At 69.0% G+C, this 43,826-nt stretch carries 25 protein-coding genes and 1 pseudogene; 24 read left to right on the top strand and 2 right to left on the bottom strand.

Going from position 1 to position 43,826, the window contains the following annotated elements; translation table 11 throughout:
- The coding region (locus BLU09_RS38380) for a transposase (RefSeq protein ID WP_143043207.1) at positions 1–290 on the bottom strand (290 nt) is incomplete at its 3' end.
- 189 nt (positions 291–479) lie between these two features.
- On the opposite strand from BLU09_RS38380, the pseudogene BLU09_RS27525 reads away from it, so the two are divergent.
- From BLU09_RS27525 to BLU09_RS27410, 24 genes and pseudogenes are all read left to right on the top strand, one after another.
- Positions 480–833: pseudogene (locus tag BLU09_RS27525) on the top strand (integrase core domain-containing protein); the annotation flags it as partial.
- Between the two features lie 370 nt (positions 834–1,203).
- Complete coding sequence (gene apbC / locus BLU09_RS27520) at positions 1,204–2,289, top strand: iron-sulfur cluster carrier protein ApbC (protein ID WP_011553815.1); 1,086 nt, start codon at positions 1,204–1,206, stop codon at positions 2,287–2,289.
- Between the two features lie 16 nt (positions 2,290–2,305).
- Positions 2,306–2,815, top strand: coding sequence for a hypothetical protein (locus BLU09_RS27515; protein WP_090492671.1), 510 nt, complete (start codon positions 2,306–2,308; stop codon positions 2,813–2,815).
- 2 nt (positions 2,816–2,817) lie between these two features.
- Positions 2,818–3,261 (top strand): hypothetical protein, encoded by a 444-nt coding sequence (locus BLU09_RS27510; RefSeq protein WP_090492670.1) that lies wholly within the window; start codon positions 2,818–2,820, stop codon positions 3,259–3,261.
- A 76-nt stretch (positions 3,262–3,337) separates the two neighbouring features.
- On the top strand, positions 3,338–4,186 hold the full coding sequence (locus BLU09_RS27505) for a 3-hydroxyacyl-CoA dehydrogenase family protein (RefSeq protein ID WP_090492669.1): 849 nt from the start codon (positions 3,338–3,340) through the stop codon (positions 4,184–4,186).
- A 39-nt stretch (positions 4,187–4,225) separates the two neighbouring features.
- Positions 4,226–5,002, top strand: coding sequence for an enoyl-CoA hydratase-related protein (locus BLU09_RS27500; protein WP_090492668.1), 777 nt, complete (start codon positions 4,226–4,228; stop codon positions 5,000–5,002).
- A gap of 4 nt (positions 5,003–5,006) precedes the next feature.
- Positions 5,007–5,714 carry a hypothetical protein gene (locus tag BLU09_RS27495; RefSeq protein WP_090492667.1) on the top strand — a complete coding sequence of 236 codons (708 nt, stop codon included), beginning with the start codon at positions 5,007–5,009 and terminating at the stop codon, positions 5,712–5,714.
- Entirely contained in the window at positions 5,711–6,853 is a 1,143-nt protein-coding gene (locus tag BLU09_RS27490) for an acyl-CoA dehydrogenase (protein WP_011553809.1), read from the top strand. The genes BLU09_RS27495 and BLU09_RS27490 overlap by 4 nt, the downstream gene beginning before the upstream one ends.
- A 5-nt stretch (positions 6,854–6,858) precedes the next feature.
- Positions 6,859–7,311, top strand: coding sequence for an AgmX/PglI C-terminal domain-containing protein (locus BLU09_RS27485; RefSeq protein WP_090492666.1), 453 nt, complete (start codon positions 6,859–6,861; stop codon positions 7,309–7,311).
- 10 nt (positions 7,312–7,321) lie between these two features.
- The gene (locus tag BLU09_RS27480; RefSeq protein WP_090492665.1) at positions 7,322–8,467 is read left to right on the top strand and encodes an acyl-CoA dehydrogenase family protein; all 1,146 of its coding nucleotides are present in this window, start codon (positions 7,322–7,324) and stop codon (positions 8,465–8,467) included.
- A 370-nt stretch (positions 8,468–8,837) separates the two neighbouring features.
- Entirely contained in the window at positions 8,838–10,550 is a 1,713-nt protein-coding gene (locus tag BLU09_RS27475) for a 30S ribosomal protein S1 (RefSeq protein WP_002639616.1), read from the top strand.
- A gap of 237 nt (positions 10,551–10,787) precedes the next feature.
- Positions 10,788–13,208, top strand: coding sequence for a WD40 repeat domain-containing protein (locus tag BLU09_RS27470; RefSeq protein ID WP_090492658.1), 2,421 nt, complete (start codon positions 10,788–10,790; stop codon positions 13,206–13,208).
- A gap of 203 nt (positions 13,209–13,411) precedes the next feature.
- Complete coding sequence (locus BLU09_RS27465; RefSeq protein ID WP_090492655.1) at positions 13,412–14,593, top strand: thiolase family protein; 1,182 nt, start codon at positions 13,412–13,414, stop codon at positions 14,591–14,593.
- A gap of 81 nt (positions 14,594–14,674) precedes the next feature.
- The gene (locus tag BLU09_RS27460; RefSeq protein WP_090492653.1) at positions 14,675–15,373 is read left to right on the top strand and encodes a CoA transferase subunit A; all 699 of its coding nucleotides are present in this window, start codon (positions 14,675–14,677) and stop codon (positions 15,371–15,373) included.
- An 11-nt stretch (positions 15,374–15,384) separates the two neighbouring features.
- Positions 15,385–16,041, top strand: a complete 657-nt coding sequence (locus BLU09_RS27455; RefSeq protein ID WP_011553802.1) for a CoA transferase subunit B — start codon at positions 15,385–15,387, stop codon at positions 16,039–16,041.
- 62 nt (positions 16,042–16,103) lie between these two features.
- Positions 16,104–16,472, top strand: a complete 369-nt coding sequence (locus tag BLU09_RS27450) for a TIGR02266 family protein (RefSeq protein WP_090492651.1) — start codon at positions 16,104–16,106, stop codon at positions 16,470–16,472.
- 7 nt (positions 16,473–16,479) lie between these two features.
- On the top strand, positions 16,480–17,775 hold the full coding sequence (locus tag BLU09_RS27445) for a class I SAM-dependent RNA methyltransferase (RefSeq protein WP_090492647.1): 1,296 nt from the start codon (positions 16,480–16,482) through the stop codon (positions 17,773–17,775).
- A gap of 254 nt (positions 17,776–18,029) precedes the next feature.
- Entirely contained in the window at positions 18,030–19,427 is a 1,398-nt protein-coding gene (locus BLU09_RS27440; protein ID WP_090492645.1) for a VWA domain-containing protein, read from the top strand.
- Between the two features lie 32 nt (positions 19,428–19,459).
- On the top strand, positions 19,460–19,969 hold the full coding sequence (locus BLU09_RS27435) for a hypothetical protein (RefSeq protein WP_090492643.1): 510 nt from the start codon (positions 19,460–19,462) through the stop codon (positions 19,967–19,969).
- Positions 19,970–20,042: 73 nt separating this feature from the next.
- Positions 20,043–21,431: a tRNA (N6-isopentenyl adenosine(37)-C2)-methylthiotransferase MiaB gene (gene miaB, locus BLU09_RS27430; RefSeq protein ID WP_090492642.1), complete on the top strand. Its 1,389-nt coding sequence runs from the start codon at positions 20,043–20,045 to the stop codon at positions 21,429–21,431.
- 4 nt (positions 21,432–21,435) lie between these two features.
- Positions 21,436–21,951: a gamma carbonic anhydrase family protein gene (locus tag BLU09_RS27425; protein ID WP_090492640.1), complete on the top strand. Its 516-nt coding sequence runs from the start codon at positions 21,436–21,438 to the stop codon at positions 21,949–21,951.
- A 41-nt stretch (positions 21,952–21,992) separates the two neighbouring features.
- Positions 21,993–22,463 carry a cyclic nucleotide-binding domain-containing protein gene (locus tag BLU09_RS27420; RefSeq protein ID WP_090492638.1) on the top strand — a complete coding sequence of 157 codons (471 nt, stop codon included), beginning with the start codon at positions 21,993–21,995 and terminating at the stop codon, positions 22,461–22,463.
- A gap of 407 nt (positions 22,464–22,870) precedes the next feature.
- Positions 22,871–23,650 (top strand): DedA family protein, encoded by a 780-nt coding sequence (locus BLU09_RS27415; RefSeq protein WP_090492636.1) that lies wholly within the window; start codon positions 22,871–22,873, stop codon positions 23,648–23,650.
- A 123-nt stretch (positions 23,651–23,773) separates the two neighbouring features.
- A complete protein-coding gene (locus BLU09_RS27410) occupies positions 23,774–26,335 on the top strand; it encodes a patatin-like phospholipase family protein (protein ID WP_167371170.1) in 2,562 nt (853 codons plus the stop codon).
- On the opposite strand, the gene BLU09_RS27405 is transcribed toward BLU09_RS27410, so the two are convergent.
- On the bottom strand, positions 26,322–43,826 hold a 17,505-nt coding region (locus BLU09_RS27405), incomplete at its 5' end, for a non-ribosomal peptide synthetase (protein ID WP_208610777.1). The genes BLU09_RS27410 and BLU09_RS27405 overlap by 14 nt on opposite strands.

Here is a 43,826-nt window from a genome sequence, read left to right as displayed (position 1 = left end):
CCCAGCAGCCGCTCCAGCTCCCTCACCTGGGCCTGCAGCCGCTTCACTTCGGACTCTGGGACTACCGCCTCGTCTGCGCCTAGGCTGGACATCGAGCCCTCCTCCGCCAGTCGCCTCCAGTGGAACAACATGCTCGCCGACAGTCCATAGCGACGGGCCACCGAGGAGATGCTCTGCCCGGCCATCTCCGCTTCTGCCAGGAACCGTTGCTTCTCCTCGGCGTTGAAGCGTCGTCGGCGACCAGGGCGAGCCGGTGGGATGACTTCTACTTCGAGTGCCTTCGTGTCCATCTCTAGGCTGGTCCTATGCGTTAGGGACCTGTCCGTTCGAAATGGGGGCTACACCACGGTTGAGCACATTGCAGCCGTGGGTTTACCGGCGTCGACGTCAGCTGGGCGAAAATTGTCGAGGCGGTGCGTCTGCTGCCGGTGGTGGCGACGGCGAGTCCCGCGGCGAAGGAGCCGCTGGGCATGCGCAAGAAGTACCTGAGGAGCGACAACGGCCTAGAGTTCATCGCCAAGGCCCTGCGCAGGTGGCTGGAGGCCAGCGGCATCCAAACGGCCTGCAGCAACCCGGGTAAGTCCTGGCAGCACGGCACCAACGAGAGCTTCAACGGTCGCTTCCGCAACGGGTGCTTGTCAGCGGAGTGGTTCGCCACCAGGAGGGAGGCTGTCGTCCTCATCGAGGAGTGGCGGCGCGACTACAACGAGAATCGTCCGCACAGCCGTCTGGGATACAAGACGCCCGCGGAGGCCGGAGCTTGCCGTACCCATACCGCCCCTGCTGCATCATTCCCCAAGCACGGTATCAGCAGCGCCGCAGGGCTCTCGTAACTCGTGGCCCGAAGAACGGGGCAGATCACCCCATGGCAGATAGGGAACAACTGCGTCACGGACGATTCGTAGCCTCGATATTTGGGGGGGCGAACCTTGAGTGGACGCAAAGAGCGGGCGCGATGAGCATGAGGTCTTTGTTAAATTGAGTAACGCACCGGGCCCACGTCCCTCCGGCCGTTGGGCCCACACCAGCGCTCCTGATAGGCCCGTTCAGCGGGCCGACAGTAGGCGGCCGAGCCTGGGACCTACAGGGTGCGCTGGGCGTACAGCCCCGTTAAACGACGTTGACAGCCCCCCCTGGGCTGGCAGATTCCGCGCCCGTTGGCGGCTGACAACCGCCCGTTTTCCAAAGGTTTCAGGTGTCCTGATGAGCGTTACCCAGGCCGACATCCTCGCTGCGATGTCGAAGGTGATGGATCCCGAGCTTCACATCGATCTCGTGAAGGCGGGAATGGTGAAGGACATCCACGTCAGTGGGGACACCGCGAAACTCAAGATTGAGCTCACCACGCCTGCCTGCCCCATGAAGGGGAAGATCCAGGCCGACTCCGAGGCCGCCCTCAAGGCCGTCCCCGGCCTCAAGTCCTTCGACATCGAGTGGGGCGCCCGGGTCCGGCCGGCCGGCGGGGGCATGCCCGCTGGCGCGCTGCTCCCCCAGGTGAAGAACATCATCCTCGTCGGCGCGGGGAAGGGCGGGGTGGGCAAGTCCACCGTCGCCCTCAACCTCGCCACGGCCCTGGCCCAGCACGGCGCCAAGGTGGGCCTGCTCGACGCGGACTTCTACGGCCCGTCCGTCCCCCTGATGACCGGCCTGGGCGACAAGCGCCCCGTCAGCCCGGACGGCAAGTCGCTCAACCCGCTCGAGGCCCACGGCCTCAAGGTCATGTCCATCGGCTTCCTCGTGGAGGCCGACCAGGCGCTCATCTGGCGCGGCCCCATGCTCCACGGCGCGCTGATGCAGCTCGTCCGGGACGTGAACTGGGGCGAGCTCGACTACCTCGTCCTCGACCTGCCGCCCGGCACCGGTGACGTGGCCCTCACGCTGTCCCAGTCCGTCCGGGCCGCAGGCGCCGTGCTCGTCACCACGCCGCAGGACGTGGCGCTCGCGGACGTGGTTCGCGCCAAGCAGATGTTCGACAAGGTCCACATCCCCGTGCTGGGCATCGTGGAGAACATGAGCCAGTTCGTCTGCCCGAACTGCTCGCACACCACGGCCATCTTCAACCACGGCGGCGGCCGTAAGGCCGCGCAGATGTTCGGGATTCCATTCCTCGGTGAAATCCCGCTGGACCTGAAGGTGCGGGAGTCTGGAGACTCCGGCGTTCCGGTGGTCGTGGGGGCCAAGGACAGCCCGGAGGCGAAGGCCTTCCAGGAAGTCGCGCGGAACGTCGCAGGGCGCGTGTCTGCCCAGAGCATCAAGAGCGTTCCGCTGCCGGTGATGCAGGCCCGCTAACTATCGAGGAGACATCATGGCCCCGGCCGGCAACGACGACTTCCCGCCCGATCCGCTGCTCGACGAAGACGAACGGCAGGACCGCTCCAGTGGCTCCAACGGGCCCGCGGGCTTCGTTCCGGAGTTCGTCCGCCGCATGGCCGTGGCCGGCCTGGGTGCCCTCTTCATGACGGAAGAGGGCATCCGCAACCTCGCAGGCCAGCTCAAGCTCCCCAAGGAAGCCCTGGGCTTCATCCTCGGCCAGGCCGAGAAGACCAAGGACGAGGTGACGCGCGCCGTCACCGAGGAGCTCCGCCGCTTCCTCCAGTCCGAGAAGCTCCGCGACGAGTTCCTCAAGCTCATGTCCGGCATGACGGTGGAGATCAAGGCGCAGATCCGCCTGGTGCCTCCCGAGAAGGAGGAGAAGCCCTCCGAGTCGGAAGCCCCCCCAGAGCCCACCAAGTCCCGCCGGTCCGCCACGCCCAGCGTGGTCATCTCCGAGCTCAACGCGAAGCGCCCCAGCGCGAAGCGCACCAAGAAGGAGTAACGGTGGCGGACACGCCCCCTCCCGATGAGTCCCCCTCGAGCGCCGCGCCGCCTCCGCGCCCGAACGAACGGAAGAGCGCGCTGGCCAAGCGGCTGCCGCTGCTCCTGCTCGTCGCCCTGGGCCTCTACCTGTGGCAGGTGACGGGTACCCCCGAGCGCGACGTCGCCTTCCAGCTCGCGGGCCCGGGCTGGGCCTCCGTGCGCGCCGTGGACCTGCAGATCTCCGACCCGGAAGGCCAGCTCCTCAAGCGAGAGGAGCGGTTCTTCCCCTCGGGACCACCGCCTGAGCTCACGTACAAGGTGGACCTGCCCGAGGGCACCTGGGACGCGGCGCTCTTCGTGAAACGTGAGGGCAGCGACGCCCGTGTGCGCCTGGAGACGGAGCTCGTCGTCGGCGAAGGGCAGTACATCGTCCGGCAGCTTCAGTTGCCCGCCGCAGTTCGTTGACCGACCTGGGGGCGTGGGCTAAGGCCGCCGGCACAACGTTCTTCACACTTTCCGACCCAAGAGGTGCGTACACGCCATGGCAACGGAACACATTGTCGTCGTCGGGGCAGGGCAGATGGGCGCGGGCATCGCGCAGGTGGCACTCGTCGCGGGCCTTCGCGTCACGCTGGCGGACGTCTCCGAAGCGGGGCTCGCCAAGGGCGCTGACCGCATCCGCGCCGGCCTGAAGAAGCTGGTGGAGAAGGGCAAGCTCGACGCCGCCAGGCAGCAGGCCGCCGAGGCCAACCTCGTCACCGTGACGAAGGTCACCGACGCCAAGGACGTGGACTTCGCCGTCGAGGCCGTGACGGAGAGCGAGGGCCTCAAGCGCGGCATCTTCCTGGACCTGGACGAAATCGTGCGCCCGGGCGGCGTGCTCGCCACCAACACGTCGTCCATCCCCATCACCCGGATCGCCGCGTATACCAAGCGCCCCGAGTCCGTCATCGGCATGCACTTCATGAACCCGGTGCCGGTGATGCAGCTCGTGGAGATCATCCGCGGCGCCGCCACGTCCGATGAGACGTATGCCACCACGCGGGCCCTCGCGGAGAAGATGGGCAAGACGACGGTGGTCTCCAAGGACTACCCGGGCTTCATCGTCAACCGCATCCTCATCCCCATGCTCAACGAGGCCTGCTTCGCCGTCATGGAGGGCCTGGGCTCCGTCGAGGACATCGACACCGCGATGAAGCTGGGCACCAACCAGCCCATGGGCCCGTTGCAGTTGGCGGACTTCATCGGCCTGGACACCGTGCTCTACATCGCCGAGGTGCTCCACAAGGGCCTGGGCGACCCCAAGTACCGCCCCAGCCCCCTGCTGCGGCAGTACGTGGAAGCCGGCTGGTACGGCAAGAAGAACGGCCGCGGCTTCTACAAGTACTGAGCCCCGCGGTTACCCACGTCCACCCCAGGAGCCTCGAACATGGCCTACGAGAACATCCGGCTGGAGCAGGAGGGCGCCATCGCGACCCTCTTCATCGACCGCCCCAAGGCGCTCAACGCCCTCAATACCAAGACGCTGCAGGAGCTCGAGTCCGCGCTGAAGTCCCTTCCCGCGGACGTGCGCGTCCTCATCGTCACCGGCGGCGGCGAGAAGGCCTTCGTCGCGGGCGCGGACATCGCGGAGATGGCCGCGCTCACCGACGCGCAGGCCCAGGAGTTCGGCGCCCTGGGGCACCGGGTCATGGCCGCGCTGGAGGCGCTGCCCATTCCGACCATCGCGGCCGTGAATGGCTTCGCGCTCGGCGGCGGCTCCGAGCTGGCCCTGGCCTGTGACTTCATCTACGCCTCCGAGAAGGCCAAGCTCGGCCTGCCGGAAGTCGGCCTGGGCGTCATCCCCGGCTTCGGCGGCACCCAGCGCCTCACCCGCGTGGTGGGCCGCGCCCGCGCCAAGGAGCTCATCTTCACCGGCGACCGCATCGACGCGGCGAAGGCGAAGGAGATTGGCATGGTGCTGGAGGTCCTCCCCGCGGACGGCCTGCTCGCGCACTGCCGCGCCGTGGCGGAGAAGATTCTCAAGAACAGCCCGCTGGCCATCTCCAAGGCCAAGCAGGTCATCGAGGCCGGCGCCGACCAGGACCTGCGCGCGGCGAACGACATCGAGCGCAAGGCCTTCGGCGACCTGTTCGGCTCCGAGGACCAGCGCGAAGGCATGAAGGCCTTCCTGGAGAAGCGCACCGCGACCTTCACCGGGAAGTAGCGCGGTGAAGGGGCTCGCGGCCGGGGGACTGCTGGCGTGTCTCCTGGCCGCCGTGCCGGCCCAGGCTTCGGACGCAGGTGAGGACGACGACGGGCGGGCCCCCGTGCTGGTGTCCTGGAAGCGCTCGCTGTGCCTCTACACGGGCTGCTTCCTGGAGCCGCTCGTGCCCGACGTCCGTTACGAGTGGGGGCCGGATGCCCAGGAGGGTTGGGTGCTGTCCTGGCCCGTCCACCCGTGGGCCCTGCCGGCGCTGGACGTGCCAGGGCCCACGCTGGTGGTGTCGCCGTTCCTGGAGCCTCAGCTCCGGCTGGGACGGACGGCCTTCCGGATGCTCGCGGGGGCACGGGTGTATGCGTTTCCTGACGCAGCGCGCTTTGGAGTGTTGGCCGAAGGCGCGGGGCTGTGGGGGCGGGACGGTTCGGGCGGCGTGGCCGGGCTGGGGTTGTCCTATGACTTCATCGAACGGCACCCGGACACGGTGCCGTGGACCCTGTCCGTGGTCGTGCGGCGGGCATGGACGGGGGAGGGGAACCGGCTGGACGTCAGCCTCGACGTCACGGTGCCCCTCAATATGTTCTGGGGTACTCCCGGGGAATCCCGGGTCTCAGGCGACCGGACGGTGTCTCACCGGCACGCCACGGCGCGCTTCCGCGCGCGCGCCGCGTCTTCGCTGTTCCAGAGGGAAGCCCCTCATATTATGGAGGTTCCATGAACTTCGAGTTGACCGACATCCAGCGTGAAATCCAGCGGATGACCCGCGAGTTCGCGGCCAAGGAGCTCATCCCCAACGCCCGCAAGTGGGACGAGCACCACGCCTGGCCGACGGACGCGGTGAAGAAGCTGGCCGAGCTGTCCCTGCTGGGCGTGGCCGTTCCCGAGCAGAACGGCGGCGCCGGGCTCGACAACGTCTGTTACGCCATCGCCATGGAGGAGATCAGCCGCGGCTGTGCCTCCACCGGCGTCATCATGAGCGTGAACAACTCGCTCTACTGCGATCCGATCATGAAGTACGGCACGGACGCGCAGAAGGAGCAGTTCCTGGCGCCCTTCGCCCGGGGCGAGAAGCTGGGCTGCTTCGGCCTCACCGAGCCCGAGGCTGGCAGCGACGCCGCCGCGCAGAAGACGGTCGCCGTGCGCAAGGGTGACGAGTACGTCATCAACGGCTCGAAGAACTGGATCACCAACGGCCCCAAGGCCGACGCCATCGTCCTGATGACGATGACCAACAAGGAAGCGGGCCACAAGGGCATCACCGCGTTCATGGTCCCCACGGACACCCCGGGGTTCATCCGCGCCGAGCCGGACAAGAAGATGGGCATCAGCGCCGCCTGGTCCTGCTCCATGTTCTTCGAGGACATGCGCGTGCCGGCCAAGTACATGCTCGGCAAGGAAGGCGAGGGCTTCAAGATCGCCATGAGCACGCTGGACGGCGGCCGCATCGGCATCGCGTCGCAGGCGCTGGGCATCGCGCGCGCGGCGTACGAGGAAGCGGTGCGCTACTCCGGTGAGCGCAAGTCCTTCGGCAAGCCCATCCGCGAGCACCAGGCCATCCAGTTCATGATCGCCGACATGGCCACGGAGATCGACGCGGCCCGGCTGCTCGTGTGGCGGGCGGCCCTGCAGAAGGACAAGGGCGTGCGCCACAGCGCGGAGAGCGCCATGGCCAAGCTGTACGCCAGCGAGATGGCCAGCCGCGTGGCGAACAAGGCCCTGCAGGTGCACGGCGGCATGGGCTACAGCAAGGAGATGGACGTGGAGCGCCACGTGCGCGACGCGCGCATCACGGAGATCTACGAGGGGACGAGCGAAATCCAGCGCATCGTCATCGCCGCCAACCTGCTGAGGGAGTAACCGTCATGAACCGAGCGCTTCTCTCCGCAGTCGTCCTGGCCTCGGCGGTTGCGCTCGCGCAGGGCGCCGCCCCCGCGAAGGCGCCCGCCGGTGGCAAGTCCGCCGCCGCGACGCCGGCCCCCGCCAAGCGAGAAGGGCCGGACGTCGACCGGATGCCCTTCACGCCCGACTCCATCCGTCAGGTCGTCCAGTACCACCAGCGCCGCATCCAGGAGTGCTACGAGGACCACATGGCGGAGAAGGACCGGACGGTGGAGGGGCGGCTGATGACGACCTTCACCATCGACGCCAACGGTCTGGTGAAGGACGCCCGGGTGGTGAAGAAGACCAGCACGCTCAAGGACCCGAGCCTGCACGACTGCGTACAGGCCGTCCTGTCGTCCATGACCTTCCCGAAGCCTCCGGATGGCACGGACCGCCCCATCGAGTACCCGTTCAACCTCAAGGCCATCGAGTAGGACAACCGCCGTGAACCTCGAGCTCACCGAGACGCAGACCCTCATCCGCGACACCGCGCGCAAGTTCGCTCGCGAGCGCGTGGCCCCCCTTGCCCGGACACTGGACCGCGAAGAGCGCTTTCCCACGGACCTCTTCCGGCAACTGGGCGAGATGGGGCTGCTGGGGGTGAACCTCCCGGCGCGCTATGGCGGTTCGGAGGCCGGCGTGGTGGCCTATGCGCTGGCGATGATGGAGATGGCCGCGGCCGACGCGTCCACGTCGGTGGCCATGGCCGTCACCAACATGTGCGGCGAGCTCATCAACGCGTTCGGCACCGACGCGCAGCGCGAGAAGTACGTGACGCGGCTGGCGTCCGGTGAGGCCATCGCGGGCTCGTTCGCGCTGTCCGAGCCCCATGCGGGCTCCGACCCCGGCGCGCTGCGCACCACCGCGGTGCGGCGCGGAGACGTGTGGGTCCTCAACGGCAGCAAGCAGTGGATCACCTCCGGCGCGCACGCGGGGGTGATGGTGGTGTGGGCGCGCACGTCCCCCGCCGGCAACAAGGGCTTGTCGTGCTTCATCGTCGAAGGCGGGACGAAGGGGCTCATCATCGGCAAGCACGAGGACAAGATGGGCCTGCGCTCCTCGAACACGGTGTCGCTCACGTTCGAGGACTGCGAGGTTCCGGCGGAGAACCTGCTGGGCGCCGAAGGGCAGGGCTTCAAGCTGGCCATGGTGGCGCTGGACGGTGGGCGCATTGGCATCGCGGCGCAGGCCTGCGGCGTGGGGCGCGCGGCGCTCGAGGCGACCGTGGCCTACGTGAAGGACCGCCAGGCGTTCGGCCAGCCCATTGGCGAGTTCCAGGGCCCGCGCTTCATGCTCGCGGACATGCAGACGCAGTTGGAGGCGGCGGAGCTGCTGACGCTGCGCGCGGCGTCGATGAAGGAGAAGGGCCAGCCGTTCTCCCGCGAGGCCTCCATGGCGAAGCTCTTCGCCAGCGAGATGAGCAACAAGGTGGCTGACAAGGCCGTGCAGCTCCACGGCGGCTACGGCTACATCGACGAGTTCCCGGTGGAGCGGTTCTTCCGCGACGCCCGCGTGCAGACCATCTACGAAGGCACCAGCGAGGTGCAGCGGATGGTGATCGCCCGCGAGAGCTTCAAGCTCCAGGGCTGACGGCCGGGAAGAAATCCGGGGCCTCCGGCGGTTGAGCGCGGCCCGGCGTTGGCCCTGGAATTTCAGGGCCTTGGCCGCTCGTTCGAGCACCAGGCTGGGGGCAGGCATCCTGCGGAACGGGGCTGCGCGGCAGGGCAGGCGTTCTTAACTAGGAGCCATTGACAGCTCCGGGGTAGGACATCCACCCAACAGCACAGGGGGCACGAGCTCGCTTGACTACCGGAATCACCGGTGTCTAGGGTGCGCGGCTTCCATCAAATCAAGTCCTCAATGAGGAGGACGAACGTCACTGCCCGCTGCTCCCCGCAGGTCGCGACGGAAAAACCACCATCAGGGGGCAGTTGTACCGGTTTCAAAGGACTTCCATTTCATGCAGCAGAACGTGAACCAGCAGGTCGGGATGGACGGCGGCGACGAAGACTTTGCCGCAATGTTCGAGGCCTCGCTCAAGGAGCGCGGTGGTGACGGCATCCTGAAGGAAGGGGAGATCGTCAAGGGCACCGTGGTCCAGGTGACGAAGGACTTCGCGATTGTCGACATCGGCTACAAGTCCGAGGGACAGGTCCCGATCTCCGAGTTCACCAACCCTCGCGGAGAGGTCTCGGTTCAGGCCGGTGACCCCGTCGAGGTCCTCCTGGAGAGCCGCGAGAACGACACCGGCATGGTCGTCCTCTCCAAGGAGAAGGCCGACAAGATGCGCATCTGGGACGAGATCAGCGCCGCCTGCGAGCGCGATGAGATCGTCAAGGGCACCATCGTCGGTCGCGTGAAGGGCGGCCTGTCCGTCGACATCGGCGTGAAGGCGTTCCTGCCCGGCTCGCAGGTTGACATCCGCCCCGTGCGGAACCTTGACCAGTACATCTCGAAGGAATTCGAGTTCAAGGTCATCAAGTTCAACAAGAAGCGCGGCAACATCGTCCTCTCCCGCCGCGTGCTCCTCGAGAAGCAGCGCGAGGAGATGAAGAAGGAGACCCTCAAGAACCTCAAGGAGGGTGCCGTCCTCAAGGGCGTGGTCAAGAACCTCACCGACTACGGTGCGTTCATCGACCTGGGCGGTATCGACGGTCTGCTCCACATCACGGACATGTCGTGGGGCCGCATCGGTCACCCGAGCGAGATGTTCAACGTGGGTGACGAGGTTCGCGTCGTCGTCCTCAAGTTCGACCCGACGCAGGAGCGCGTCAGCCTGGGCCTGAAGCAGATCCAGGAGGACCCGTGGCACCGCGCCGACGAGAAGTACCCGGTCGGCACGCGCGTCCGCGGCAAGGTCGTGTCCATCACGGACTACGGCGCGTTCATCGAGATCGAGCAGGGCGTCGAGGGTCTGGTGCACGTGTCCGAGATGTCCTGGACCAAGCGCCTCAAGCACCCGTCCAAGATCCTGGAGGTCGGCCAGGAGGTGGAGGCCGTCGTCCTGGACATCGATCCGAAGGCCAAGCGCATCGCGCTGGGCATGAAGCAGATCGAGCAGAACCCCTGGACGCTGCTCGAGGACAAGTACCCGATCGGCTCCGTCATCAAGGGTCAGATCCGCAACGTCACCGACTTCGGCGTGTTCGTCGGCGTCGAGGAGGGCGTGGACGGCCTGGTGCACGTCTCCGACATCTCCTGGACGGTGCGCATCAAGCACCCGGGCGAGATGTTCAAGAAGGGCGACGAGGTCGAGGCGGTGGTGCTCAACATCGACGTCGAGAACGAGCGCTTCAGCCTGGGCATCAAGCAGCTCCAGCCGGACCCCTGGGAGACGCTGTCCGAGCGCCTGCCCGTGGGCAGCCGCGTGAAGGGCAAGGTCACCAAGGTCACCGACTTCGGCGCGTTCGTGGAGATCGAGCCGGGCATCGAGGGCCTCGTCCACGTCTCCGAGCTGAAGGAGGAGCGTGTCGAGAACCCGCGTGACGTGGTGCAGGAGGCGCAGGATGTCGAGGTGAAGATCATCGACATCAACACCCCGGACCGGAAGGTCGCGCTGTCGATGAAGGCGCTGATCGGCGAGGGCGAGGACTACCGCGAGTACCTCCGCAAGCAGGCGGAAGGCTCGAAGGCGCGCCTCGGCGACGTGATGGCGAGCAAGCTGAAGAAGTAGTCTTCAGTCGCACGCGCCAGCACGGCGAGACGGCCGGGTTCCCGAGAGGGGGCCCGGCCGTTGCCGTTTCGGGGCGGGGCCTGCTATGCAAGACGCCGCGCGCTACGGGGCCGAGCACGCGGGGGACAATCCATGTTTGTTCGTTCTGTTGCCTGGGGCAGTCGCTCCGGGGTGGCCTGCGCACTCATGCTGAGTGCGGTGTTTGCTTGTTCGAGTGGAAGCAGCCCGAATCCCTCTGTGTCCCGCCCTCCGGGCCAGGCACGCATCGAGGCCCCCGTCGTCGGGCTCACGGCGGGATTGCCGGGAGACTTCCGGTGCATCGCCGAGGATCCGGACGGTGACGCGCTGACCTACGCATTCGACTGGGGGCGTGCGGCGGCGGAAGTCAGCCTGTCCGAACGTGTTCCCAGCGGCACCGCCGGTGACGTGGCTCCCGTCTTCCAGACGAAGGGGCAGTTTTCGGCCCGCTGCCGCGCGGTCGATACCCACGGACAATTGGGGGCGTGGTCCGAACTGGTGGCCTTCACCGTCGAACCGGCTCCACCCCAGGATGATGGGAAGCGGACGCTCGCCGTCGAAGTCTTTGGCGCAGGGCGGGTCACGAGCACGCCGGAAGGGCTGAGCGGCTGCACGGGCCCGTGCATGGCGCGCTTCGATGTGGGGACCCAAGTCACGCTCCAGGCGGAGCCCGCGGAGGGGTGGCGATTCACCGGATGGATGCGCTGCGGACCAGAGCAGACGCCCCAGGTCATCCGAGTGGAGCAGAACCGGCGCTGTGGTGTGGGGTTCGCGCCAACGCTCGAGCACTCCGCGCTGTGGAGGCAGTCAGGTGCACGACACCCCATCGCTGTGGCCTGGAGCCCGGACGGGGTCCTCCTCGCGGTGCTGGATCGAGTCGGGGGGGAGGGCTCACTGCGCATCTGGAATGCGCAGCTCGGCCACGTCTCCCGGGTGATTCGAGTGGAGGGCTCGGACATTCGTGCCGTGGCGTGGGGGCCCAGGATGGAGGACCTGATCGCCGGCTTCGAAGATGGGCAGCTGGCCCGGATCGACCCGAACACAGGCGCGCCTGTCCAGCGTTGGCGCGCCCATTCGGGCCGGGTGTTGGGCGTTGCCTGGAATCCAGACGGCAACGAGTTCGCCAGCATCAGCAACCTGGACACGGGCGGCGGGGAAGTGCGCTTCTGGTCCGCGGACACGGGGACGGAGCGCCGGGAGCCCTTGCTGACGGAGTATCCCGTCCACCAGATCCACTGGAGCCCGGATGCACGCCGTATTGCACTCGAGGTGCAGGGCGAGATGGTGGAGATCCACCCGCTTGCCCCAGCCGGGCCGCTCTACCGGCAGAGCAATGCCCATGGCTTCGCCTGGAGCCCGGACGGAGCGCGGTACGCGGTGGGCAGCTTCCGCTACGTGCGAGTGTATGAGGCAGCGACCCACGAACAGCAGGCCATGTGGACAGGCCCGTGGGGCCTGCTCGCCCGCATGGACTGGAGCCGCACGAAGGACTGGCTCGTGGTGGTGGATGGACTCCGATCGCTGACGGTCCTGGAGGCAAACACCGGGACGGTGGTGGCGGATGGCTTCGAGCCTCTCCCCAACCCGCTGAGTGCGTCCGGCTACGGCGCCGTGCGGTTCCACCCGGTCGACAACACGTTCGTCGCGACGGAGAGGGAGCCCGCCGCGGTGTCCGTCTTCCAGGTGGATGAGGAACACGCGCGCGTGCGGCGCACTGAATTGCTGGCGCATCTGCGGGCGGTCAACGCCACGGCATGGAGTCCTGCGGGAGCTCGGCTGGCATCGGCCGGCAGCGAGGGCAAGGTCCGACTCTGGAGCGATTCAGGCCAGGCGCTGGGAGCGCTGGACGGACATGGGGGGAGAGACGTTCGTGCCTTGGGGTGGAGCGAGGAGGGCACGCGACTCGCGACGGGAGGCGATGACGGCCGGCTCTGCGTCTGGGACGTGAATGCGGGCACCCGGGTGCGCACGCCTGTCGAGCTGACGCCGTGGTCTCATGGACAGCAATCCAGGGTGGAGCACGCCGCGCTGACGCCAGACGGCCGGACCCTGGCGGGCGCGGGCACGACGGTGTCGCCCACCGGGAGAAAAGGAACCGTCCAGGTCTGGGACGTGGGGAGCGGCACGGAGTTGCTGCGCATCCCAGAAACGCCGAGTCCTGTCGTCGAGCTGAAATGGACGCCCGATGGCGCGTCGCTGATCATCGTCTACAGCCAGGGGGCGTGGAACCTCTGGCACCGTACGTCCGGTGTCCTTCGACGCATGGAGCCCGGGTTGACGGGCATTGTGGCCGCCGCGCTCAACCCCGACAGGACGCACCTGGCGCTGAGCACCAGTGAGCAGCTCGCCGTCCTGGATTTGAGCACGGGTGCCTTCGTTGCGAGCGCCAGGACCTGGCTCATCCAACTGGCGCTGGCGTGGAGCCCGGATGGCACGCGGCTCGCCAGTGGCGGCGAAGGTGGATTGCTCTTCAGCTGGGACGTCCGTGAAGCGGGCGCGTTCCAGCCCACGGTCATGGGCGCCCACGAAAGCACGATCCTGGGCATCTCCTGGCGAGGGGACGGCAAGGCCATCACGACGGGTGGGTGGGACGCGGAACTGTTCTCCTGGCTTGCCCCCGAGAAACCATCCGACCGGTAGGTTGGGTGGGGACACGCCCAGCACACCGCCAGCCTTCGTGACTTCGCACGGTTACGAGGGCTGGCGCGTTGCGTCGTGCACAGTGGACGATCACGCCCGTGTGACGAGCAAGGATGCTTGAACTCAGGGAAGTGGCCGGTGATAAGGGCCCCCGACACTGTTATCGAAGAGCATCCGCACATCCTCATTAGGAGGCAGTTTTCATGGCTCGTGACGTCGTCATCGTGGGCGCGGCCCGTACCCCCATTGGTGCCTTTCAGGGCGCGCTCGCCAAGCTGACGGCCCCGCAGCTGGGCGCGATCGCGATCAAGGCGGCGCTGGAGCGCGCGAGCGTGAAGCCCGAGGCCGTTCAGGAAGTCATCATGGGCTGCGTGCTCACCGCGGGCGTGGGCCAGGCGCCTGCTCGCCAGGCGGCCATCTTCGCTGGCCTGCCGGAGACGGTTCCCGCCACCACGCTCAACAAGGTCTGTGGCTCCGGCCTCAAGGCCGTCAGCGCGGGCGCGCAGGCCATTGCCCTGGGCGAAGCGGACGTCGTCGTCGTGGGCGGCATGGAGTCCATGAGCAACGCGCCGTACATCAGCCACACGATGCGTGGCGGCGCGCGCATGGGCAACGTGGAGTTCAAGGACGCGATGATCCTCGACGGCCTCTGGGACGTGTACGGCAACGTCCACATGGGCATCTGCGCCGAGGAGTGCGCCACGACGCAAGACATCAGCCGCTCGCAGCAGGACGAGTACGCGCTGGAGTCCACGCGCCGCGCCATCCAGGCCCAGAAGGACGGCCTGTTCAAGGCGGAGATCGTCCCGGTCCAGATTCCGGGCAAGAAGCCGGAGGACGTCGTCACCGTCTCCGACGACGAGGGCCCCCGCAACGCGAAGCCGGACAAGATTCCGGGCCTGAAGCCGGTGTTCAAGAAGGACGGCACGGTGACGGCCGCCAACGCGTCCTCCATCAATGACGGCGCCGCGGCGCTGGTGCTGATGAGCGAGGAGCGCGCGAAGGCCGAGGGCCGCGCCATCCTGGGCCGCATCACGGGCTACGCCCAGGCGGCGCGCAAGCCGGTGGAGTTCACCATCGCGCCCACGGACGCCATCAACAAGCTGCTGAAGAAGCAGGGCATCAGCGCGGGTGACGTGGACCTCTGGGAGATCAACGAGGCGTTCGCGGTGGTGTCCATCGCGAACAACCGGCTGCTCGGCCTGGACGCGTCGAAGGTGAACGTGCGCGGCGGCGCGGTGGCGCTGGGCCACCCGATTGGCGCGTCCGGCGCGCGCGTGCTGGTGACGCTGCTGCAGACGATGCAGGACCTGGACAAGAAGCGTGGCGTCGCGTCGCTCTGCATCGGCGGCGGCGAGGGCATCGCGCTGATGGTGGAGCGCTGAACTTCCTCTCCCGATAGGGGAGGGGCACGGGGTGGGGGCCCGCCAAGGGCCGTCACCCCGTTCGCACATGCGGGAGGGCGGATGAACAAGGTCTACGCGAACGCGGACGAGGCGGTCGCCGACATCCCGGATGGCTGCACGCTCATGAGCGGCGGCTTCGGGCTGTGCGGCAACCCGGAGAATCTCATCGAGGCACTTCACCGGAAGAACGTGAAGAACCTCACCATCATCTCCAACAACTGCGGCACCACCGAGCTGGGGCTCGGCATCCTGCTTCAGAACAAGCAGGTGAAGAAGATGGTGTCCAGCTACGTGGGAGAGAACAAGGAGTTCGAGCGGCAGTTCCTCTCCGGTGAGCTGGAGGTGGAGCTGAACCCGCAGGGCACCCTGGCCGAGCGCATCCGCGCGGGCGGCTGCGGCATTGGCGGCTTCTTCACCCCGACGGGCGCCGGCACCCAGGTGGCCGAAGGGAAGGAGACGCGCGTCATCGACGGGCGGCTGCACGTGCTGGAGACGCCGCTGAAGGCGGACTTCGCCATCGTCCGCGCGTGGAAGGCGGACCGCTGGGGCAACCTGGTGTTCCGCAAGACGGCGCGGAACTTCTCCCCGATGATGTGCATGGCGGCCAAGGTCACCATCGTCGAGGCGGAGCACATCGTGGAGCCCGGCGAGCTGGACCCGGACCTGGTGCACATCCCGAGCATCTTCGTGAAGCGCATCGTCCAGGCGAAGAACCTCCAGAAGTGGATCGAGCGGCGCACCGTCCGCAAGTCGGCCTGAGGAGCCCAGCCATGCCACTGACTCGTGAACAGATTGCACAGCGCATCGCCCAGGAGCTGCAGGACGGCTTCTACGTCAACCTGGGTATCGGCATGCCCACCCTGGTGGCCAACTACATCCCGCCGGGCATGGACATCGTGCTCCAGTCGGAGAACGGCCTGCTGGGCATCGGCCCCTGGCCCGTGGAAGGCCAGGAGGATCCAGACCTCATCAACGCCGGGAAGGAGACGGTGACGGCGGTGCCCGGCGCCGCGTTCTTCGACTCGGCCCTGTCGTTCGGGATGATCCGCGGCGGCCACATCGACATGGCCGTGCTGGGCGCCATGGAGGTCAGCGAAGAGGGCGACCTGGCCAACTGGATGATCCCCGGAAAGATGATCAAGGGCATGGGTGGCGCCATGGACCTGGCCGTCGGTGCCCAGCGCATCTTCGTGGCCATGGAGCACGCCAACAAGGACGGCAAGCCCAAGATCCTCAAGAAGTGCTCGTTGCCGCTGACGGGCCTCAAGTGCATCCACCACATCGTCACGGACCACGCGTACATCGACGTGACGCCGCAGGGGCTCATCCTGCGCGAGGTGGCACCGGGAGTGACGGTGGAGCAGGTGCAGAAGCTCACCGAGCCGAAGCTGACGGTGGCCCCCGACGTCCGTGAGATGAAAGTCTGAGCGTGTGGGGATAAGGTGCACCGCCGCGGGCGTCGTACGAACCCCGCGGCGGAGCGCTTCCCATGGCAGACAGTCCCAACACCTCGACCCCTCATCCCCGCGCGCCCCGTCTCGAGTACGAGCTGCCGGTGGCCTACCGCAGCGTTTCTGGCTTCGTCACCGACTGGGCGGTGAACCTGTCGAAGGGGGGCCTCTACATCAACACCGACAAGCCGCTGGCCGTGGACACGGTGGTGCGGCTGTTGGTGACGCTGCCCGGCGCGCACTTCCCCGTGGAGCTGAAGGGGCGGGTGACTCGTACCAATGCCGTGGGCGTGCCCGCGCCCCAGTCCCCAGGGATGGCGGTGGAGTTCCTGGACGTTGATGAAGACAAGCGAACGCGTATCGCGGAGTTCGTGGAGCGCCTGCGCTCGGAGCTCCCGCCCGAATAGCGCCTGAATGTTGCCGCTACCCGAACTTCCCATTGAACTGACCATCGAACGCCTCGGCCAGCTCGGCGAAGGCGTGGCCTCCTGGCAGGGGCGCACCGTCTTCATCCCGGGGACCTTCCCGGGGGACACCGTGCGCGTCCACCTGGAGACGCAAGGCCGCGTGCTGCGCGGCATCCTGCGACAGGTGGTGTCGCCAGGCCCGGACCGGCGCGACGCGCCCTGCGTGTACGCGTCCGACTGCGGCGGCTGTGACTGGCTGGGGCTCGCCGAGCCCGCCCAGCGCAGCGCGAAGCAGGAGATCGTCCTCTCCACCCTGGAGCACCTGGGGCACCTGGCTCGGGACAGCTTCACCGTGCGTCCGCTGCTGGTGGCCCCCCGCGACTGGGGCTACCGGCGCCGCGCGGTGCTGCATCCCGCGGGCAAGGGCGCGCTGGGGTACTTCGGCCGGCGCAGCCACGAACGCGTGCCCGTGGAAGCCTGCGGCGCGCTCACGCCCGTGCTCACGGCGCTTCCCGGCAAGCTGGCCCCGCTGCTCAAGCCCCTGGCGAAGGATGCCGAGGAAGTGCTGCTGCTGGCGGAAGGGGACAAGGCCGCGTTCGCGGTGAATCTCAGCGGCCCGGTGACGGCGCGCCACCTGGAGGCCGCCGAGGCAGCCGTGCGAGCCCTGCGGCTGGAGGGCGCGGTGCTGACGCCGAAGGAAGGCTCGGCTCGGCTTCTTGGCAAGCCGGCGCTGCGCTCCTACTCACCGCTGCGGCCGGAAGTCCCCCTGTACCTGCGGCCGGATGCCTTCGCTCAGGCTCATGCCGAGGCCAACGTGGGGTTGGTGACCTCGGCCGTGTACGAGCTGGGGGCCCGCGAGTCCGACACCGTGCTGGAGCTGTATTCGGGCAACGGCAACTTCACCTTCCCCCTGGCCGGAACCGCCGCGTCCGTGCTGGGCGTGGAGTCCTCCCCCGTGGGCGTCGAGCTGGCCCAGCGGAGCGCTCGCGAGGGTGGGGTGACGAATGTGCGCTTCATCCAGGGCGACGCCCGCAAGGTGTGCGACGGGCTGGTGGCCGAGCAGCGCCGCTTCGATGTGTGCCTCGCGGACCCGCCGCGCGCGGGAGCCCCGGGCCTGGCGAAGTGGATGACCGCCTTGGGTGTGCGCCGCGTGGTGTACGTGGCGTGTGACCCGGCATCCCTGGCTCGGGACGCCGCGGGCCTGGTTGCCGCGGGCTACAAGCCGCTGGCCCTCCAGGTGGTCGACATGTTCCCTCAGACACATCACGTCGAGGCCGTGATGTCCTTCGAGCGGCCGGCCTGAAATCGCCCCAGCACGTACTGTCAGTCTTTGTTTCATTGAGCAGCGAGATTCGGGCCCCCTTCGGCGCTCAGGCCAGGGGTTGCCCGACTCCCCTCTGAAACCGCAGCGGGTGGCTCGCGACTTCGGTCCGGAATAAGCGGCAATTCAGTAAATTTCAGTGATTACACCGCGTGTACCAGGGAGGCAGGCGTCCGGTCGCTTCATGGCTGTGCATTCCCGATTGCGCGCGGGCCATCCCCGGACATGATGGTTGCGTGGATGCCCGCATCGTCGAGTTCGCCGAGGTCCTTCGCCAGAACGGTGTGCGTGTCAGTACGTCCGAGGTCCAGGACGCGCTGCGCGCCACGTCCGAGGTAGGCCTCAAAGACCGGAACCTGTTCCGTTCGGTGCTCCGCACCACGCTGGTGAAGCGCGAGCTGGACGTGGACACCTTCAACCGGGCCTTCGAGTTCTACTTCTCCGGCGCGGCGAGGACGTTCGAGGACATCGACAAGTCGCTGGCGCAGCAATTGGAGGAGGAAGGCTACCTGGAGGGCGACCTGCTGAAGATGGTCCTCATCCAGATGCACCAGCTCCTCCCGGAGATGTCCCCCCTGGCCCAGGCCGTGCTGATGGGAGACCGGGCCCGGCTGGCGCAGATCTTCCGGATGGCCTCGCTGCAGTTGGACCTGTCGCGAATGGAGAGCCCGCTCCAGGCCGGGTTCTTCTCCCGGCGCATGCTGGCGGCGGCTGGGGCGGACAAGGCCCGGAACGACATGAAGTCGCTCGAGGACGAGCTGCGAGCCCGCGGCCTCCCCCCCGAAGGGGTGGAGATTGTCTCGCGCCATGTCGCGGCCGCGATGCGGAAGATCGAGGACGCCGCGCGCCAGGAAGTGAAGCGCCAGGCGGAGGCCCGCATCCGCCGCCGCACCGACACCGCCGCGGACAAGCCGCTGCACCTGCTCACCCAGGCGGAGGTGGACCAGATGGAGTCCGCCGTGCGCACCCTGGCGGAGAAGCTGCGCAGCCGGCTCATCCGGAAGCAGCGCTCGCACCGCAAGGGCGCCCTCAACGTGCGGCGCACCCTCCGCCGGAACCTGCCGTGGGGCGGGGTGCCCATGGTGCCCCAGTTCCGCAGCCGCCGCCCCGAGCGCCCGGAGCTGGTGGTGCTCTGCGACGTGTCCGACTCCGTGCGCCAAGCCTCACGGATGATGCTGCTGTTCATGCACACGATGCAGTCGCTCTTCGTCCGCGTGCGCTCGTTCGTCTTCGTGTCCGACGTGGGCGAGGTGACGCAGTACTTCAAGGACCTGGAGGTCGACGCCGCCATCGACATGGCGACCGCGGGCAAGACGGTGTCCCTGAGCGCGAACTCCAACTACGGCCGCGCCCTGGCCGACTTCACCCGGGACCACCTGGGCAGCATCACCCGCCGGACCACCGTGATGGTGATTGGCGACGGGCGGAACAACTACAACGCGAACAACGCCTGGGCCCTCAAGGACCTGCGCCGCAAGGCGAAGCGGCTCTTGTGGATCTGCCCCGAGGAGCGTGGCAACTGGGGCATTGGCGACAGCGAGATGCTCACCTACGAGAAGCACTGTCACCAGGCCGTCGTCGTCACCTCCGTGTCGGACCTGGCCCGGATCGCCGACCAGCTCGTGCCCGCGTAGTCCCGGGCCCATTCCCCCGCAAGGCACCTCCCATGTCTTCCTTCCTCTTCGACGACAACGGCTTCCAGGACGTCCCCAACCGGGAGTCGTCCACCGACCTCACCGCCGCCGACGACCGCACCCTCCGCTGGGCCGCCCCCCCGCTCGACGCGACGATGCTCGACGCCCTGGTCCGCTACCAGCAGACCTACCTTGCCCAGGCCTCCGGGCAGGGAACGGAGACCCTGGCCAAGGCCCACACCGAGGCCCTGGCCGCGTCGGGGCTGGACCCCAAGACGGCGGAGCAAGGCAGCGCGCTGCTGCGAGCCTTCGGCGGGCGGCGCTGGGCGGTCCGCAAGCTCCAGGACAAGCTGGGGCAGCTCCAGGGCGGCGCGGCGGACGAGCTCAAGGGCCGCATCCAGGACGAGCTGGCCAAGCAGGAGCGCGAAACCAACGCCCTGGCGCGGCGTTACGGCGAGGACGCCCTGGTGCTGCTCCGGGCCCGCGAAGCGGAGCTGGTGGACCTGCACACCCGGCTGACGCACCTGCTCAGCCGGGGATGAAGGCGGGCGGGCGGCTGGTTGCATTCCGCGTCCGGCCATCGGATAAGGGCACGTACTTGCTCAGGGTTCTTCCATGAAGCGCTATTTCATCCACACCTTCGGCTGCCAGATGAACGTCAACGACTCGCTCCGCATGAGCGAGGTGTTGAGCCAGATGTCCTACGCGCCGACGCCGGTGCCGGACAACGCCGACCTCATCATCCTCAACACCTGCTCCATCCGGGAGAAGGCAGAGGACAAGATGCTGTCCGCCCTCGGACGGTACAAGCCGGTGAAGGCCAGCCGTGGCGCGCTGATTGGCGTGGGCGGGTGCGTGGCGCAGCAGGAGAAGGACAAGCTCCTCAAGAAGGTGCCGTACCTGGACTTCGTCTTCGGCCCCGACAACATCGCGCGCCTGCCGGACATCATCGGCCGGGTGTCCGCGGAGCGGGAGCGGGTGGTGGAGACGGCCTTCGTGAACTCGGAGGAGTACGTCTTCCCGCGCGCCGACCCGGAGACGTCCCGCGGCAAGGTCACCGAGTTCGTCACGGTGATGAAGGGCTGTGACAACGTCTGCTCGTTCTGCATCGTGCCGCACACGCGTGGCCGCGAGGTGAGCCGGGCGTTCCCCGACGTGCTCGTCGAGGTGGCGGACCTGGCGAAGGTGGGCGTGCGTGAGGTGACGCTCATCGGCCAGAACGTGAACTCGTACGCGGGCGGCATCTCCTTCGCGCAGCTCCTGCTGCGCACCGCGGAGGTCCCCGGCATCGAGCGCGTGCGCTTCACCACCAGCCACCCGCACGACCTGTCCGACGAGCTGATCGAAGCCTTCCGCGTCCAGCCGAAGATCACCCCGCACTTCCACCTGCCGGTGCAGTGCGGCAGCGACCGCATCCTCAAGATGATGCGCCGCGACTACACGGTGGTGCAGTACCTGGAGCGCCTGGCGAAGCTGCGCGAGGCGCGGCCGGGCATCGCCGTCACCACGGACATCATCGTCGGCTTCCCCGGGGAGACCGAGGAGGAGTTCGAGATGACGATGCAGCTGACCGAGCAGGTCCGCTACGACAACCAGTTCTCCTTCGTCTACAGCCCGCGGCCCAAGACGGGCGCGGCCCTGCGCGAGAAGGACTGGGGCCCGGTGCCGCACGAGGTGAAGATCGCCCGCCTGGAGCGGCTGCAGAAGCTCCAGCGGCGCATCAGCGGCGAAATCACCGCGGCGCTCGTGGGCTCGGAGGTGGAGGTCATGGTGGAGGGGCACTCGCGCTACGACGCCACCAAGCGCTTCGGCCGCACGCCGGAGAACCGCACCGTCAACTTCGAAGGGGACGCCCCCGCGGGCGCCTTCGTGACGGTGAAGGTGGAGCGCGCCACGCCCAACCAGCTCGCGGGCAAGCAGGTGGCCCTGCTCAAGCCCCCCACGGTGGAGCCGCTGCCGGTGCCCATGGCCGAGGCGCCGTTCCACGTCGTCGCGGAGGCGTAGCCCCATGCCCCAGAGGCCATTCCGAGGTGTCTCCCCGCGCGTCCACCCGGGCTGCTTCGTGGACGACTCCGCCCAGTTGGTGGGTGACATCGAGGTGGGGGAGGACTCCTCCATCTGGTTCAACTGCGTGCTGCGCGGGGACGTGAATCCCATCCGCATCGGGAAGCGCACCAACGTGCAGGACCTGTCCCTGATTCACGTCACCAGCGGCAGGTCCGCCACCACGGTGGGGGACGACGTGACGGTGGGGCACCACGTCATCCTCCATGGGTGCACCATCGGCAACCGGGTGCTGGTGGGCATGGGCGCCACCGTCATGGACGACGCGGAGGTGGGGGACGACTGCATCATCGGCGCGGGCGCCCTGCTGACGCCGGGCACGAAGATCCCCCCGGGCTCCCTGGTGGTGGGCTCCCCGGGCCGGGTGAAGCGGCCCATCACCGAGGCGGAGCGTGAGTTCCTCTTGATGTCCGCCCAGCACTACGTGCTGCTCGCGGCCGAGTACCACACGGACCGCTGAGTCGCTCGCGGGCCTACGCTGGGCGTGTTAGGAGCACATCCATGGCTCTCGTGCCTGCCACAACGCTCAAGGCGTGTCCGCTGTTCAAGGGTTTCACGGACACCGGCATCCAGATTTTCGCCGGGGTCGCCGTTGCCCGTGCGTTCCCCAAGGGAACCGCGCTCTTCGCTGAAGGCAAGACGGGGGATTCGCTCCTCATCGTGGGCGAGGGCACCGTGCGCCTGAGCGCCAAGAGCGCAGGGGGCGAGGATGTATCCCTGGGTGAGGTCGGCTCCGGCGAACCCCTGGGGGAGCTGGCCCTGGTGCAGAAGGGTGAGCGGCTGTGCACCGCCACCGCCGTCACCGACGTGTTGGCCTTGGAGATTCGCGCCGCGGATTTCCAGAAACTCCTGGCCACCAAGCCGCAGGCCTGCGTGAAGCTGCTGATGGGCATCGTCGCGCACTTCGGCCAGAAGGCCCGGGACAACCGGGACATGCTGCGCACGCTCATCGGAAAAGCGCCCGCGGCCTGAGCCGAAGGTGACGCCATTCGGGCGGGCGGTGGTTAAGCTGCCCGGCGGCGCTGGTGGTGCGCGTCGAGTAGGGGCTGGTGGCTAGCGCTCGCACCTCGTTCCGCGGTGCGGGCCGAGGCGGCATGGGCCTCCTGGACGATTGGAACCCAGGTGGGCAGGCTGCCCGAAGGGGCGGCGAGACGTCGGGGCAGTGGGGCAGCGGGAGGCGGCGGTCGGAGAATAAGTAGAGACGACGGGCACCGAAGAGGGCCCAAGCAGAGGCCGGGTTTCAGGGATTTTTGGGGTCGGTTCCCCGTGTTGACCCGGAGTTTTGACGACCCGCGCCCGGTTGATGTCTGGGCGCTAGAGGGGCGGCCTCAGGTGACTGCCGGGGCGGGCCCTTCGGACGTGAACAGACAGGACGACGCGTGCAAGAACTTCTCACCAACCTCCTCGGCGACTCTCAGGGCGTCTTCGCCTATGCCACGGTGTTCGGCATCCTGGTGGCCTGCGGACTGGGTGTCCCTCTACCGGAGGACATCTCCCTCATCCTCGGGGGCTTCCTGGCCCACAAGGGGGCCGCCAACCTATCGGTCATGATGGTGGTCGGCTTCGCGGGCATCATCGTTGGCGACAGCCTCATCTACCTCGCCGGCCGCCGGCTGGGAGGGAGGCTGGGCCGTGAAGGCGGCGGTGGCTTCTTCGCCCGCATCGTCACACCCGAGAAACGCGCGAAGGTGGAAGGCCTCTTCGTCAAGCACGGCCAGAAGATCGTCTGCATCGCCCGCTTCATGCCGGGCGTGCGCGCCGTGACGTACTTCACCGCGGGCTCCGTGGGCATGTCCTACTGGCGCTTCATCTTCTGGGACGGCCTGGCCGCGCTGCTGTCCGCGCCCGTGTTCATCTGGCTTGGCTTCCACTTCGGTGGCGAGCTGGACACGATGATCTCCAAGTTCAAGGAAGGGCAGTTCGCCGTGATGGGCGTGCTGGCCGTGGCCGCCATCGGCTACTTCGTGTGGCGCCGCCGGCAGGCCGCGCAGCGCGCCCAGGCCGCCGCCATCGTGGAGCCCGTGGCGGTTCCCGCGCTGGTCCACGAGTCCGTGGCCGCGCCGCTGCGTCCCCAGGTGTCCACCACGGGCGACGCCCTGTTCGTCGCGGCGCCGGAGCAGGCCGCCGCCGACAGCTCGCACGAGCTGCAGAAGTCGTAGGCGTTCGAACCAAGGGCGCCGGGGACAACAGCTTCCCCGGTGCCTTCCGTGGTTGCCGGGCTTCCGGGATCAGGGTCAGGATTGAGGGATAGCCTCAACGTCGACCTTCATCTGAGCCCGCGAATGCCCAAGATCCTTCTTCGTGCCTGTGCCGTGGTCCTGCTCGCAGCCACCAGCACCGCGCAGGCGCAAGCTGTCCCTCCGGCCCCCTCCGAGGCCGAGGACTCCTCCACGCCCGCCAACCCCGTGCCGGCGGACGCCCCGCCTGATGCGCCAGCCGCGCCGCCTGAAGCCGAACCGGGCGAAGTGCCAGCCAGCGCTGTCGCTGAAGACGTTCCGGTGGTGAGCCCCGAGGTGCCGCCCGTTCCGCCGAACGATGGCGCGTTCGCGAAGGACACCGCGCTCGTCCCCGAGGGAACGCCGTTCCTGCCGCTGCACATCGAAGACCCCGCGCGGGCCCGCGCCCTGGCCGAGGAGACGGAGCGCAGCGCGCCGGCCCTGGTCGTCAGCGGCGGCATCAGCCTGGGCGCGTATCAGGCGGGATTCCTCTCCACGCTGGTCCGGTTCTGGAGCGTCGCGCAGCGAGAAGGCGCGCAGGCGGACCTGGGCAACCCGGCGCCGCGTGTGTGGACGGGCGCCTCGGCGGGGGCGGTGAACGCGCTGCTCGGGGGACTGGCCTCGTGTGACACGGCGTTCGCCCAGCCCACGTGGTCTCCCGAGCAGAGCCTCTTCTGGACCGTGTGGATCGACCAGCTCGACCTGGGGCGGCTGCTCCCTGAGGAGCGGAATGAGCCACCTCAGGGCACGCACCTCTTCAGCGAGCCCCACATGCAGGACACCCTGCAGCTCATCTTGAAGAAGGCCCAGACGACCCGCTTCAAGGAGGACTGCACCTTCGCCTACGGCATCACCGTGACGAACCTGCGCGGGCGCGAAGTTCCCTTTGGCGAGGGCGGGCCCGACGCCCAGTTCAAGCTGAAGCGCGTGACGGAGAAGCTGGTCGTCCAGGTGATGACGCAGGGCGAAGGGAAGCTCACCGCCCGGCTGCCATTCATGGAGGGCGCGGCGAGCGCGTCGTTCCCCCACATCGGCGTGAAGCCCCAGGAGCTCGCGTACTACCCGGCGCTGGGCGCCCAACCGAAGGGCGACGGCGGACACGAGGTGTCCTTGTCGAACCTGCTGCTCACGCCGCAGGCCTCCGGGGCCTTTCCGCTCGCGTTCCCGCCCGTTCCCGTCGAGGTCTCCTTCTTCAACCAGACGCAATGGGGGCCCCTGGAGTCCCTCAAGCTCATTGACGGCGGCGTGCTCAACAACAACCCCGTGGACCTGGCGGTGCGGCTCGGCTCGCGGTGGGTGGAGCGCAGCACCTCGCGGGAGACGACGCTCAATCGCGAGCGCTTCCCCGTCGTCTACCTGGACCAGGACGCCGTCGCCTGGGACTGGGCCCCACCGCCCGAACGGCCGGAGCGCTCCCGCAGCCCCCTGGACGAGGCCTACTTCCAGTACCTGGGCAACGTGCTGAACGCCGCGCGCGACAGCGCCGTGCTCAACACGCTGGAGCACGACATCAATCTGTCGGGCCGCATCCAGATTCCTCGCCGCACGTCGGTGCTCCCGTCGGAGTTCCAGTTCGCGATGATGGGCTTCTTCGACCGGCGCTTCCGCGAGCACGACTTCTACCGTGGCATGCAGGACGCCATCCGCTTCCTGTCGACCCAGCTCACCTCGACGCGCGCCGTCGACCTGCTGGTGCCTCGCGCCGGCAAGGAACGCCTGAGGGACCGTGAGCGCCGCGTGCTGAACGTCCTGGGCATCGACTCGCCCGGCTTCCGCTGCGTCGTGGGCAATGACTGCGCGGCGACGCCGCAGTTGGGGCGGCTGAGTCAGGCCACCAATGCCCTGACGCGGAAGGCGGAAGCGGGACAGCTCCAGAAGGGACGGGTCGACGACCTGCTCTCCGTGCTGGGCGACGTGGGCTACCAGTACAGCGAAGGCGTCATGGAGGAGATTGAAGCCACGGGGACCCGAGAGGACCTCATCCCGGTCCGCCAACGCGTGGGCACCGCCTTCCACAGCCTCGTCACGCAGCAGCGGGGCAACCTCAAGATTCCGCTCCGTCCCGCGGGCGCCGCGATCCTGGACGAGTGGCTGACGTATTCGAAGCCGCACCATGTCTGGACGCTCAGCGCCATGCGCCAGCGCGGTGTGGGCGTGGGCGTGGAGCTTCCGTTCCTGGCGTCCGAGCAGGGACGCGAGGACTACGCCTACAGCCGCAATGAGTGGCGCTTCGGCGCCGTGCTGTCTGGGCTGGGCGTGCGGGACATGGACCAGCTCGTGCCCAACGACACCCGCATCCGTTGGGCCTCGCTGGGCCTCTACATCGACTGCGTCTCCGACATGGACGGCTTCTCCGGCGCGATTCCGTTCCTCGACCTGGGGCCGTACGTCCGGTGGCGCGCCGGACTGGGCGTGTCCGCGGGCTACCTCAGCAATCCCAACGAATGGGCGCTGACGGTCCCGGAGGCCCGCCTGGGCGTGGACCTGGCGGAGATGGTGGGCGTGCGCCTCACGATGCCGGTCTACCTCCTCAAGAAGACGGAGGGAGAGCGGCGGCTCATCCGAGGGACGCCCAAGTACTTCAAGGAGCTGGGCCTGGGCGTCGAGTTCCTCCTCACGCGGTGGTGACCTTCAGCGCGCTCCGGAGCCGGTCCGCCAGCTCGCGGACCCCCGGGGCGCGCAGCACCCCGTAGTGGTCGCCGGACACGGCGTGCTGCTCCAGTCCGGTTCCCACGAGCGCCTTCCAGCCGCCGTCCTCGGGCAGGCCCTCCGCGCCCTCCGTCGCCTGGAGCCGCAACACCCGGCCCGGGTTCAGCGCGGGCGGCTGGTAGCGGCGGGCGGCCCGGAGGTTGGCCTCGAACACCCGGAGCAGGGCCCGCAGGTGCGCGGGCTCCATTCCGGGCGGCAGGGCGCCCGCGCGCTGACCGGCTTCCCAGAGCGCTTCTACCTGGGCCTCGGGTGACTGGGACGCGTCCAGCGTGGCCACGTCCGTGAACCCGATGCCCAGCAGGTCGCTCGCGAAAGCGGAGACGACCTGCGCGGCGTCGGGCTCCGGCTCGGCGGCGTTGAGCACCGCGGGCGTGTAGGCGTCGATGAGCGCCAACAGGGCCACCGTGTCGCCTCGCTCGCGAAGCTGGCGCGCCATTTCATAGGCAATGACGCCGCCCACGGACCAGCCGCCCAACAGGTAGGGCCCGGCGGGTTGGACCGTGCGGATGGCCTCCACGTAGGCGGCGGCCATCTCCTCCACCGTGCCCAGCGGCGGCGTGCTGCCGTCGAGCCCTTGCGCCTGGAGTCCGTAGAAAGGGCGCTCCGGCCCCAGCAGCCGGGCCAGCTCCGCGTAGGCCAGGACGTTGCCTCCGACCGGGTGCACGCAGAAGAACGGAACCTCCGTTCCACTCCGGCCCGCGTCGAACGGGATCAGCGACGACGTCGGTCCAGCGTCCTCGCGGCGCAGGAGCGCGGCGAGCTGCTCCACCGTGGGTGCCTGGAACAACGCGGACAGGGGAAGCGGCCGGCCCAGGGACTCGCGCAGGGCCGCGACCAGACGCACGGCCAGCAGCGAGTGGCCTCCCAGCTCGAAGAAGCTGGAGCGCACGCTGATGGGCTCCACGCCCAGGAGCTGCTCCCATGCACGAACGAGCCGCAGCTCCAGCCCATCCCGCGGCGCCACGTAGACCTCCTGGCTTCGGGTGTCCGCGAGCGTGGGTGAGGGCAGGGCCTTGCGGTCCACCTTGCCACTGGGGTTCAGGGGCAGGGCCGGCAGTGAGACGAAGGCCGGAGGCACCATGTACTCGGGCAGCCGCTGCTGGAGGTGCTGACGCAGCGCCTCCACGGTGACGGAGCCGCCCACGACATAGGCCACGAGCCGCTTGTCGCCGGGGCTGTCCTCGCGCGCCAGCACCACGGCGTCCTGGACCGCTTCGTGCGCACGCAGGGCCGCTTCGATTTCGCCCAGCTCGATGCGGAAGCCGCGCAGCTTCACCTGGAAGTCGAGCCGCCCCAGGTACTCCAGCGTGCCGTCATGCCGCCACCGGGCCTTGTCGCCCGTGCGATAGAGCCGCTCGCCCGGCGTGGGCGCGAATGGGTGGGGGATGAAGCGCTCCGCGGTGAGGCCAGGCTGGCCCAGGTAGCCTCGGGCCAGGCCATCCCCCGCCAGATAGAGCTCGCCCGCGGTGCCCAGGGGAGCCAGTTGCTGCCGCGCATCCAGCACGTACGCCCGAGTCCCCGCGAGCGGCTTGCCGATGACAGGGACCGGACTCGGGCTGTGCTGCACGCGCGCATAGGTGGCGTACACGGTGCTCTCGGTGGGACCGTAGGCGTTGAACACCGTCGTGCGCTCCGTGCTCGCCAGGCGGCTCCAGAGCGACGGGTCCATGGCTTCACCCGCGCACAGAATCCGCGCTGGGACGTGGGCACGCTCCAGCAGCCCGGCCTGGAGCAGAAGCGTCAGCTGCGCGGGCGTGCAGTCCAGGACGTCCACGCGCTGTTGCTCCAGCCACGCCAGCATCGCCTCCGGATCCCTCCGTGTGTCGTCGGGCAGCAGGCACAGGCAGTGACCGTCCGCCAGATGGACGAGCTGGTCCATGCTGACGTCGAAGTAGAGCGGCGCGTTGAGGCTGAACCGCTGCCCCGGCGCCTGCCCCAGGTGGAACGCGAGGTTCGAGGCCACGTGCAGCGAGGCCAGCGAGTGGTGCTGCACCATGACGCCCTTGGGCGTGCCCGTGGAGCCGGACGTGTAGATGACGTACGCGAGGTTCTCTCCGCGGACCTCCACCGTGACGTCATCCGTGGGCCGCGACGCCAGGTTCGACGCCCCGGTGTCCAGGCACAACAGATGCCGGACCTGCGGCTTCCAGGCATCCGCCAGCGCTTGGACGGTGAGCAGGACGGACGCGTCGCTGTCCTTCAGGACGAAGGACTTGCGCTGTGCCGGCGCGGACGGGTCGATGGGCACGAAGGCGCCCCCCGCCTTGAGCACCGCCAACACCGCGACGATGGCGTCCGGCGTGCGCTCCAGGCACAAGCCCACGCGGACCTCGGGGCCCACGCCCAGTGAGCGCAGGGATGAGGCGAGCTGGTTGGCCCTCGCGTCGAGCTGGGCGAACGACAGCACCTGCGCCCCCAGTGTCACGGCGGGGGCCTCGGGCGTGCGCGCGGCTTGCTGCTCGAAGCGCGTGTGGAAGAGCGCACCCCGCTCGCGGGCTGGCGCGATGTCGTGCCAGTCCACCATCAACTGCTGCTGCTCCGTCTCCGTGTGGAGGGACAGGGTCGCGAGGGCCAGGTCCGGCGCGGCCACGGCACGCTCCAGCAGCAGCCGGAGATGGGTGGCCAGCCGTTCCGCCGTGGCGCGCTCGAACAGCTCGGTGCTGTAGACGAGCGCCCCCTCGTAGCCATCCTGGGCACGCGCCAGGTCCAGGCTCAGCTCGAACAGCGTCACCCCCGAGTCGTCGGCGTCCGCGGGACGGACCGACAGCTGGGGCAAGGTCAGCTCGGGGACCTGGGTGTTCTGCAACGCGAACATCACCTGGAACAGCGGCGTGCGGCTCAGGTCTCGCGAGGGCTGGAGTTCCTCCACCAGCCGCTCGAAGGGCACGTCCTGATGCTCATACGCGCCCAGCGTGGTGTCACGGACTTGCGCCAGCAGCTGACGGAAGGTCATCGCGGGCGTGAAGCGGGCGCGCAGCACCAGCGTGTTCACGAAGAAGCCGATGAGCGGCTCGGTCTCCGCGTGGCGCCGACCGGCGATGGGTGAGCCGACCAACACATCGTCCTGCCCGGCATGACGGGCCAGGACCGACTGGAAGGCCGCGAGCAGCAGCATGAACGGCGTGACACCTTCACGCTGCGCCAGCGCATCCAGCATCAGCGCGAGCTCCTGGGGCAGCCGCACCGGCACCGCCGCGCCGTGGTGACGCAGCACCGCGGGCCGGGGCTTGTCGGTGTGCAACTCCAGCGCATGGGGTGCACCGGCCAGCTGCGACTTCCACCAACCGAGCTGCTCCTTCAGCGTCTCGCCCTGGAGCCACCCGCGCTGCCAGACCGCGTAGTCGGCGTACTGCACCGGAAGCGCGGGCAGGGCCGCGGGGTGCCCGTTGTGGAAGGCCTCGTAGAACGTGGTCACCTCGCGCACCAGCACGCCCATGGACCAGCCGTCCGAGACGATGTGGTGCAGGCACAGCAACAGGACGTGCTCGGACGGCTCCAGCTTCAGCAGCGTGGCGCGCAGCAGCGGCCCCGTGGAGAGATTGAACGGTTGTCGGGCATCCCGGGTGGCGCGTGTCATCGCCTCCGCTTCCCGCTGGGTCCGGTCCTGGATGTCCGAGAGGTCCACCACCTCCACCACCGTGGCGTGCGGAGGGTGGATGACCTGCCGGGGCTCGCCAGCCACCGATTGGAACGTGGTGCGGAGCGCTTCGTGCCGCTCCACCATGGCACTCACGGCTCGCCGCAGGGCTTCGACGTCGAGCGTCCCTGACAGTCGCAGCGCGGACGGCATGTTGTAGGACACGTCGCCCGGATTGAGCTGATCCAGGAACCACAGTCGCTGCTGCGCGAAGGAGAGCGGCAGTGCGCCATCCCTCCCGGCGCGCGTCAGGGGCGGGAGCCGGACGCTGGGCGTCGTGGAGGCCAGCCGCTCGGCGAGCGTCGCCACGGTGGGCGCCGCGAAGAACGCGCGGAGGTTCAGCTCCACATCGAAGGCGTCGCGGATGCGGGCCACGACCTGGGTAGCCAGCAGGGAGTGGCCGCCCAGCTCGAAGAAGTTGTCATGCCGGCCCACGGTGGGGATTCGCAGCAGCTCCTTCCAGATTTCCGCCAGCCGCGCCTCCGTGGGCGTCGCGGGCGGCTCGACATCGCGCATGAGCGTGAGCTGGGATGCGTCCGGTGCCGGCAGCGCGTTGCGGTCCACCTTGCCGGTGGACGTCAGCGGCAGGGCGGCCAGTGGCACGAAGACCGAAGGCACCATGTACTCCGGCAGCCGCTGCAGGAGGTGCTGGCGCAGCGACTCGGCCGTGACGGAGTCGCCCACGACGTAGGCCACGAGCCGCTTGTCCCCCGGCACGTCCTCGCGCGCCAGCACCACGGCGTCCTGGACCTGACCGTGGGTGCGCAGGGCGGCCTCGATTTCGCCCAGCTCGATGCGGAAGCCCCGCACCTTCACCTGGAAGTCGAGCCGCCCCAGGTATTCCAGCGTGCCGTCATGCCGCCACCGGGCCTTGTCTCCCGTGCGGTAGAGGCGGGCCCCCGGCTGTCCACTGAAGGCGTCCGGGATGAAGCGCTCCGCCGTCAGTCCCGGCCTGCCAAAATAGCCGCGGGCCACACCTTCTCCCGCGATGCACAGCTCGCCCGCGGTTCCCAGCGGAGCCAGTTGCTGGCGCGAGTCCAACACGTACACCCGCGTTCCCACGATGGGACGGCCGATGACGGGGACGGGACTCGGGTTGCCCTGAACGCGCGCGGAGGTGGCGCACACCGTGCTCTCCGTCGGGCCGTAGACGTTGAAGGCCGTCGTGCGCTCCGTGTTGGCCAGTCGATTCCAGAGCATGGGCGACATGGCCTCGCCTCCGCAGAAAATCCTGGCGGGGACGTGGCTTCGCTCGAGGAGCCCGGCCTGGAGCAGGAGTGCGAGCTGCGCGGGCGTGCAATCCAGCATGTCGACGCGCTGCTGCTCCAGCCACGCCACCATCGCGTCCGGGTCCTTCCGCGTGGCCTCTGGCACCAGACACAGGCAGTGTCCCTCCGCCAGGTGCATGAGCCGCTCCACGGTGCCGTCGAAGTACAGCGGCGCGTTGAGGCTGAGGCGCTGCCCGGCGGGCTCGGCCATCTCCAGCGACTCCGTCATGCCCTGGAGCAACCACGGCAGCGAGCGGTGCTGCACCATGACGCCCTTGGGCGTGCCCGTGGAGCCGGACGTGTAGATGATGTACGCGAGGTTCTCTCCGCGCACGTTCGCGGGGACGTTGTACGTGGGCAGTGACGCCAGTTTCGCGGCCTCGGTGTCCAGGCACAGCAGATGCCGGACCTGGGGCCGCCAGGCCTCGGCCAGGTGCTGGACGGTGAGCAGCACGGTGGCCTCGCTGTCCTCCAGCATGAAGGAACGGCGCTGCGAGGGCGCCATCGGGTCGATGGGGACGAAGGCGCCTCCGGCCTTCAGGACCGCCAGCAGGCTGATGATGGCCTCCAGCGTGCGCTCCAGGCACAGGGCCACGCGGACTTCCGGGCCCACGCCCAGCGTGCGCAGCTGCGCGGCGAGCTGGTTCGCCTTCGCGTTGAGCTGGCTGAAGGACAGCACCTGCTCATCCAGCGCCACGGCGGGCGCGTTGGGCGTGCGTCCCACCTGCTGCTCGAAGCGCGTGTGGAAGATGCCTCCGCGCTGGACGCTGGAGGTGGTGCTGTTCCAGTCCACCATCAACTGGTGCTGCTCCGCCTCCGTGTGGAGGGGAAGGGTGGACACGGGGTCATCCGGTGACGCCACGGCGCCTTCCAGCAGCAGCCGGAGATGCTCCACCAATTGCTCCGCCGTGGCGGGCTCGAACAGCTCGGTGCTGTAGATGAGCGCGCCCTGGTAGCCCTCCGGGAGGCGGGCCAGCGCCAGCTCCAGCTCGAACCGGCTGACACCATGCGTCGGCTCCAGCTCTCGCAGGGAGAGCTCCTGGAGGGCCAGCTCGGAGCCCGGCGCGTTCTGCAGGGCGAAGATGGCCTGGAACAGCGGCGTGCGGCTCAGGTCTCGCGAGGGCTGGAGTTCCTCCACCAGCCGCTCGAAGGGGACGTCCTGGTGTTCGAATGCGCCCAGGGTGGTGTCGCGCACTTGCGCCAACAACTGGCGGAAGGTCGTCTCCGGGGAGATTCGGGCGCGCAGGACCAGCGTGTTGACGAAGAAGCCGATGAGTGGCTCGGACTCGGCCTGACGGCGCCCGGCGATGGGCGAGCCCACCAGCACGTCGTCCTGCCCCGAGTGCCGGCACAACAGCGCCTGGAAGGCCGCGAGCAACAACATGAACGGCGTGACGCCTTCCTTCTGGGCCAACGCGTCCAACGCCTGACTGAGCGCGAACGGAAGCTGGACCTGCACGCCAGCGCCCTGGTGCGTCACCACCGCGGGTCGCGGCTTGTCCGTGGGCACGTCGAGCGCGTGCGGCGCGCCCGCGAGCTGCTCCTTCCACCAGCCCAGGTGCTGCTTCAGCGTCTCGCCCTGCATCCACCCGCGCTGCCACACCGCGTAGTCGGCGAACTGCACGGGGAGCTCGGGCAGGGACGCGGGCTGTCCGCGAAGGAAGGCGTCATAGAACGCGGCCACTTCCCGGACGAGCACGCCCATGGACCAGCCGTCCGAGATGATGTGGTGCATGCACAGCACCAGCACGTGTTCGGTGGGGGTCAGCGTCAGCAGGGTGACGCGCAGCAGGGGGCCCGTGGACAGGTCGAACGGCTGCTGTGCGTCAAGGGTGGCGAGCTTCAACGCCTCGGATTCCCGATACGCCCGCCCCTGGAGTCCCGAGAGGTCCACCACCTTCAGCGGCAGCGCTCGCGGTGGATGGATGACCTGGCGGGGCTCGCCGCCCTGGGCCTGGAACGTGGTGCGGAGCGATTCGTGCCGCTCCACCAGGGCATTCGCGGCGCGCTGCAGGGCGTCGACGTCCAGCGTCCCCGACAGGCGCAGCGCGGACGGCATGTTGTAGGAGGCGTTGCCCGGCTGGAGCTGATCCAGGAACCACAGGCGCTGCTGGGCGAAGGACAACGGCGCCGGCCCCTCACGCCGGGCCCGGGTGAGCGGTGGCAACCGAGGACCGGGCGTGGCGGAGCCCAGACGTTCCGCGAGGGCCGCCACGGTAGGGGCCTCGAAGAACGCGCGCAGGCTCAGCTCCACGTTGAAGTCGGCGCGGACGCGGGCGACCACGCGCGTGGCCAGCAGGGAGTGGCCCCCCAGCTCGAAGAAGTTGTCGTGGCGTCCCACCGCGGGGACTCGCAGCAGCTCCTGCCAGACCTCCGCCAGCCGGGCCTCCATGAGCGTCGCGGGGGGCATGCTGTCGCGCTTGAGGGCCAGCTGCGAGGCCTCCGGCGCGGGGAGGGCCTTCCGGTCCACCTTTCCGCTGGGCGTCAGGGGCAGGGCGGCCAGTGACACGAAGGCGGCGGGCACCATGTACTCGGGGAGGTTCCGGCGAAGGTGTTCCCGGAGGGCGGACGCCTCCAGTTGACCCGCGTCTGGCGCGGACGACGGCACGACGTACGCCACCAGTCGCTTGTCGCCAGCGACGTCTTCGCGGACATGCACCACGGCGTCGTGGACCGTGGGATGCGCGCGGAGGGCGGCCTCAATCTCTCCAGGCTCGATGCGGACGCCGCGGACCTTCACCTGGGTGTCGCCGCGGCCCAGGTACTCCAGGTTCCCATCCCGGCGCCACCGCGCCAGGTCTCCGGTTCGATACAGCCGCTCACTGTCAACGAAGGGCGAAGGCACGAAGCGCTCCGCCGTCAGCTCCGGTCGGCCCAGGTAGCCTCGGGCCACACCCCGTCCGCCGATGAACAGCTCTCCGGGCACGCCCGGGGGGACGGGCTCCAGCTCGCGGTCCAGCACGTACATACGCACGTTCGTCAGCGCCCGGCCAATGGGCACCTCGCGCTCGGTGCCCGGGGACGCCAGGACTCCGGCCGCTGACAGGTTCACGGACGTGGCCACCGCCGTCACCTCGGTGAGCCCGTACGTGTTCAGCAGGGGCAGCTCGACCCCGACGCTCCGCTGCCACTGGGCCACTCGCTCCGGCGCCACGCGTTCGCCGCCAATCACCACCCACTTCAGTCCTGGGGGGAGACGGGCGGTGCCCGCATCGAGGCTCGCCGTCACGTCATGCCAGAAGGCCGTCGGCAGGTTGAGCTGCGTCACGCCCGCCGCTTCACACTTCGCCAGGAACGCGCCGGGCTCGTCGAGCATGTCCGGGGTCCGGAGGACCAACGTCCCGCCGCTCGTGAGGCACGGGTAGATCTCCTCCGCGCTGGTGTCCCAGCTGATGGAGGCGAACTGGAGCACCCGGTCTCCTGGCGCCACCGGAAAGGACGTCCACGCCGCGCGGGTGAAGTTGACCAGCGACTGGTGCTGGACGACCACGCCCTTGGGCCGGCCCGTGGAGCCGGACGTGTAGAGCACGTACGCAGAAGCCTCGGGGGGCACCAGGACAGCGGGGGCCTGGGGCACGCCGGAGGAGGGAGGCACCTCCGCGTCCAGCCAGACGCGGCCCTCCGCGGCCCCCAGACGCTCGCGGAACGCCGCACGGGCCACGATGACCCGGGCGCCGCTGTCCTCCAACATGAAGCGCAGGCGCTCCGCCGGATACTCCGAGTCCAGCGGCACGTACGCTCCGCCAGCCTTGAGCACCCCCAGCAACGCGACCAGCAGCTCCACCGAGCGCTCCACGCACACCGCGACGCGCTGCTCCAGCCCCACGCCCGCCGCGCGCAGGCGGAGGGCGAGCGCATTCGCCCGCGCATCCAGCTCCCGGTACGTCACGGACTCCGCGCCCGCCACCACGGCCAGCGCGTCGGGCGTGCGAGCCACCTGCGCCTCGAAGAGGGCGTGGATGCGCGTGTCGTTCGGAAGTGGCTCCCGAGCGCCGCTAGCGGCGTCGAGCAAGGCCTGACGCTCCTCGGGAAGCATCATCGGCAGCGCGGCGACACGCTCGTCCGGCCGGGCCAGGACGCCTTCCAGGAGCCGTTGGTAGTGCGAGGCCAGCCGCTGGGCCGTGGCCTCTTCATACAAGTCGGTGCTGTAGTTGAGCGTCCCGCTGAAGCCATCCGCGCCACGGAACAGGTCCAGGCTCAGCTCGAACAGCGCCACGCCCGTGTCCTCACCGTCTGCCGACCGAACCGTCAGGCCCGGCAACACGAGCTCGGGGATGGGCGCGTTCTGCAGGGTGAACAGCGTCTGGAAGAGCGGGGTGCGGCTCGGGTCCCGCTCCACCTGGAGTTCCTCCACCAGTCGCTCAACGGGGAGGTCCTGATACTCGTAGGCCCCCAGCGTGGTGTCGCGCACCTGTGCCAGGAGCTGGCGGAAGGTCAGCTCGCGGCCGAAGCGCGCGCGCAGCACCAGCGTGTTCACGAAGAAGCCGATGAGGCTCTCCGTCTGCGCATGGTGTCGACCCGCGATGGGCGAGCCCACCAACACGTCATCCTGCCCCGAGTACCGGTTCAGCAGCAGGTGGTACGCCGCGAGCAGCACCATGAAGGGCGTGACACCCTCGCGCTGGGCCAGCGCCTCCACGCCCTGGCTGTGCGCCAGGGAGAGCTGTACGGGCACCGACGCGCCCCGGGTGCTGAGGAACGCCGGGCGCGGCTTGTCGGTCGGAAGCGCCAGCGCGTGCGGAGCGCCCGCGAGCTGCTCCTTCCAGAAGCCGAACTGCTGGTTCAGCGCGTCGCCCTGGAGCCACCCCCGCTGCCACACCGCGTAATCGGCGTACTGCACCGGAAGCTCGGGCAGGGACGCGGGCTGACCGGCATGGAAGGCGCCGTAGAGCGAGGTCACCTCGCGGACCAGCACGCCCATGGACCAGCCATCCGAGATGATGTGGTGCATGCACAGCAGCAACACGTGCTCGGACGGCGCCAGCTTCAACAGGGTGACGCGCAGCAGGGGCCCCTGGGTCAGGTCGAAGGGACGCCGGGCATCGGCGGTGACGCGCTTCAGCGCCTCCGCTTCCCGGTGCGCCTCGTCTGGAATGCCTGAGAGGTCCACCCGGTCCACGGCCACGGGGTGCGGCGCATGGATGACCTGGCGAGGCGCGCCGTCCTCGGTCTGGAAGGTGGTGCGGAGCGATTCATGCCGACGGACGATTTCGTCCACGGCGCGCTGCAAGGCGGCCACGTCCAACGCACCCGACAGGCGCAGCGCCGTCGGCATGTTGTAGGACGCGTTCCCCGGCTGGAGCTGATCCAGGAACCAGAGCCGCTGTTGGGCGAAGGAGAGCGGCAGTGCTCCGTCCCCCCGGGCTCGCGTCAGGGCTGGAAGCCGGGGACCGGATGAGGCGGAGGACAGGCGCTCGGCGAGCGCGGCCACGGTGGGCGCCGCGAAGAACGTACGCAGGTTCAGGTCCACGTCGAAGGTGGCGCGGATGCGCGCCACCAATTGGGTGGCCAGCAGGGAGTGGCCGCCCAGCTCGAAGAAGCTGTCGCGCCTGCCCACGGTGGGGACACGCAGCAGCTCCTTCCAGACCTCCGCGAGCTGAGCCTCGAGGGGCGTCGCCGGCGGCTCGACATCGCGTTTGACGGCCAGGTTCGAGACGTCCGGGACGGGCAGGGCCTTCCGGTCCACCTTGCCGGTGGGGGTGAGGGGCAGGGTGCCCATCAGCACGAAGGCGGACGGCACCATGTACTCGGGCAGCCGCTCCTGGGCGTGCTGACGCAACATCTCCGCGGTCACCGGCGCCTCGGGAGTCACCACGACGACGACGTAGGCGACGAGCCGCTTGTCGCCGGGCACGTCCTCACGGACCAGCACCACGGCTTCCTGCACCTGGTCGTGGGTCCGCAGCACGGCTTCGATTTCACCCAGCTCGATGCGGAAGCCGCGCAGCTTCACCTGGAAGTCGAGCCGCCCCAGGTACTCCAGCGTGCCGTCATGCCGCCAGCGCGCCTTGTCCCCCGTGCGATAGAGGCGGGCCCCCGGGGTTCCACTGAACGCGTCGGGGATGAAGCGCTCCGCAGTCAGCTGCGGCTGCCCCTGGTACCCACGGGACAGGCCGTCTCCTGACAGGTAGAGCTCACCCGCGATGCCCGCCGGGGCCACCCGCTGCCGCGCATCCAGCACATAGGCCCGCGTGCCCTGGATGGGCCGCCCGATGACGGGCACGGGCGCGGTGCTGTTCCGGACGCTCGCCGTGGTGGCGCAGACGGTGCTCTCCGTGGGGCCATAGGCGTTGAACGCCGTGGTGCGCTCCGTGCTGGCCAACTGCTTCCAGAGCGACGGGGCCATCGCTTCTCCCGCGCACACGATTCGCGAGGGCACATGCGTCTGCTCCAACAGTCCAGCCTGGAGCAAGAGCGCCAGCTGCGCGGGCGTGCAGTCCAGCACGTCCACGCGCTGCTGCCCCACCCACGCCAGCATCGCCTCCGGATCCTTCCGCGTCTCCTCGGGCACCAGGCAGAGGCAGTGTCCGTCCGCCAGATGGACCAGCGGCTCCAACGCCCCATCGAAGTGGAACGGGGCGTTGAGGCTGACGCGCTGGCGGGTGGCTCCCGTTGCCTGGAACGCCTCCGTCGTTCCCGCGTGCATGGCGAGCAACGAGCGGTGCTGCACCATGACTCCCTTGGGCGTGCCCGTGGAGCCAGACGTGTAGATGACGTATGCGAGGTTCTCCCTGAGGACGTTCACCACGACGTTCCGCGTCGGGAGTGACGCCAGCTTCGAGGCCTCGGTATCCAGGCACAACAGGTTCCGGATCTGGGGCTTCCAGGCATCGGCCAGGTGCTGGAGGGTGAGCAGCACGGACGCGTTGCTGTCCTTCAGGACGAAGGACTTGCGCTGCGCCGGTGCAGCCGGGTCGATGGGGACGAAGGCCCCACCTGCCTTGAGCACCGCCAGCACCGCGACGATGGCATCGGGCGTGCGCTCCAGGCACAGGCCCACGCGGACCTCCGGGCCCACGCCCAGCGTGCGCAGCTGCGCGGCGAGCTGGTTCGCCTTCGCGTTGAGCTGGGCGTACGTGAGGACCTGGGACTCCAGCGATACGGCGGGGGCATCGGGCGTCCGAGCCGCCTGCTCCTCGACGCGCAGGTGGAAGGTGGCCTCGCGGGCCATGTCCGCTGCGTCGTCCGGCTGCGGCGCCTCCTCCCTTTCGAGCGGCAGCGCGGAGACAGGGGTGTCCGGCGACGTCACGGCTTCTTCCAGCAGGACCTGGAGGTGCGCCACCAGTCGCTCCGCCGTGGCGGACTCGAACAGGTCGGTGCTGTAGACGAGCCCGCCCTGGTAGCCCTCCGTCGCCCGGGACAGGACCAGCTCCAGCTCGAAGCGGCTGACCGTGTGCTTCGACTCGAAGCCCCGGAGGGACAGCTCCGGGAGCGTCAGCTCGGGAACCGGCGTGTTCTGCAGGGCGAACATCACCTGGAACAGCGGCGTGCGGCCGTCCTCACGGGCGGGGTGGAGGTCCTCCACCAGCCGCTCGACGGGGAGGTCCTGGTGCTCGTAGGCCCCCAGCGTGGTGTCACGCACCTGGGCCAGCAGCTCCCGGAAGGTCGGGTCCTGTCCGAAACGAGCGCGCAGGACCAGCGTGTTGACGAAGAAGCCGATGAGCCCCTCCGTCTGCGCGTGGCGACGGCCGGCGATGGGCGAGCCCACCAGCACGTCATCCTGCCCGGAGTACCGGTTCAGCAGCACCTGGAAGGCCGCGAGCAACACCATGAAGGGCGTGGCCCGCTCCTTCAACGCGAGCGCGTCCACGGCGTCGCTCAGGGCCGCCGGCAACTGGATGGGCGTGTTGTCGCCCTGGAAGGACGGCTGCTCCGGCCTCGGCTTGTCGGTGGGGAGCTCCAAGTACGGCGGCGCGTCCGCGAGCATCCCGCGCCAGTAGTCGAGCTGCGCTTCCAGGACCTGGCCCTGCAGCCACTTCCGTTGCCACGCCGCGAAGTCCGCGTACTGGAACGGGAGCGGGGGCAGGGGAGACGGTTGCCCCTGCCGGAAGGCGCCGTAGATCGCCGCCATCTCCCGGACCATCACGCCGTTGGACCAGCCATCCGTGACGATGTGATGCATGTTGAGCACCAGCACGTGCTCCGTCGCGGACTGCTTCAACAGGATGCCGCGGACCACCGGGCCCTTCGCCAGATCGAAGGGGCGTTGGACCTCTTCCTGGACCCGTCGCAGCGTCTCCGCCTCACGAAGATGGGCGACGGCCTCACCCGACAAGTCCAGGACCTCGATGGGAACCTGAGAGGGCGGGTGGATGACCTGGACGGGTGAGTCGCCTTCCATGCGGAACGTCGTCCGCAGCACCTCGTGGCGGGCGACCAGCGAGTCAAAGCTGCGCTGGAGCGCGGGCAGGTTCAGCGCGCCCGTGAGCTGGAGCGCCAGCGGGTGGTTGTAGGCACTGCTGCCCGTTTCGCTCCACTGGCTGATGACCCAGAGCCGCTGCTGGGAGAAGGACAGGGGCAGCGAGGCGCGCCGGTCCGCGTGGGTCAGTGCCGGCACCGCGGCGTCGGACTGCGTGGGCGCGTTCTTCTGGCCGTCCAGGTACGCCGCGAGTCCGGCGACCGTGGGGGACTCGAAGAAGGCGCGCAGCGGGAGCTCGATGCCGAAGCGCGTCCGCACGCGCACCACCACCTGGGTGGCCAGCAGCGAGTGGCCTCCCAGCTCGAAGAACCCATCGTGGATGCCGACCCGGCCGACGCTGAGCACCTGGGCGAAGAGCTCGGCCAGGGACTCCTCCGTCGGCGTGCGCGGTGCGACGTAGAGGCCCCGCTGGACGGTGGGCGCCTCGGGGGCGGGCAGGGCCTTGCGGTCCACCTTTCCGCTGGGCGTCAGCGGCAGGACGCCCAGGTGAACGAAGGTCGACGGCACCATGTGCTGGGGGAGCTGCTTCAGCAGATGTGCTCGCAGCGTCTCGGCCTCCAGCGGCGCCGAGTCACCCGTGATGTAGGCCACGAGGCGGGCATCCCCTCGCGTCTCCTCACGGACTACGGCGACGGCGTCACGCACGCCGGGATGCGTGCGCAGCGCGGTCTCGACTTCACCCAGCTCGATGCGGAAGCCGCGCAGCTTCACCTGGAAGTCGGCCCGGCCCAGGTACTCCAGCGTGCCGTCCGGCAACCACCGCGCCACGTCTCCGGTGCGGTACAGGCGCGCGCCCGGTATGCCGCTGAAGGCGTCGGGAATGAAGCGCTCCGCCGTCAACTGCGGTCGTTGCCAGTAGCCGCGTCCCACCTGCACGCCGCCAATGTGCAGCTCGCCCGGGATGCCCACCGGAGCCGGCTGCCCGTGCGTGTCCAGTACGTACAGCACCGTGTTCGCCACCGGCCGGCCAATCGGGACGCGGTGGAAATCCTCGCCACGAGGGCAGGGCCAGTACGTGACGTCCACTGCTGCTTCCGTCGGGCCGTAGAGGTTGTGCACCCCCACCGGTGCGGGCAGCCGCGCGTACGCCTTCTTCACCAGCTCCGCGCTCAACGCCTCGCCGCTGCACACCACCCGCCGCAGGCTTCCCAGTCCCTCCAGCCCGGGCTCCTCCACGAAGGCGCGCAGCATCGACGGCACGAAGTGCACCGTCGTCACGCCCTCCGCCTTCATCAGCTTCACCAGGTACGCCGGCTCCTGGTGCCCTCCAGGCCGCGCTACCACCAGCTTCGCCCCTGCCAGCAGCGGCCAGAAGAACTCCCACACCGACACGTCGAAGCTGAAGGGCGTCTTCTGCAGCACCACGTCCGTGCCGCCAAGCCCGTACTCCTCCTGCATCCACTTCAGCCGGTTGACGACGCCACCGTGCGCATTCATCGCCCCCTTCGGGCGCCCCGTGCTTCCTGAGGTGAAGATGACGTACGCCAGCGACTCCGGGCCCACTTGCACCGCCGGCTTCGTCACCGGCTGCTTCGCCACTTCTCCCGCTGCGCTGTCCAGGCACACCACTCGCGCGGCGCTGGGCGGAAGCACCGACTTCCACTTCTCGTGCGTCAGCAGCACCGACGCACCGGTGTCCTCCAGCATCCACCCCAGCCGCTCCTTCGGGTACGCCGGGTCCACTGGCACGTAGGCTGCGCCTGCCTTCAGCACGCCCAGCAGCGCCACCACCATGTCCACCGAGCGCTCCAGGCACACGCCCACCAGCGACTCCGGGGCCACTCCCAGCCCCCTCAGGTGGTGCGCCACCTGGTTCGCCTTCGCGTCCAGCTCCCGGTACGTCAGCCGCTCCGACTCGAACGCCACCGCCACCGCGTCCGGAGTCCGCGCCACCTGCGCCTCCATCAGCGCGTGGATGGTCACCTCCGAAGCGGGGGCCATCTCACGTCCCTGGAAGCCCTTCAGCACCTGTTGCTGTTCATCGTCGGGCAGCATCGGCAGCGCTTGAATGCGCGTCTGCGGATCGCGCACGACCGCCTCCAGCAGCGTCTGGAAGTGCCGTGTCAGTCGAACCGCCGCTTCGGGTGTGAAGAGGTCCAGGCTGAACTCCAGCCCTCCCTCCAGACTCCCGTCGCCCAGCTCCATCAGCGACAGGGTGAGGTCGAGCCGGGCCGTGTCCGTGCTGGACCGCAGTTGCTCGACCGTCACGCCCGGCAGCGACGGCGGCTGCATGGGCGCGTTCTGCAGGGCGAACATCACCTGGATGAGCGGCGTTCTGCCGCCACCGCGCTCGCCGCCAACGGCCTCGACCAGCCGGTCGAACGGCACGTCCTGGCGCACGTAGGCCGCCAGGGACTCCTCGCGGACGCGCGCCACCAGCTCCGCGAAGGTCGGCGTCCCATCCAACCGGGCCCGCAGGGCCAACGTGTTGACGAAGAAGCCGATCAGGGGCTCCAGTTCCGACTGGGTGCGGTGGGCAATGGGGCTGCCCACGCAGAAGTCCTTCTGTCCCGAGTAGCGGGAGAGCAGCACTTCATAGGCCGCCAGGAGCACCATGAAGAGCGTGGCACCCTGGTCACGAGCCACCTTCTTCAGGGCTTCCGCCAGCTCCGCCGACACCGCGAAGAAGTGGCTCGAGCCCCGCACGGTGCGGGTCGCGGGCCGGCCCAGGTCGCCGTGCAACTCCAGCGCGGGAACCCCCATGAGGTGAGTCCGCAGCTCGGCCAGCTGCGTCTGGATGCCCTGCGACTGCACCCACTGCTGCTGCCACGCGGCGAAGTCCGCGTACTGCACAGGCAGGGGCGGCAGGGAAGACGGCTGGTTCTCACTGAGCGCGGCGTAGAGTGCGGCGACCTCACGCACCAGCACGCCCATGGACCAGCCGTCCGATGCGATGTGGTGCAAGCACAGCAGCAGCACGTGTTCGTCCGCGTCCAGACGGAGCAGCACGGTGCGGAGCAGGGGCGCAACGGACAGGTTGAACGGGAAGCGGGCTTCCTCCGTCATCCGCTGCCGCACGCGCGCGTCGCGAGCTGGCCCCTTGAGCGAGGACAGGTCCTCCACGGGAAGGTCCCAGACCTCTGGCGCCGGCTGGACGTGCTGCGTGGGCAGTCCCTCCGTCGCGGAGAATGAGGTACGCAACACCTCGTGCCGAGCCACGACTTCGGCGAAGGTGCGCCGCAGCACGTCCACGTCCAGCGCGCCGGACAGCTTCAGGGCGAAGGGCACGTTGTAGACGGCATGGCCCTTCTGGAGCTGCGCCAGGAACCACAGGCGCTGCTGCGAGAAGGACAAGGGCAGCGCCGAATCCCGGGGCACGGGCAACAACGGAGGCATCGCCGCGCGCGACGCCTGCATCATCAGCGCCTCGATGCGCTCCGCCAGGCCCGCGAGCGTGGGCGCCTCGAACAGCGCCCTCAGCGGAACCTCGACGCCGAGCGCCGCGCGGATGCGCGTCACCAACTGCGTGGCCAGCAGCGAGTGGCCTCCCAGTTCGAAGAAATCGTCGTGTGGCCGCACGCGCTCGACGTGCAGCACCTCCCGGAACAGCGCCGCCAGTTGCTGCTGGAGCAGGGGCAGGTCCGCCGCCTGGGTGTCTTCGGAGGGCGACAGGTCCGGAGCCGGAAGGGCCTTGCGGTCCACCTTGCCATTCGGAGACAGGGGCAGGGTGCCCAGCGCCACCACGGCGTTGGGCACCATGTACTCGGGGAGCCGCTGGCGCAGATGCTCCCGGACAGACGCGGTGTCCACATTCTCCGGTGTCACGTAGGCCACCAGCCGCCGGTCCCCGGGGATGTCCTCGCGCACCACGGCAATCGCCGTCTCCACCGCGGAGTGGTTGCGCAGCGCGGCCTCGACTTCACCCAACTCGATGCGGAAGCCGCGCAGCTTCACCTGGAAGTCCACGCGGCCCAGGAACTGGAGCGTGCCGTCCGCCTGCCAACGCGCACGGTCTCCCGAGCGGTACAGCCGAGCCCCCGGAGGCCCGAAGGGATTGGGCACGAAGCGCTCGGCCGTCAGCGCGGGCTGGCCCAGGTACCCCCGGGCCAGTCCGTCACCGCCGATGAGCACCTCACCCGGGACGCC

The organism is Myxococcus virescens (assembly GCF_900101905.1).
In the GTDB taxonomy this organism is placed as follows: Bacteria; Myxococcota; Myxococcia; order Myxococcales; family Myxococcaceae; genus Myxococcus; species Myxococcus virescens.
The sequence above is the reverse complement of the archived record's forward strand: the minus strand, read 5'-3'. Positions and strand labels throughout refer to the sequence as shown.

Coding starts and splice junctions, on each gene's coding strand:
- apbC (WP_011553815.1), top strand. CDS start 1,204: ATGAGCGTTACCCAGGCCGACATCCTCGCTGCGATGTCGAAGGTGATG.
- BLU09_RS27455 (WP_011553802.1), top strand. CDS start 15,385: ATGCCACTGACTCGTGAACAGATTGCACAGCGCATCGCCCAGGAGCTG.
- BLU09_RS27515 (WP_090492671.1), top strand. CDS start 2,306: ATGGCCCCGGCCGGCAACGACGACTTCCCGCCCGATCCGCTGCTCGAC.
- BLU09_RS27490 (WP_011553809.1), top strand. CDS start 5,711: ATGAACTTCGAGTTGACCGACATCCAGCGTGAAATCCAGCGGATGACC.
- BLU09_RS27435 (WP_090492643.1), top strand. CDS start 19,460: ATGTCTTCCTTCCTCTTCGACGACAACGGCTTCCAGGACGTCCCCAAC.
- BLU09_RS27410 (WP_167371170.1), top strand. CDS start 23,774: ATGCCCAAGATCCTTCTTCGTGCCTGTGCCGTGGTCCTGCTCGCAGCC.
- BLU09_RS27425 (WP_090492640.1), top strand. CDS start 21,436: ATGCCCCAGAGGCCATTCCGAGGTGTCTCCCCGCGCGTCCACCCGGGC.
- miaB (WP_090492642.1), top strand. CDS start 20,043: ATGAAGCGCTATTTCATCCACACCTTCGGCTGCCAGATGAACGTCAAC.
- BLU09_RS27445 (WP_090492647.1), top strand. CDS start 16,480: ATGTTGCCGCTACCCGAACTTCCCATTGAACTGACCATCGAACGCCTC.
- BLU09_RS27460 (WP_090492653.1), top strand. CDS start 14,675: ATGAACAAGGTCTACGCGAACGCGGACGAGGCGGTCGCCGACATCCCG.
- BLU09_RS27505 (WP_090492669.1), top strand. CDS start 3,338: ATGGCAACGGAACACATTGTCGTCGTCGGGGCAGGGCAGATGGGCGCG.
- BLU09_RS27420 (WP_090492638.1), top strand. CDS start 21,993: ATGGCTCTCGTGCCTGCCACAACGCTCAAGGCGTGTCCGCTGTTCAAG.
- BLU09_RS27500 (WP_090492668.1), top strand. CDS start 4,226: ATGGCCTACGAGAACATCCGGCTGGAGCAGGAGGGCGCCATCGCGACC.
- BLU09_RS27475 (WP_002639616.1), top strand. CDS start 8,838: ATGCAGCAGAACGTGAACCAGCAGGTCGGGATGGACGGCGGCGACGAA.
- BLU09_RS27465 (WP_090492655.1), top strand. CDS start 13,412: ATGGCTCGTGACGTCGTCATCGTGGGCGCGGCCCGTACCCCCATTGGT.
- BLU09_RS27485 (WP_090492666.1), top strand. CDS start 6,859: ATGAACCGAGCGCTTCTCTCCGCAGTCGTCCTGGCCTCGGCGGTTGCG.
- BLU09_RS27450 (WP_090492651.1), top strand. CDS start 16,104: ATGGCAGACAGTCCCAACACCTCGACCCCTCATCCCCGCGCGCCCCGT.